37 protein-coding genes are annotated in these 55170 nt (G+C 62.2%); 22 read left to right on the forward strand and 15 right to left on the reverse strand.

Annotated elements, in window-relative coordinates; genetic code table 11:
* Window positions 1-210: 210 nt before the first annotated feature.
* From HX839_RS14940 to ercA, 3 genes are all read right to left on the reverse strand, one after another.
* Window positions 211-1689, reverse strand: coding sequence for a DASS family sodium-coupled anion symporter (locus HX839_RS14940; RefSeq protein ID WP_008434472.1), 1479 nt, complete (start codon window positions 1687-1689; stop codon window positions 211-213).
* A 79-nt stretch (window positions 1690-1768) separates the two neighbouring features.
* Entirely contained in the window at window positions 1769-3139 is a 1371-nt protein-coding gene (locus HX839_RS14945; RefSeq protein WP_003207799.1) for a hybrid sensor histidine kinase/response regulator, read from the reverse strand.
* Window positions 3123-4286 carry an alcohol dehydrogenase-like regulatory protein ErcA gene (gene ercA / locus HX839_RS14950; RefSeq protein ID WP_003207798.1) on the reverse strand — a complete coding sequence of 388 codons (1164 nt, stop codon included), beginning with the start codon at window positions 4284-4286 and terminating at the stop codon, window positions 3123-3125. Before ercA ends, HX839_RS14945 begins: the two co-directional genes overlap by 17 nt.
* 237 nt (window positions 4287-4523) lie before the next feature.
* On the opposite strand from ercA, the gene HX839_RS14955 reads away from it, so the two are divergent.
* Window positions 4524-5189, forward strand: coding sequence for a response regulator transcription factor (locus HX839_RS14955; protein WP_003207796.1), 666 nt, complete (start codon window positions 4524-4526; stop codon window positions 5187-5189).
* A gap of 30 nt (window positions 5190-5219) precedes the next feature.
* Here the strand turns inward: HX839_RS14955 and HX839_RS14960 are convergent, their stop codons facing one another.
* Complete coding sequence (locus HX839_RS14960) at window positions 5220-6035, reverse strand: sulfite exporter TauE/SafE family protein (protein ID WP_003207794.1); 816 nt, start codon at window positions 6033-6035, stop codon at window positions 5220-5222.
* A 9-nt stretch (window positions 6036-6044) separates the two neighbouring features.
* Window positions 6045-7289 (reverse strand): FAD/NAD(P)-binding oxidoreductase, encoded by a 1245-nt coding sequence (locus HX839_RS14965; RefSeq protein WP_177067253.1) that lies wholly within the window; start codon window positions 7287-7289, stop codon window positions 6045-6047.
* A 179-nt stretch (window positions 7290-7468) separates the two neighbouring features.
* Here HX839_RS14965 and HX839_RS14970 point away from each other — a divergent pair, with 179 nt between their 5' ends.
* Window positions 7469-8332 (forward strand): MBL fold metallo-hydrolase, encoded by an 864-nt coding sequence (locus HX839_RS14970; protein ID WP_003207791.1) that lies wholly within the window; start codon window positions 7469-7471, stop codon window positions 8330-8332.
* Window positions 8333-8454: 122 nt separating this feature from the next.
* On the opposite strand, the gene bkdR is transcribed toward HX839_RS14970, so the two are convergent.
* Window positions 8455-8940, reverse strand: coding sequence for a Bkd operon transcriptional regulator BkdR (bkdR, locus tag HX839_RS14975; RefSeq protein WP_003212855.1), 486 nt, complete (start codon window positions 8938-8940; stop codon window positions 8455-8457).
* 195 nt (window positions 8941-9135) lie between these two features.
* Between bkdR and HX839_RS14980 the strand changes: the two genes are divergently transcribed.
* The 5 genes from HX839_RS14980 to HX839_RS15000 all read left to right on the forward strand — a co-directional run bounded on the left by HX839_RS14980 (window position 9136) and on the right by HX839_RS15000 (window position 15313).
* Entirely contained in the window at window positions 9136-10371 is a 1236-nt protein-coding gene (locus HX839_RS14980; protein ID WP_003212857.1) for a 3-methyl-2-oxobutanoate dehydrogenase (2-methylpropanoyl-transferring) subunit alpha, read from the forward strand.
* 1 nt (window position 10372) lies between these two features.
* Window positions 10373-11431: an alpha-ketoacid dehydrogenase subunit beta gene (locus HX839_RS14985; protein ID WP_003212859.1), complete on the forward strand. Its 1059-nt coding sequence runs from the start codon at window positions 10373-10375 to the stop codon at window positions 11429-11431.
* Window positions 11432-12715 (forward strand): dihydrolipoamide acetyltransferase family protein, encoded by a 1284-nt coding sequence (locus HX839_RS14990; protein ID WP_102369558.1) that lies wholly within the window; start codon window positions 11432-11434, stop codon window positions 12713-12715.
* A gap of 3 nt (window positions 12716-12718) precedes the next feature.
* Window positions 12719-14098 carry a dihydrolipoyl dehydrogenase gene (gene lpdA / locus HX839_RS14995; RefSeq protein ID WP_177021068.1) on the forward strand — a complete coding sequence of 460 codons (1380 nt, stop codon included), beginning with the start codon at window positions 12719-12721 and terminating at the stop codon, window positions 14096-14098.
* 195 nt (window positions 14099-14293) lie between these two features.
* Window positions 14294-15313, forward strand: a complete 1020-nt coding sequence (locus tag HX839_RS15000; RefSeq protein ID WP_003212864.1) for a branched-chain amino acid aminotransferase — start codon at window positions 14294-14296, stop codon at window positions 15311-15313.
* 140 nt (window positions 15314-15453) lie between these two features.
* Here HX839_RS15000 and HX839_RS15005 read toward each other — a convergent pair whose 3' ends face one another.
* On the reverse strand, window positions 15454-16350 hold the full coding sequence (locus HX839_RS15005) for a GNAT family acetyltransferase (protein WP_177067254.1): 897 nt from the start codon (window positions 16348-16350) through the stop codon (window positions 15454-15456).
* A gap of 284 nt (window positions 16351-16634) precedes the next feature.
* On the opposite strand from HX839_RS15005, the gene ctlX reads away from it, so the two are divergent.
* From ctlX to HX839_RS15040, 7 genes are all read left to right on the forward strand, one after another.
* On the forward strand, window positions 16635-17561 hold the full coding sequence (gene ctlX, locus HX839_RS15010; RefSeq protein WP_177067255.1) for a citrulline utilization hydrolase CtlX: 927 nt from the start codon (window positions 16635-16637) through the stop codon (window positions 17559-17561).
* An 11-nt stretch (window positions 17562-17572) separates the two neighbouring features.
* The gene (locus HX839_RS15015; RefSeq protein WP_003212869.1) at window positions 17573-18619 is read left to right on the forward strand and encodes an ornithine cyclodeaminase; all 1047 of its coding nucleotides are present in this window, start codon (window positions 17573-17575) and stop codon (window positions 18617-18619) included.
* A gap of 356 nt (window positions 18620-18975) precedes the next feature.
* Window positions 18976-19755, forward strand: coding sequence for an ABC transporter substrate-binding protein (locus HX839_RS15020; protein ID WP_003212870.1), 780 nt, complete (start codon window positions 18976-18978; stop codon window positions 19753-19755).
* A gap of 160 nt (window positions 19756-19915) precedes the next feature.
* Window positions 19916-20617: an ABC transporter permease gene (locus HX839_RS15025; protein WP_008434488.1), complete on the forward strand. Its 702-nt coding sequence runs from the start codon at window positions 19916-19918 to the stop codon at window positions 20615-20617.
* Window positions 20614-21327: an ABC transporter permease gene (locus tag HX839_RS15030; protein ID WP_008434490.1), complete on the forward strand. Its 714-nt coding sequence runs from the start codon at window positions 20614-20616 to the stop codon at window positions 21325-21327. The genes HX839_RS15025 and HX839_RS15030 overlap by 4 nt, the downstream gene beginning before the upstream one ends.
* A 3-nt stretch (window positions 21328-21330) precedes the next feature.
* The gene (locus HX839_RS15035) at window positions 21331-22176 is read left to right on the forward strand and encodes an ABC transporter ATP-binding protein (protein WP_256344069.1); all 846 of its coding nucleotides are present in this window, start codon (window positions 21331-21333) and stop codon (window positions 22174-22176) included.
* A 12-nt stretch (window positions 22177-22188) separates the two neighbouring features.
* Window positions 22189-22686 (forward strand): Lrp/AsnC family transcriptional regulator, encoded by a 498-nt coding sequence (locus HX839_RS15040; RefSeq protein ID WP_003208571.1) that lies wholly within the window; start codon window positions 22189-22191, stop codon window positions 22684-22686.
* A gap of 119 nt (window positions 22687-22805) precedes the next feature.
* On the opposite strand, the gene HX839_RS15045 is transcribed toward HX839_RS15040, so the two are convergent.
* The 4 genes from HX839_RS15045 to HX839_RS15060 form a co-directional block, all read right to left on the reverse strand.
* Window positions 22806-23639, reverse strand: coding sequence for a TIGR03915 family putative DNA repair protein (locus HX839_RS15045; RefSeq protein WP_177067256.1), 834 nt, complete (start codon window positions 23637-23639; stop codon window positions 22806-22808).
* The gene (locus HX839_RS15050) at window positions 23636-24856 is read right to left on the reverse strand and encodes a putative DNA modification/repair radical SAM protein (protein ID WP_177021070.1); all 1221 of its coding nucleotides are present in this window, start codon (window positions 24854-24856) and stop codon (window positions 23636-23638) included. The genes HX839_RS15045 and HX839_RS15050 overlap by 4 nt, the downstream gene beginning before the upstream one ends.
* 68 nt (window positions 24857-24924) lie before the next feature.
* Window positions 24925-26262: a lysine N(6)-hydroxylase/L-ornithine N(5)-oxygenase family protein gene (locus HX839_RS15055; protein ID WP_003208565.1), complete on the reverse strand. Its 1338-nt coding sequence runs from the start codon at window positions 26260-26262 to the stop codon at window positions 24925-24927.
* Between the two features lie 127 nt (window positions 26263-26389).
* Window positions 26390-26920 carry a sigma-70 family RNA polymerase sigma factor gene (locus HX839_RS15060; RefSeq protein ID WP_371315631.1) on the reverse strand — a complete coding sequence of 177 codons (531 nt, stop codon included), beginning with the start codon at window positions 26918-26920 and terminating at the stop codon, window positions 26390-26392.
* A 221-nt stretch (window positions 26921-27141) separates the two neighbouring features.
* Here HX839_RS15060 and HX839_RS15065 point away from each other — a divergent pair, with 221 nt between their 5' ends.
* Genes HX839_RS15065 through HX839_RS15075 form a run of 3 tightly spaced genes read left to right on the forward strand, consistent with a single transcriptional unit; the run spans window position 27142 to window position 31702 of the window.
* Window positions 27142-28314 (forward strand): efflux RND transporter periplasmic adaptor subunit, encoded by a 1173-nt coding sequence (locus tag HX839_RS15065; RefSeq protein WP_177009566.1) that lies wholly within the window; start codon window positions 27142-27144, stop codon window positions 28312-28314.
* Window positions 28315-30285, forward strand: coding sequence for a MacB family efflux pump subunit (locus HX839_RS15070; protein WP_177041538.1), 1971 nt, complete (start codon window positions 28315-28317; stop codon window positions 30283-30285). It begins immediately after the preceding gene.
* A 7-nt stretch (window positions 30286-30292) separates the two neighbouring features.
* Window positions 30293-31702 (forward strand): efflux transporter outer membrane subunit, encoded by a 1410-nt coding sequence (locus tag HX839_RS15075; RefSeq protein WP_177067257.1) that lies wholly within the window; start codon window positions 30293-30295, stop codon window positions 31700-31702.
* A gap of 44 nt (window positions 31703-31746) precedes the next feature.
* Here the strand turns inward: HX839_RS15075 and HX839_RS15080 are convergent, their stop codons facing one another.
* Window positions 31747-33378 (reverse strand): PvdJ/PvdD/PvdP-like protein, encoded by a 1632-nt coding sequence (locus HX839_RS15080; RefSeq protein WP_177009568.1) that lies wholly within the window; start codon window positions 33376-33378, stop codon window positions 31747-31749.
* A gap of 151 nt (window positions 33379-33529) precedes the next feature.
* Between HX839_RS15080 and pvdM the strand changes: the two genes are divergently transcribed.
* The 5 genes from pvdM (at window position 33530) to HX839_RS15105 (ending at window position 41395) form a co-directional block, all read left to right on the forward strand.
* Complete coding sequence (gene pvdM / locus HX839_RS15085; protein ID WP_177067258.1) at window positions 33530-34879, forward strand: pyoverdine-tailoring dipeptidase-like protein PvdM; 1350 nt, start codon at window positions 33530-33532, stop codon at window positions 34877-34879.
* 27 nt (window positions 34880-34906) lie between these two features.
* The gene (locus HX839_RS15090; RefSeq protein WP_177067259.1) at window positions 34907-36184 is read left to right on the forward strand and encodes an aminotransferase class V-fold PLP-dependent enzyme; all 1278 of its coding nucleotides are present in this window, start codon (window positions 34907-34909) and stop codon (window positions 36182-36184) included.
* Between the two features lie 31 nt (window positions 36185-36215).
* Complete coding sequence (locus HX839_RS15095) at window positions 36216-37106, forward strand: formylglycine-generating enzyme family protein (protein ID WP_177067260.1); 891 nt, start codon at window positions 36216-36218, stop codon at window positions 37104-37106.
* Window positions 37107-37225: 119 nt separating this feature from the next.
* Entirely contained in the window at window positions 37226-38875 is a 1650-nt protein-coding gene (locus HX839_RS15100) for a cyclic peptide export ABC transporter (RefSeq protein WP_177009572.1), read from the forward strand.
* 108 nt (window positions 38876-38983) lie between these two features.
* Window positions 38984-41395, forward strand: coding sequence for a TonB-dependent siderophore receptor (locus tag HX839_RS15105; RefSeq protein ID WP_177067261.1), 2412 nt, complete (start codon window positions 38984-38986; stop codon window positions 41393-41395).
* Window positions 41396-41475: 80 nt separating this feature from the next.
* Here the strand turns inward: HX839_RS15105 and HX839_RS15110 are convergent, their stop codons facing one another.
* The 3 genes from HX839_RS15110 to HX839_RS15120 form a co-directional block, all read right to left on the reverse strand.
* Window positions 41476-42432: an alpha/beta hydrolase gene (locus HX839_RS15110; RefSeq protein WP_177021078.1), complete on the reverse strand. Its 957-nt coding sequence runs from the start codon at window positions 42430-42432 to the stop codon at window positions 41476-41478.
* A gap of 63 nt (window positions 42433-42495) precedes the next feature.
* The gene (locus HX839_RS15115; protein WP_371315630.1) at window positions 42496-51108 is read right to left on the reverse strand and encodes an amino acid adenylation domain-containing protein; all 8613 of its coding nucleotides are present in this window, start codon (window positions 51106-51108) and stop codon (window positions 42496-42498) included.
* Window positions 51105-55170: non-ribosomal peptide synthetase (locus HX839_RS15120; protein ID WP_177067262.1), on the reverse strand; the 4066-nt coding region annotated here is incomplete at its 5' end. The genes HX839_RS15115 and HX839_RS15120, both read right to left, overlap by 4 nt.

Here is a 55170-nt window from a genome sequence, read left to right on the forward strand (position 1 = left end):
GCTCCCACAGAAAAGCAGCTCTGCTTTCGCCCTGGATCTTGCCTCTGTTTTTAACACTCAAGCCGGCCGGTAGGCCGCTGTGCTTTTGCTTTTGACCTTGATCTGACTGCCCCAATGAGCCCGAGGCCGAACGCAGGCAGTGCGAAGCGGGCCGCTGTAAGAGCGGAACGATAAGCGGCCGTTACCGAAATAACGGATATGCCCCCCACCTCAAATCCACCCCAACCAACTCCAATACGTAGCCGCAAACACCAACATCAACCCATACCCAATCAACGTCACCAAAATCCCGACCTTGGCAAACTGCCGCGCGGTAAACGTGCCGGTCCCCAAACACACCATATTCTGCGGCGCATTGATGGGCAGGATAAACCCGTAGCTCATCACAAACCCCAGCAACATCGTCATCCCCAGCCGACTGAACTCCCCGGGCAACGTCTGCAACACCGCAATCAAAATCGGCAACAACGCCGAGGTCAACGCCGTGGCACTGGCAAACCCCAAATGAATCACGATCAAAAACACCCCCAGAATCGCAAACACCCCCAGCGGCCCCACCTGGTCCAACCCGGTATGCGCCACCACCTGCGACCCCAGCCACTGCCCCGCCTGGGTGGTCAGCAACGCCGTCCCCAGGCTGATGCCAACCCCAAACACAATCACCGTGCCCCACGGAATCCGCGACTGCACATCCTTCCAGGTCATCACCCCAATCCCCGGCATCAGCAAGAACACCAGCCCGGCATACGTCGTCGAGGTCGTATCAAAGCTGTGCAACCGCCCTTCCGTGGCCCAGGCCAACAACAGCAACACCGACACCGTCAGCAAGCGCTTCTGAGGCCCCGTCATCGGCCCGATGTCCACCAGCGATTGCGCCACCGCCTCCTTGCCTCCGGGAATGCTGTCACTCTCCGGCGGCAGCAGCTTCAACACCAAAAACAACAACACCGCCGACATGATCAGCGCCCACGGCGCCCCGGCGATCAACCAGTCGATCCACGACACCCGCTGCCCCAGCATCTTGTCCATGAAGCCAACCGTCAGCAGGTTCTGCGCCGCCGCCGTCTGGATACCGACGTTCCAGATGCTCGTACCCTGGGCCACGACGATCATGATCCCGGCCGCAATATTCGAACGCTTGTCCACGCCAAACGCGGCAATCACCCCCATCATGATCGGCACCACACACGCACTGCGGGCCGTGGCGCTGGGCACCACCAGGCTCAAGAGGATGGTCACGGCAACTGCCCCGACGAGAATGCCCCGGGTGCTGGTACCCACCCGGGTCAGGGTGACCAACGCGATGCGCCGGTCCAGCCCGGTATGGGTCATGGCTGCGGCGATAAACAACGCGCCGGCCACCAGCGCCAGCGCCGGGTTGGAAAACCCCGTCAACGCCATGCTGATGGCCGGGCTGGAACCGATCAGGTGCGTCGGGTCTTGCAGCGACGGCGCAGTGCCGAGCAAAAACGCCATCAACGAGGTGATCATGATCGCGCTGGCCTCGTAGGAGACCGCTTCGGTGATCCATACCACCACCGCAAACGCGAGGATCGCCAGCATCCGGTGCCCGGCCACCGGCAAGTCGGCCGGCAGCGGCAACAGCAGCACGCCGACCATCACCAGTACGCCGACCACCAGGCCCAGGGGCAACTTGAATGAAGCAGCAGTTGTTGCGGGGGCACTCATGGGGTTCTCCGTCGGCCGTGAAATCTGGCCCACAGCATGAGGCAAAGCGTCACGCCCGGTGTTGACGGGTATCAAGTGGCTAGGCCAATAACTGGGTCAACACCGCTCGCAACTTGCCGGGCTTGACCGGCTTGTTCAGCAATGGCACGTCCAGGCGCTGCAATGCACGGCGGCATTGGTCGGTGCGGTCGGCGGTGATAATCACTGCCGGAATCCTGCAGCCAAAATGCTCGCGCAACTGGTGCACGACCTCACAGCCCACCACGCCATGGTCCAGGTGATAGTCCGCGAGAATCAGCTCCGGTGCCCTGCCCTGCAACGCAACCAGTGCGCCGGCCTGGTCGGTCGCAGTGACCACCTCGCAGCCCCACTGCCCAAGCAGCGCGCTCATGCTGTCGAGGATGCCGACTTCGTTGTCCAGCACCAGCAGCCGCCTCCCCGGCAACGGGTTGCCGGTGCTCGGTTGCGCGGCCACCACACTGATGGGCAGCGGCATGTCCTCGCTGATGGGGACTTCGATGCTGAACATCGAACCGCGCCCCGGCCACGAACGCACCGCCACCGGATAACCGAGGACCTCGGCGATACGCTCGACAATCGCCAACCCCAGTCCCACGCCCTTGCGGTCGGCGGCGCGGCCCACGTCCAGTTGATTGAACTCCAGGAAGATGGCGTCCAGGCGGTCCGCCGCAATTCCGCGCCCGGTGTCCCACACCTCCAGGCGCAACCGCTCACCCCGGCGGCGGGCGCCCAGCAGGATGGAGCCCGCGCTCGTGTAGCGGCAGGCGTTGCTGAGGAAATTGCGCAGGATCCGCGTCACCAGCCGCAGGTCGGTGTTGATTGCGTAATGGCCTGTACGCGCCCGCAGGTTCAGCCCGGACGCCGCGGCCACCGACTGGAATTCCGAGACCAGCGGTGCGAACAGTTCGTCGAGACGGTACAGGGCGATGTCCGGCTTGACCGCCGCTTGATCGAGTCGGGAAATGTCCAGCAAGTCGGTGAGCAAATCCTCGGCGCCTTCCAGGGCCTGATGGGTGCGCTCCACCAACACGTGTTCGACGCTGGGCAAGTTGCGCTCGCGCAGGGTGGAAATCAGCAAGCGTGCGGCGTTGAGGGGTTGCAGCAGGTCATGACTGGCGGCGGCAAGGTATTTGTCCTTGCTGCGGTTGGCGGCCTGGGCGGCATCCCGAGCATCGCGCAAGTCCTGCTCGATCTTCTCGCGCTGGGCGATTTGCTGTTGCAGGTTGCGGTTGGCTTCCAGCAACTCGTCGGTACGCGCCGCGACCCGCTGTTCCAATTCGTCGTTGAGGCGGATGTAGCGATTGCGCTCGGCTTCCAGCTCGTCGAGGCGCGCGGTCAGTTCGGGGTAATGACTCTTGCGCGCCGAGTGGTTGCCCAGCCCCAGGAGCCCCGCGAGTGCCCGTTGCTGATCGTCAGAGAGCTTCGCCATAGACGACCTCGACGTCACGCTGGCTGGATTCACGCGGGTTGGTAAGGATGCACGGGTCGTGCATGGCGTGCTGCGACAGAAAGGGAATGTCCGCCACTCGAATCCCATGCAGGCCGAGGGTTTCATGGAAGCCGATCGCATGCTTCAACGCGATCAAATGGTCCACCAGCCGGCCGCAGATTTGCCGGTGGTTGAGGCCCCGGCAATCAATGCCGAAGGTCTCGGCAATCACCTTGAAACGCTCCGGTGCCGCGCTGTAGTTGAACGCCACCACATGTTCCACCAGCACCGCGTTGCACAGGCCATGGGGCAGGTCGAGAAAGCCGCCAAGGCTGTGGGACATGGCATGCACCGCGCCGAGGATCGCGTTGGAAAACGCCAGCCCGGCCTGCATGCTGCCCAGCATGATTTTCTCCCGCAGGGCGATGTCGCCGGGGTTGGCGATCATCTGCACCAGGTTGCCATTGATCAGGCGCATGGCTTCCAGCGCGTGGGGATCGGTCAGCGGGCCGTGGCCGGTGGACACGAAGGCCTCGATGGCATGCACCAGCGCATCGATGCCGGTACAGGCCGAGAGAAACGGGTCCATGCTCGCCGTGGTTTCCGGGTCGATCAGTGAAACATCGGGCACCACCGCCTTGCTGACGATGGAGAACTTCATGCGCTCCTGCTGGTTGGAAATGATCACGAACTGCGAGACATCCGCCGAGGAGCCCGCGGTGGTCGGGATCAGGATCAGCGGCGGGCTCGGCACGCGGATGGTGTCGACGCCTTCGAAGTCGAGGATGCTGCAGCCATGGGCGACCACGATGCCGATGGCCTTGCCGCAGTCCATCGGGCTGCCGCCACCGACGGCGACGATCACGTCGCAATGGTTTTCACGGTAGACCTCGGCGCCGAGCATCACCTCTTCAACCCGGGGGTTGGGCGAAACGGCGGTGTACAGGCAGTAGTCGATGCCGATGGCTTGCAGGCTGGCCTCGACATCGGCCACCCAGCCGACAGCAACCACGCCGGGATCACTCACCACCAACACCTTGCGCGCGCCAAAGGTCTTGGCGTAGTTGCCTACGTTGTGCCGGCAGCCGGCGCCAAAGATGATTTCAGGGGAAACGAATTTACGCAGGAGACTCAGGTTCGGGCTCATTGGTAAGCCTGTTTTTATTATTCTGGAAGATGCGCTCCACACTAACCCATCCGACACTGAATGCAATCAGACCAATGGGTGGCGCTGAAACCGCGACGTACGGCACGATCTACTACTTTGGTACTGATTCCCCTCTCTATCGTCGCATTCCCAAGGCATCGAGACTGGCATGTAATGGGCGCATGACCCTATGGATCGGACCTGCTTGAATAAGCAAAAATAATAAGGCGAACGTCCATGTACAAAATTCTGATAGCCGACGATCACCCACTGTTTCGCGAGGCGATCCACAACGTCATCAGCGACGGGTTCCCGGGCAGCGAAGTGATGGAAACCGGCGACCTGGACAGCGCCCTGACCATGAGCCAGGAGCACGACGATCTGGATCTGATCCTGCTGGACCTGAACATGCCGGGCATGCACGGCCTCAATGGCCTGATCAACCTGCGCAACGAGTCGCCGACGATTCCGGTGGTGATCGTGTCCGCCGAGCAGGACAAGCAGGTCGTGCTGCAAGCCATCACCTATGGCGCGGTGGGGTTTATCACCAAGTCCTCGCCCAGGCTGCAGATGACCGAGGCAATCCAACAGATTCTCAACGGCAATGTGTATTTGCCGCCGGAGATTATTCGCAGCCAGAAAATCGGCGGGCAACGGCGCATGAATGATTGCCTGGGGCTTGCGCCGGAGCTGCTGCAGGCCCTGACCCGCAAGCAATTGCTGGTGCTGGAGCGGATGACCAAGGGTGACTCGAACAAGCAAATCGCCTATAGCCTGGAGATTGCCGAGACCACGGTGAAGGCCCATGTCTCGGCGATCCTGCGCAAGTTGAACGTGCACAATCGGGTGCAGGCGATTCTCAGCGCCGGGGACATCGACTTTGGTGCCTACCTGCGGCGCTGATACCCGTAGGGGCGGGATGCTGACCGCATTTCAAGGCACCTGAATGAGGGCCCGAAACAGCATGCCCGCCGCCACCAGCACACACAGGGTGGCAAAACCCACCTGCAAGGTGCGCGCCTTGATCACCGAGCACAGGCGCCGCCCCGCCAACATGCCGACAATGCTCGAACCGATAAACACCCAGCCCATCGGCTCGATACTGACCCCGGCATGAAACGCACCGATCACACCGATCAACGAGATCAGGCTGATCACCATCAGCGAGGTGGCGACGATGCCGCGCATCTGCACATCGGTCAGTTGCTTGAAGGCCGGTACGATCAGGAAGCCGCCGCCCACGCCGAGCAGGCCCGATACCGCACCGGTCACTGCGCCGAGGGCGGCCAGGGTGGCGGTGCATTTGGCGGTCCAGGAAAAGCGCCCGGTCTGCTGGTCGAGCATGCAGTTCTTCTGGCCCCACGACGCGGTGCCGTGGTCGCTCGGCCCGGCCTCAAGCTTCTCCCGTTGCAGCATGCGCCAGGCCACCAGCACCATCAGCGCACTGAACAGGCCCATCAGGACTTTCTCCGACATCTGGTGGGCGAAGAAAACCCCCAGCGGCGAAAACAGCGCGCCAAGCAGCGCAATCAGCAGCGCCGCGCGGTAACGCACCAGGCCATGGCGCAAACCGTCGACAGCCCCCACGGCAGCGGCCGCGCCCACCGCGAACAACGACACGGGCGCGGCCTGGGTCATGGTCAACCCCAGCCCCAATACCAGGGCCGGGACACCAAGAATGCCGCCTCCGGCACCGGTCAGGCCCATGACCAACCCCATCAACACGCCCAGAAAACTTGCCAGCAGCATAGGGTTGCCTCAATCCACCTTGGCCAGACGGGTCAGCCACTCGCGGCCCTTGAGCATGCCGTTCCAGTAGAACCACGGCAGGAAACTCGCCTTGAGGAACCACGCCGAACGCCGCGCCACAGTCGGGTCGAGGGGAAAGGTCGGCAGCAACTTGCCGCCATAGCCGAACTCGGCCAGCACCACCTTGCCCTTCTCCACGGTCAGCGGGCAGGAGCCATAGCCGTCGTACTTGAGGGGCAACGGTGCCTGTCTGCGCAGGGCCAGCAGGTTTTCCGCCACCACCACGATTTGCTTGCGCACCGCCGCGGCGGTCTTGGCGTTGGTGGTGGAACACACATCGCCCAGGCCGAAGATGTGCGGGTAGCGCAGGTGTTGCAGGCTCTGGGGATTCACTTCGCACCAGCCGGCGGCATCGGCCAGGGCGCTGTGGCGAATGAAGTCCGGCGAGACCTGTGGCGGGACGACGTGCAGCAGGTCGAAGGTTTTCTCTTCGACGCGCACATTGCCTTCGGCGTCCTTGATTTCGAACCAGGCCTTGCGCGCGGGGCCGTCGACCTTGACCAGGTTGGAGTTGAATGCCAGTTGCGCCGAGTACTTTTCAACGTACTTCATCAGCGGCGGCACGAAGGTCGGCACGCCGAACAAGGCGGCACCAGCCAGGTTGAATTCGACCTTGATGTTTTTCAGGTCACCCTGGCGGAGCCAGTGATCGCACGACAGGTACATGGCTTTTTGCGGAGCGCCGGCACATTTGATCGGCATGGCCGGCTGGGTGAACAGCGCCTTGCCATTTTTGAGTTGCCGCACCAGCTGCCAGGTGTAGGCGGCGTGTTCATAGCTGTAGTTGGACGTTACGCCATGCCGGCCGAGGGTCTCTTGCAGGCCTTCGATCTTCTCCCAGGCCAGGCGCAGGCCCGGGCACACGATGAGGTTCTTCCAGCTGACGCGCTGGCCGCTGTCGAGCACCAGGGTTTGCTCGTCGGGCAGTAATTCGCTGACCGCGGCCTGGATCCAGGTGACGCCGTTGGGCAGCACGTCGGCCATGGGGCGCACGGTCCTGGTAACGTCATAAGCCCCACCGCCCACCAGGGTCCAGGCCGGCTGGTAGTAGTGGTGGTCGTTGGGCTCGATCAGGATGATGTTCAGGTGCGGGTCGCGCTTGAGCAGGCTGGCCAGCAGGCCGATGCCTGCCGAGCCGCCACCGATGACAACGATATCGCCACTGATGGTAGGTCCCCAGTGTTGGTCGTTCATGGTCTATGGCCTTTTTCAGTTAATGCACGCAAGGGTCGTTGCCGTATGGCACCACGCCCTAGCTGTTTGCCACCACGATGCCATCCTTTGCCTCGGGTCCTTTAATTCACTTAAGCTCACAAGGTTATGTGGAAACCTAACTGAATGTAAGTCGCCATTAGCTATCTGGGAAACCCGTCATGTCAGCGTTGATTCAATCCTTTCTGGACGAGGCGTCGTCGACCTACACCTACGTCGTCTATGAAACGGACGGTGGCCCATGCGCCATCGTTGATTCGGTGCTCAACTACGACCCGGCCTCCGGACGCACCGGCACCGGCCAGGCGGACAAGGTGATCGCGTTTGTGCGCGAGCATGGCTTGCAGGTGCAGTGGTTGCTGGAAACCCACGCCCATGCGGATCATCTGTCGGCTGCGCCTTATTTGCGTCGCCAGCTGGGGGGCAAGATCGCGATTGGCCAGTCCATCAGCAAGGTGCAGGGAGTGTTCAAGAACCTGTTCAACCTGGAGCCGGAGTTTCGGGTGGATGGGTCGCAGTTCGACCATCTGTTTGCGCCGGATGAGGTGTTTCACATCGGCAACCTGAAGGCCCAGGCGCTGCATGTGCCGGGGCATACGCCGGCGGATATGGCTTACCTGATTGATGACCAGTTGATTCTGGTGGGCGACACGCTGTTCATGCCGGACGTGGGCACGGCGCGCTGCGATTTCCCTGGTGGGGATGCGCGCCAGCTGTATGGGTCGATGCGCAAGTTGTTGGCCTTCGCGCCTGAAACCCGCCTTTATGTGTGCCATGACTATCCGCCCGAAGGACGCGCAGCCAAGTGCCTGACCACGGTGGCTGAACAGCGGGCGGGGAATATTCATGTGCATGACGGGGTGGATGAGGCGGCGTTTGTCGAGATGCGCACCACGCGGGATGCCGGGTTGGGCATGCCGACGCTGTTGTTGCCGGCGATTCAGGTGAATGTGCGGGCCGGGGTGATGCCGCCGGCGGAAGGAAATGGGGTGGTTTATTTGAAGATTCCCCTCAACCAGCTTTGAAATGCACTACAAAATGTGGGAGCGGGCTTGCTCGCGAATGCGGTGTATCAGTCTATATTTTCGGTGACTGACACTCCCCATTCGCGAGCAAGCCCGCTCCCACATTTGTTTTGTGTCGTTCATTAGCCGAGGTTGATGCCGTTGGCCGGTAGCGGCAGTGCGGTCTTGTAGCGCACTTGCTTGAGGGCAAAGCTGGAGCGGATGTTGGCGACACCCGGGACTTTGGTCAGGAAGTCCATCATGAAACGCTCCAGGGACTGGATGGTGGGCACCAGCACCCGAATCAGATAATCGGGGTCGCCGGCCATCAGGTAGCACTCCATCACTTCGGGGCGATCCGAAATCGCCCCTTCGAATTGCTGCAATGCCAATTCGTTCTGCTTTTCCAGGCTGACGTGGATGAACACATTGACGTGCAGCCCCAGCAGGTCGGCGTCCAGCAGCGTCACCTGGTCGCGAATCAGCCCCAGTTCTTCCATGGCCTTGACCCGGTTGAAACACGGCGTGGGCGACAGGTTGACCGAGCGGGCCAGGTCGGCGTTGGTGATGCGGGCGTTCTCCTGAAGGGCGTTCAGAATGCCGATATCGATACGGTCCAGTTTGCGCATGAGACAAAACCACCTGTTTATTATGTTTATGCAGTTTTTTTATCCCCAAATGATCTCCAACGCAATGAAACAGAGATAAATATTCTCCTGAGCCGAGCCTATGATTGTTGTAGGACAAGATTTCTTCTACCCGAAGAAGGACTGTCAGCTACCGCGCCCACTACAAGAAATTCACAAGATAGAGCGTAGAAAGCCATGACTCAGCAGTACGAACCACTGCGCCTGCACGTTCCCGAACCCTCGGGCCGCCCAGGCTGCAAGACCGACTTTACCTACCTGCGCCTGACTGACGCTGGCCTGGTGCGCAAACCCCCAATCGACGTAGAACCCGCCGACACCGCCGACCTGGCCAAGGGCCTGATTCGCGTGCTCGACGATCAAGGCCAGGCCCTCGGCCCATGGGCTGAAGGCGTGCCAGTCGAGATTCTGCGCAAGGGCATGCGCGCCATGCTCAAGACGCGGATCTTCGACAACCGCATGGTGGTCGCCCAGCGTCAGAAGAAGATGTCGTTCTACATGCAAAGCCTCGGCGAAGAAGCCATCGGCAGCGCCCAGGCCCTGGCCTTGAACATCGACGACATGTGCTTCCCCACCTATCGCCAGCAAAGCATCCTGATGGCCCGGGAAGTGCCGCTGGTAGACCTGATCTGCCAGCTGCTGTCCAACGAGCGCGACCCGCTCAAGGGCCGCCAGTTGCCGATCATGTACTCGGTAAAAGATGCCGGCTTCTTCACGATTTCCGGCAACCTCGCCACCCAGTTCGTACAAGGCGTGGGCTGGGGCATGGCCTCGGCCATCAAGGGGGATACCAAGATTGCCTCGGCCTGGATCGGCGACGGCGCCACCGCTGAGTCCGACTTCCACACCGCCCTCACCTTCGCCCACGTGTACCGGGCACCCGTGATTCTTAACGTAGTGAACAACCAGTGGGCGATCTCCACCTTCCAGGCCATTGCCGGCGGTGAAGCCACGACCTTTGCCGGACGCGGCGTGGGTTGCGGCATCGCCTCCCTGCGGGTGGACGGCAACGACTTTGTCGCGGTGTACGCCGCCTCCGCCTGGGCCGCCGAACGTGCCCGCCGCAACCTGGGCCCGACCCTGATCGAATGGGTGACCTACCGTGCCGGCCCGCACTCCACCTCCGATGACCCGTCCAAATACCGTCCCGCCGACGACTGGAGCCACTTCCCGCTGGGCGACCCGATCGCCCGCCTCAAGCAGCACCTGATCAAGATTGGTCAGTGGTCCGAAGAGGAACACGCGGCGGTCAGTGCCGAACTTGAAGCCGAAGTGCTCAAGGCCCAGAAAGAAGCCGAACAGTACGGCACCCTGGCCGGTGGCCAGATTCCAAGCGCCGCGACCATGTTCGAAGACGTTTATAAAGAGATGCCGGAGCACTTGAAGCGCCAGCGTCAAGAGTTGGGGATCTGACATGAACGATCACAACAACAATATCGAGCTGGAAACCGCCATGACCACCACGACCATGACCATGATCCAGGCCTTGCGCTCGGCCATGGATGTGATGCTTGAGCGAGACGACAATGTGGTGGTGTTCGGCCAGGACGTCGGTTACTTCGGCGGCGTGTTCCGTTGCACCGAAGGCTTGCAGAACAAGTACGGCACCTCGCGGGTGTTCGACGCACCGATCTCCGAAAGCGGGATCGTCGGCGTGGCGGTCGGCATGGGCGCCTATGGCCTGCGGCCGGTGGCCGAGATTCAGTTCGCCGACTACGTGTACCCTGCCACCGACCAGATCATTTCCGAAGCCGCCCGCCTGCGTTATCGCTCGGCCGGCCAGTTCACTGCACCGCTGACCATGCGCATGCCCTGCGGCGGCGGCATCTACGGCGGCCAGACCCACAGCCAGAGTATTGAAGCGGTGTTCACCCAGGTCTGCGGCCTGCGCACGGTGATGCCGTCCAATCCGTACGACGCCAAGGGCCTGCTGATCGCCTCCATCGAAAACGATGACCCGGTGATCTTCCTCGAACCCAAGCGCCTGTATAACGGCCCGTTCGACGGCCACCACGACCGCCCGGTAACCCCGTGGTCGAAACACCCGCAAGCGCAGGTGCCGGACGGTTACTACACCGTGCCGCTGGATGTGGCCGCCATCGCCCGCCCGGGCAAGGACGTGACGATCCTCACCTACGGCACCACGGTGTATGTGTCGCAAGTCGCCGCCGAAGAAACCGGCATCGACGCCGAAGTCATCGACCTGCGCAGCCTGTGGCCGCTGGACCTGGAAACCATCGTCAATTCCGTGAAGAAAACCCGTCGCTGCGTGATCGTTCACGAAGCCACCCGTACCTGCGGGTTCGGCGCCGAGCTGGTGGCGCTGGTGCAGGAGCATTGCTTCCACTACCTGGAAGCGCCGATCGAGCGCGTCACCGGTTGGGATACCCCGTATCCCCACGCGCAAGAGTGGGCGTATTTCCCTGGCCCGACCCGAGTGGGCGCGGCTTTGCATCGGGTTATGGAGGTCTGAATGGGCACGCACGTTATCAAGATGCCGGACATTGGCGAAGGCATCGCAGAAGTTGAATTGTCGGTATGGCACGTCAAGGTCGGCGACCTGGTGGTAGAAGACCAGGTGCTGGCGGACGTGATGACCGACAAGGCCATGGTGGACATTCCGTCGCCGGTGCACGGCAAGGTGATTTCCCTCGGCGGCGAGCCGGGGGAAGTCATGGCGGTGGGCAGTGTTTTGATCAGTATCGAAGTGGAAGGCGCGGGCAATACCAGGGAGTCGGCGTTGTCGGCGGTGGTTGAAGAGGTCGCGCCGGCACCGGCTCCTGCACCGAAAGTCGAAGCCAGGGCCGCGCCGGTGGTTGAACCCAAGCCGGCAGCCAAACCTGCGGTGGCGGCTGCGCAAGCGCCCGTGGCCCGCGAGGCCGATGACCGCCCGCTGGCCTCCCCGGCCGTGCGCAAACATGCGCTGGATGCTGGCATCCAGCTACGACTGGTCCAGGGCTCAGGCCCGGCTGGCCGGATTCTGCATGAAGATCTGGACGCTTACTTGCTCCAGGGTCCGGCGAAAAATTCCGGGGCCTCCAACCCGTACGCCGAACGCAACGACGAGCAGCAAATCCCGGTGATCGGCATGCGCCGCAAGATCGCCCAGCGCATGCAGGACGCCACCCGGCGCGCCGCGCATTTCAGCTATGTGGAAGAGATCGACGTCACCGCCCTCGATGAGTTGCGCGTGCACCTCAACGAGAAACACGGCGCTACCCGCGGCAAGCTGACCCTGCTGCCGTTCCTGGTGCGGGCCATGGTCGTCGCATTGCGCGACTATCCGCAGATCAACGCGCGTTATGACGACGAAGCCCAGGTCATCACCCGCCTCGGCGCGGTGCATGTGGGTGTCGCCACCCAGAGCGATGTCGGCCTGATGGTGCCGGTGGTGCGTCACGCCGAAGCCCGCGACCTGTGGGGCACGGCGCAAGAAATCAATCGCTTGGCGAATGCGGCGCGCAATGGCAAGGCCAGTCGCGATGAGCTGTCGGGCTCGAGCATCACCCTGACCAGCCTCGGTGCGTTGGGCGGGATTGTCAGCACCCCGGTGCTGAACCTGCCGGAAGTGGCCATCGTCGGGGTCAACCGCATTGTCGAGCGGCCGATGGTGATCAAGGGCCAGATCGTGATCCGCAAGATGATGAACCTCTCCAGCTCCTTCGATCACCGGGTGGTCGATGGCATGGACGCGGCGCAATTCATCCAGGCCATCCGTGGCCTGCTCGAACAACCCGCCAGCCTGTTCCTGGAGTAACCCATGTCTCAAACATTGCACACCACGCTGCTGATCATCGGCGGTGGGCCTGGCGGTTACGTGGCAGCGATTCGCGCCGGCCAGCTGGGCATCCCGACCATCCTGGTGGAAGGCCAATCGCTGGGCGGCACCTGCCTGAACATCGGCTGCATTCCGTCCAAGGCGCTGATCCATGTCGCCGAACAGTTCCAGCAAACCGTGCACCACAGCCAGGGTTCGCCGTTGGGTATCGAAGTCGATGTGCCGACCCTGGACATCGGCAAAAGCGTTGAATGGAAAGACGGCATCGTCGACCGCCTGACCACCGGCGTAGCCGCGCTGCTGAAAAAACACAAGGTCCAGGTCATCCAGGGCTGGGCCAAGGTCGTGGACGGCAAGACCGTCGATGTCGGCGACCAGCGCATCCAGTGTGAACACCTGTTGCTGGCCACCGGCTCGAAAAGTGTCAACCTGCCGATGCTGCCGATTGGCGGGCCGATCATCTCCTCCACCGAAGCCCTGGCGCCGAAACGCATCCCGAAACGCTTGATCGTGGTGGGCGGCGGCTACATTGGCCTGGAATTGGGGATTGCCTATCGCAAGCTCGGTGCCGAGGTCAGCGTGGTTGAGGCCCAGGACCGGATTTTGCCGGCCTACGACGCCGAACTGACCCAACCGGTGGCCGAATCCCTGAAGCAACTGGGGGTGAAGGTGTTCCTGAAACACAGCGTCAGCGGTTTTGAGCACAACACCCTGCAAGTGCGTGACCCCAGCGGCGAGACGCTGTCGCTGGAAACCGACCAGGTGCTGGTTGCCGTTGGTCGCAAACCCAACACCCAGGGCTGGAACCTCGAAGCCTTGAACCTGGACATGAACGGCTCGGCGATCAAGATCGACAGCCGCTGCCAGACCAGCATGCGCAATGTGTGGGCCATCGGTGACCTCAGCGGTGAACCGATGCTCGCCCACCGGGCCATGGCCCAGGGCGAAATGGTCGCCGAACTGATCAGCGGTAAATCCCGCGAATTCAACCCGGCCGCGATCCCGGCGGTGTGCTTCACCGACCCGGAACTGGTAGTGGTCGGCAAGACCCCGGACGAAGCCAGGGCGGCCGGGCTGGACTGCATCGTGTCGAGCTTCCCGTTCGCCGCCAATGGCCGGGCCATGACCCTGGAGTCGAAAACCGGCTTCGTGCGGGTAGTGGCGCGCCGCGACAATCACCTGATCGTCGGCTGGCAGGCGGTAGGCGTTGGCGTCTCGGAACTGTCCACGGCCTTCGGCCTGAGCCTGGAAATGGGTTCACGCCTGGAAGACGTGGCGGGCACCATCCACGCCCACCCGACACTCGGCGAAGCGGTACAGGAAGCAGCCCTGCGGGCCCTGGGGCATGCATTGCACCTATAAAATGGCGAAGTTCAAATGTGGGAGCGGGCTTGCTCGCGAAAGCGGTGGATCAGCACCGAATGCATCGAATGACACGCCGCATTCGCGAGCAAGCCCGCTCCCACACAAGCCAAGAATGAAGTATTGTTGCGCCCATCCAGAAATAAACCATAAGCCTGCCTTCGACCAGGCGGTTGACAAAAGATAGAGGGTGTCATGGGTAACGAAAGCATCAATTGGGACAAGCTGGGTTTTGACTACATCAAGACCGACAAGCGTTTCCTCCAGACCTGGAAAGACGGCGAGTGGCAAAAAGGCACCCTGACCGACGACAACGTGCTGCACATCAGCGAGGGCTCCACCGCCCTGCACTACGGCCAGCAATGCTTTGAAGGCCTCAAGGCCTACCGCTGCAAGGACGGTTCGATCAACCTGTTCCGCCCCGACCAGAATGCCGCGCGCATGCAGCGCAGCTGTGGCCGCCTGCTGATGCCACAAGTGCCGACCGACGCCTTCATCGAAGCCTGCAAGGAAGTGGTCCGCGCCAACGAGCGGTTCATCCCGCCGTACGGCACCGGCGGCGCGCTGTACCTGCGCCCGTTCGTGATCGGCACCGGTGACAACATCGGCGTGCGCACCGCGCCGGAATTCATCTTCTCGATCTTCTGCATCCCGGTCGGCGCCTACTTCAAGGGCGGCCTGACCCCGCACAACTTCCTGATCTCCGGCTACGACCGTGCGGCTCCCAACGGCACCGGCGCAGCCAAGGTCGGTGGCAACTACGCCGCCAGCCTGATGCCCGGTTCCCTGGCGAAAAAAGCCAACTTCGCCGACTGCATCTACCTCGACCCGGCCACCCACTCGAAGATCGAAGAAGTCGGCTCGGCCAACTTCTTCGGGATCACCCACGACAACAAGTTCGTCACCCCGAACTCGCCGTCGGTGTTGCCAGGCATCACCCGCCTGTCGCTGATCGAGCTGGCAAAATCGCGCCTGGGCCTGGAAGTGGTTGAAGGCGACGTGCTGATCGACAAGCTGTCGGACTTCAAGGAAGCCGGCGCCTGCGGCACCGCCGCCGTGATCACCCCGATCGGCGGCATCGAGTACAAAGACAAGCTGCACGTGTTCTACAGCGAAAAAGAAGTCGGCCCGGTCACCCAGAAGCTCTACAAAGAGCTGACTGGCGTACAGTCCGGCGACGTCGAAGCGCCTGAGGGCTGGATCGTCAAGGTCTAAGCAACACTGCAAAACCAAACTGTGGGAGCGGGCTTGCTCGCGAATACGGAGTGTCAGTCGACAGATTTATTGACTGATACACCGCATTCGCGAGCAAGCCCGCTCCCACATTTTGATTTCAGTGTTTGGAAAACCGACGTTCAGGCCTTATCCATCGGGATGTTTTCCAGGATCTTCTTGCCCATGCTGATCCGCGGCTCCGCGCCATAACCCAGCGCCTCATAAAACCCCATCACCGCGTCATTGCCACTGGTGATCTGCAGGTTGATCTTCATGCAACCCAGCGCCGTCAACGCCTGCTCCGCATGCCGCACCAACGAGGCGCCCAGGCCCTGGCGGCGATAGTCGTTGTGCACCGCCACTGAATACAACCAGCCACGATGCCCGTCGTAGCCGGCGAGGATGGTACCGATCACCACCTTCTTGTCGGTGGCCACGAAGAACAACCCATCGTTGACCGCCAGCTTCTTGTCGATCGCCAGGCTCGGCAGGTTATGCGCCGCGTCATAACCAAACGCCGCCTGCCACAACGCCACCACCTGCGCCCGATGGGCCCGATCGCGATAGACGCCGATGGGATGGCGGGATGACAACGCCTTCTCCATCACCAGCGTGCGTTCATTGCCATGGTAGACATCGCGCACCGTGTGGAAACCCAGCTTGGTGTAGAACGGCTCGGCCGTCAGCGAAGACGGCACATGCAACAAGGTCACCCCGGCTTCCCGGGCGCGCAGCTCGATTTCAATCATCAGCAAGCGCCCGATGCCCTGCCCTTGCAGCGCCGGATTGACGAAGACCGAGCGCACCACATTGGCGTCAAGTGCCGCCGTGGCAACGATCACCTCATCCTGAATGGCCACCAGCACCGTTCGACGCGCGAGCAACGCCACGACAGCCTCGGGAGTAAAGTTGCTCGCCACCCGCGCAATCACATCCGCCGGATAATCCCGGGCGTTGCTGTCATGCAGGGCCGCCAGGATGACCTGGCTGATGCCCTCGGCATCGGTAGTTTGGGCGAGACGAACTTCAGTGGGCATGGTTTCTCCATCCAGACAAAAAACCTCAGGCAACACAATACCAATGTGGGAGCGGGCTTGCTCGCGAAGGCGGTGTATCAGCCACCGAATTTATTAACTGACCCACCGCTTTCGCGAGCAAGCCCGCTCCCACATTTTGATCTCCACTCACCTCCACAGCCGATTCGGCTGCCCCACCCCACTTTTCAGCTTTCCCGGCTGAGCCACCCCCTCACTTCAGCCGGGATTCTTCCTTCACACCGCACAAAATAGCCTCACTGCCCAACCCATGGACCCGTGCCCCCATGCAAACCACCAACACTGTCCTGATGATCCGCCCGGCGCACTTCGCCTTCAACCCGGACACCGCGATCAACAACCGCTTCCAGCGTGCGCCCCTCGACCCGTTGGTGGCACAGCAGAAAGCGCTGGAAGAGTTCGACGGCTACGTCGACACCCTGCGCCACCACGGCGTGGAAGTGCTGGTGGTACAAGACACCCCCGCGCCCCATACCCCGGATTCGATCTTCCCCAACAACTGGTGGAGCAGCCACGCCGATGGCAGCCTGGTGCTGTACCCGATGGAAGGCCGGAACCGACGACTGGAACGCGACAAAGGCGTGCTGCAAGTGCTGGAGCAACGCTTCGCGATCCACAACACCATCGACTTCAGCCACCTCGAACAACAGAACATGTTCCTCGAAGGCACCGGCAGCATGGTCCTCGACCGCCAGCACCGCATCAGCTACGCCTGCCATTCCGGACGGACCCATCAGGATGCCCTGCGCCAGTTCGCCGAACGCCTGGACTACCAGGTCTGCGTATTCCACGCCGTCGACCGTCACCACGCGCCGATCTACCACAGCAACGTAATGATGAGTGTCGGCCGCGACCTCTCCGTGGTGTGCCTGCAAGCCTTGCCCGATGACCGCGAGCGCCAGGCCCTTGAACGCTCCCTGCGCGACACCGGCAAAGACATCGTCGCCCTGGACTTCGACCAGTTGGAAGCCTTCGCCGGCAACATGCTCGAAGTCCACGACCGCGACGGCCAGCCGCTGCTGGTGATGTCGGCCAGCGCCTGGGGCTCGCTCAAGCCCGCCCAGCGTCAGCATGTGGAGCGTCACACCCGGCCGGTGGTGGTGAACATCGACAACATCGAACGCATCGGCGGCGGCAGTGCCCGCTGCATGTTGGCGGAAGTACATCTGCCCGCCCGCCCCTCATTTCAATAAGGAGTCTTCCCATGACCCGCTATATCGACGTCAACGACTTGAGCTACCTGGTTTCGCAAAAAGGCCTGCAAACCTGCATTACCGAGATGGCCGAGTACATCCGCGCCGACTACCTGCGCTGGCAGGACTTTGAAAAATGCGCGCGCCTGGCCAACCACTCGCCCGAGGGCGTGATCGAGCTGATGCCGGTGTCCGACGCGTCGCTGTACGCCTTCAAATACGTGAACGGCCACCCGAAAAACACCCAGAGCGGCATGCTCACCGTCATGGCCTTCGGCGCCCTGGGTGATGTGGACACCGGCAAACCGGTGCTGCTGGCGGAAATGACCCTGACCACCGCGATCCGCACGGCCGCCACCTCGGCCCTGGTGGCGCGCTACCTGGCCCGGGACAACAGCCGCAGCATGGCGCTGATCGGCAACGGCTCCCAGAGTGAGTTCCAGGCCCTGGCCTTCCACGCGATGCTGGGCATCACTGAAATCCGCCTGTTCGACATCGACGCCAAGGCCACCGCCAAACTGGCCGCCAACCTCAAAGCCTTCCCGGCGATCAAGGTGATCCTGGCAGGCAGCGTTGCCGAAGCCGTGAAAGGCGCCGACATCGTCACCACCGTCACCGCCGACAAGGCCTACGCCACCATCCTCACGGACGAGATGATCGAACCGGGCATGCACCTGAATGCCGTCGGTGGCGACTGCCCCGGCAAGACCGAACTGGACCGACGAATCGTCGAACGGGCCCGCGTGATTGTCGAGTACGAGCCACAAAGCCGCATCGAAGGCGAAATCCAGCACATGCCGGAAGATTCGCCGGTCACCGAGCTGTGGCAAGTGATCAACGGCCAGGCGCCAGGCCGCGAAAACGCGCGCCAGGTCACCCTGTTCGACTCGGTAGGTTTTGCCATCGAAGACTACTCCGCCCTGCGTTACGTACTGGACGTGGCCAAGGCGCTGGACGTGGGCAGCGAACTGGAACTGGTGCCGGACCTTGCCGACCCCAAGGACCTGTTTGCCCGCCTGGCCCAAGCACCGGTGGCACAGCAGAAAAAGCGCGCCTGAGACCGCTCTGGCCTGCCGCTTTGCGTGAAAGGCAGGCCGGAAAAACCCGGTCAACAAGCCGATTCAGCGGGTGCCGCAGCCGTTTCCGCTGTGACCCGCGTTTTAACAGCACATTCCGCCCGCCGCGGCAGGGGTAAACGACACAAAAAACGCACCATCTTGAAGCATTCTCTCTGACAACAAACAGCCCAATGTGGCGAGGGAGCTTGCTCCCGCTGGAGTGCGTAGCGCTCCCGGGATTTTGGGGCCGCTGCGCAGCCCAGCGGGAGCAAGCTCCCTCGCCACAAAAAGCCTCTTCACCTTAGCGTCCCGTTTTCTACTGCCCTGACATCAATTACAAAATATAGGGAATACACATGACTCCGCTCCGATCACTTTTCGCTGCGCTGCTCCTGCCATTGGCCGCAACCGCTGCCCAGGCTCAGGAATGGAAAGAAATCCGCTTTGGGGTTTTCCCCGAATACCCACCGTTTGAATCCGTCGCCGCCGACGGCAGCCTGCAAGGTTTCGACATCGACCTGGGCAACGCCATCTGCGCCAAGCTGGAAGTCAAATGCGTGTGGGTCCACAACGAATTCGACGGCATGATCCCGGCCCTGCGCGCCCGCAAGTTCGACGCCATCATGTCCTCCATGGCCGTGACCCCGGCCCGCCAGAAAGTCATCGACTTCAGCGACCGGCTGTTCCTCAGCCCGACCTCGGTGATCACCCGCAAAAGCGCCGACTTCGGCGACACCCCCGAATCCCTGAAAGGCAAACAGGTCGGCGTGCTGCAAGGCTCGCTGCAGGAAGCCTACGCCCGTGCGCACCTGGCAAAACTTGGCGCGCAGATCAAGGCGTACCAGTCCCAGGAACAGAACTACGCCGACCTGCAAAACGGTCGTCTCGACGCCACCCTGACCGACAAGCTTGAAGCCCAGCTCAACTTCCTGTCCAAACCTGAAGGCGCCGACTTCAAGACCGGCCCGGCCTTCAAGGACCCGACCCTGCCGCTCGACATCGCCATGGGCCTGCGCAAGAACGACAAGGACCTGGTGGAGCTGATCAACAAAGGCATCGCCGCCGTCCAGGCCGATGGCACCTACACGCAGATCCAGAAGAAATACTTCGGCGATCAGGATATCTACAACGAGTGACGCCTCATGTGGGAGCGAGCTTGTGTGGGAGCGGGCTTGCTCGCGAAAGCGGTGGGTCAGTCACACATGTATTGACTGAAACTCTGTCTTCGCGAGCAAGCCCGCTCCCACACAAGCTCGCTCCCACCGTAAAACTCTGCGCCCCATCGAGATACTTCCCATGAATGAACTCCTCAACTTGCAAGGCTTCGGCCCGCTGCTGGCCCAGGGTGCCTGGATGACGGTCAAGCTGGCGTTCCTGGCGCTGCTGCTGAGCCTGTCCCTGGGACTGCTCGCCGCCGCCGCCAAGCTCTCCAGCGTCAAGCTGCTGCGGGTTCCGGCCACGCTCTACACCACGCTGATTCGCAGCGTGCCGGACCTGGTGCTGATCCTGCTGATTTTCTACAGCCTGCAACTGTGGCTGAACGACCTGAGTGAAATGCTCGGCTGGGCCTACTTCGAAATCGACCCGTTCACCGCCGGTGTCATCACCCTCGGTTTTATCTACGGTGCGTATTTCACCGAAAACTTTCGCGGGGCGATTCTCAGCGTGCCCGCCGGCCAACTCGAAGCCGCCACCGCCTACGGCCTGAGCCGCTGGCAGCGCTTTCGCCTGGTGCTGTTCCCGCAACTGATGCGCTTTGCCCTGCCGGGCCTGGGCAACAACTGGCTGGTGCTGCTCAAGTCCACCGCGCTGGTGTCGATCATCGGCCTGTCAGACCTGGTCAAGGCCGCACAAAACGCCGGCAAGACCACCAATGACCCGCTGTATTTCCTGATCCTCGCGGGCCTGGTGTACCTGGTGATCACCACCCTCTCCAACCGCATCTTCAAACGCCTGGAACGGCGCTACAACGTGGGCATCAAGGGGATGGTGCGATGATCGAACTGATCCAGCAATACGGCCTGGCCTACCTGTTCACCGACGGTAACGGCTTTTCCGGGGTGGCGATGACCCTGTGGCTCTTCATTATCTCGGTGGTGCTGGGCTTCTTTCTGTCGATCCCGCTGGCGATCGCGCGGGTCTCGGAACACTTCTGGATTCGCTGGCCAGTGGAGGTCTACACCTACCTGTTTCGCGGCACGCCGCTGTATATCCAGTTGCTGATTTGCTACACCGGCCTCTACGGCCTGGACGTGGTGCAGGACAACGCCCTGCTCAACCAGTTTTTTCGCAATGCACTGAACTGCACGCTGCTGGCGTTTGTATTGAACACGTGCGCCTACACCGTGGAAATCTTTGCCGGGGCGATTCGCAACATCCCCCACGGCGAGATCGAAGCCGCCAAGGCCTACGGCCTGCATGGCTGGCGCCTGAACCTGTTTGTGGTAGTGCCCGCCGCACTGCGTCGCGCACTGCCGGCCTACAGCAATGAAATGATCCTGATGCTGCACGCCACGTCCCTGGCGTTTACCGCCACCATTGCCGACATCCTCAAGGTGGCCCGCGACGCCAACGCCGAGACGTTCCTGACGTTCCAGGCCTTCGGCATCGCTGCCCTGTTGTACATGCTGCTGTCCTTTGCACTGGTGGGCCTGTTTCGACTGGCCGAACGTCGCTGGATGCGTTTTCTTGTTCCTACCCGAGGCTAACCCATGAATCAGTCCGCGCAGGCCCTGGCCGCTTATCCCACCGATGTACGCCCCGCTACCCAGCCGGTCGCCGTGGCCGAAAACGCCAACGTCAAACTCCAGGTCGAAGGCCTGCACAAACGCTATGGCGAGCATGAGGTGCTCAAGGGCGTTTCACTGAACGCGCGCAACGGCGACGTGATCAGCCTGATCGGCGCCAGCGGCTCCGGCAAGAGCACGATGCTGCGCTGCATCAACTTCCTCGAACAGCCGGACGCCGGGGTTATCACCCTCGATGGCATCAGCATCGAAATGCAGCAAGGCCGCGCCGGCACGCGCGCGCCGCACCAGGCGCAATTGCAGAACCTGCGCACCCGCCTGGCCATGGTGTTCCAGCACTTCAACCTGTGGAGCCACATGACCGTGCTGGAAAACATCACCATGGCGCCGCGCCGGGTGCTGGGGGTGAGCGCCGCCGAGGCGGAAAAACGCGCACGCCTGTACCTCGACAAGGTCGGCCTGCCGGGCCGGGTGGCGGACCAATACCCGGCATTCCTCTCCGGCGGCCAGCAACAGCGCGTGGCCATCGCCCGGGCCCTGGCGATGGAACCGGAGATCATTCTGTTCGACGAACCCACTTCGGCCCTCGACCCTGAACTTGTAGGAGAAGTGCTCAAAGTCATACAGACGTTGGCGGAGGAAGGTCGTACCATGCTCATGGTCACCCACGAAATGGGCTTTGCCCGCCAGGTGTCCAGCCAAGTGCTGTTCCTGCATCAGGGCCGCGTCGAGGAACAAGGCGCAGCGGATATCCTCGACCAGCCGAACAGCGAACGCTTGCAGCAATTTCTTTCCAACCGATTGAAGTGAACACCACACACCATGGATACCAAGGCCACCGGACCGAACGCCTCACCTGTGCTGGACCGCATCGATGAAGCCATCATCGACGTGTTACGGCACCAGGGACGCATCACCTACGAAAAACTCTCGTCGCTGGTGCACCTGACGCCCAGGCCGTGCCTGGAACGGGTACGCAAGCTGGAACGACGCGGGGTCATCCGGGGTTATGGGGCGATCATCGACGTGCAGATGGTCTCGCCGGGGCTGTCACTGCTGGTGCTGGTGGCCCTCTCCAACCAGAGCGGGCGCTCGGCGCAGAAGGCGTTCGAGGCATGTGTCAAAGCCTGCCCGCAAGTGTTCGAGTGCCAGTTGATCAGCGGGCCGTTCGACTACAGCCTGCGCATGCGCTGCCGGGACATGGAGCACTACCGCGTGCTGACGGAAACCTGGCTGAACAATGATGAATTGCACATCGATAAATTGGTGGCGCATCCCGAGCTGGCGGTCGTAAAAAACACCGCCACCGAACTGGCCTGAATCCGCCCCTACAGGCAATAGAGATCAAATGTGGGAGCGGGCTTGCTCGCGAATGCGGTGTATCAATCGCTGGATGTGCTGCTGACACACCGCATTCGCGAGCAAGCCCGCTCCCACATTTAACCGTGCCCGCTTGAAATTCGCTTGCCTGGACGCGCCCCAATCATCTTCGCCTGCCCATCCCGCTGCTTGCCCGTACGCGCCTCGCTGATCAACCCCGGAATCAACTTGCCCTCCGGCAGATTCTTCCAGAACCGGCTCGGCAAATGCCCTTCCATCACCTTCGGATTCAACCGCGCCGGGTTAAAGATATGGCTGTAGTACGTCAACCACATCGCACTGTGGGGATCCTCGACATTCTGCGCCAACGCCTGCCATTCCACCGGGCATTGCCGCTGGTGAATCAAATGCTCCCCGTCGTAATAAACCCCATCCAGGGGCGTGGCGATCATCCAGCGATGACGCCCCATGCGCCCGACAAAATGCTGGCTGGCCACCTTCAAGATATCGTGGGCCGGCTCATGCCACGCCACGTACTCCGGCAACTGCGGCCCCGCCTCTGCCGGCAATGCGATAAACCGCACAAACGCATGCAGGTGATGGGCCTCGCGCTGCACCTGCTTGATCCGCCGCTGCAATTCGCTGCCCAGCTTGTCCCCCGACATCATCGCCGTGCGGTCCCCATGGCTGACGCGCCACAGCACCTCATACAGCAGGCTCCAGCGCTGTTCACCGTGATAACACGCGGCAGACTCCAGCAGCTCCAGCAGCGCCTTGGGAATCCGCGCCTGGAACGGCCCGCACTCGGCCGGGTACTGCTCGTCGGTGGCAAACAGGTCCGCCACCTCGGCCACGCCCCAACTCACGTGGCTGGGGTCGATCTGATGGCTGAGCAACCAGCGCGCTTGCTCGCGCCAGGTGCTGAACAGGTTGTCGCATTCCAGGCTGATCATCCCCACAGCCCCATTTGCTGCGGCTGCGGGCGGTCGCGCAGTTGTTCGCGCAGCAGCACGCTGGTGCTTTCCGCTTGCTGCGGGTGGTAGTCGCTGGTGATGAAAAACGGCTTGGCCTTGGTCAGCACACACCGCATGCGCGCCAGGTCTTCGAAGCGGATCTTGCGCTGGCGACGCAGGTCCACCAGCCGCTGGGTGGTGCGCAGGCCAATTCCGGGAATGCGCGCAATAAGCGTCGGCTCGGCCCGGTTCAAGTCCAGCGGGAACACCTCGCGGTGCTCCAGCGCCCAGGCCAGCTTGGGGTCGATATCCAGGGCCAGGTCGCCCGGCCCTTCAAACAGTTCATTGGCGCTGAACCCGTAGCTGCGCAACAGGAAATCCGCCTGGTACAAGCGGTGCTCGCGCATCAGCGGCGGCGCGGCCAGGGGCACGCTTTTCGGGCTGTTGGGGATCGGGCTGAACGCCGAGTAATACACCCGGCGCAGTTTGAAATTGCCGTACAACGCCTCGGCGCTGTGGAGGATGGTGCTGTCGTCGGTGTCATCGGCGCCGACGATCATCTGCGTGCTCTGCCCGGCCGGCGCGAAACGCGGCGCGCGGGGTTCGTTGAGCACCGTCTGCTCACCGGTATAGATGGTTTGCATGGCCTGCTTGATCGAGACGATCTGCTTCTCGGGCGCCAGGGTTTGCAGGCTCTTGTCCGTTGGCAACTCGATATTCACGCTGAGGCGATCGGCATACCGCCCCGCCTCGGCAATCAGTGCCGGGTCGGCTTCGGGAATGGTCTTGAGGTGGATGTAGCCGCGAAAGTCATGCTCTTCGCGCAGGAGTTTGGCGACCCGCACCAGCTGCTCCATGGTGTAGTCGGCCGAACGGATGATGCCGGAGCTGAGAAACAGCCCGCTGACGCAGTTGCGCCGGTAAAAGTCGAGGGTCAGGGTCACCACCTCCTCCGGGCTGAAGCGTGCACGGGGCACGTCGCTGGAGCGGCGGTTGACGCAGTATTGGCAATCGTAGAGGCAGAAGTTGGTCAGCAGCACCTTGAGCAACGACACGCAGCGACCGTCGGGCGTGTAGCTGTGGCAGATGCCCATGCCATCGGTGGAGCCCAGCCCCGCCTTGCCTTCCGAGCTGCGCTGGGGCGCGCCGCTGCTGGCGCAGGACGCGTCGTACTTGGCGGCGTCGGCGAGGATGCTGAGTTTTTCGATCAACTGCATGGGGCTTCTACCGATACTGGTTTTTTGTACAGTATCAGCAGCCGCCCCCGCGGTTCAAGTGCAGCCTGTCAGCTGGCGGTGGCCAGCAACACGTCCTGCACCGAACGGCTCTTGCCGCGGCTGCGGTCGTGTTCGTACAGCGACGCAGCAATCTCGTCGGCACGGATCGGCAGGATCGACAGCAAGGTATCGCTCAGGCCATGGCTGGCCTGGCTGAAGCCCTGCATGTAGATGCCGGCCTTGCAGCGCTCGTCGGTGACGATGCGGTAGTCGCGGCTGACTTCAAAGTCGCCCATATAGTCGGCCAACGGTGCGAGCAACTGACGATGCATCTGGCGCTCGTAACCGGTGGCCAGTACGACGGCATCGTAATGGTTGAGGCTGGTTTCGCCGGTGGCGTTGTTGCGCAGCGCCAACTCCACACCCAGCGGCCCGGCCGTGGCTTTTTCCACGGTGGTCAGGGTACGGAACGCGTGACGGGCAATGCCGGAAACTTTCTGGCGGTAGAAGATCCCGTAGATGCGCTCGATCAGGTCCAGGTCCACCACCGAATAGTTGGTGTTGTGGTACTCGTTGACCAGGCGCTCGCGTTCGCTGCCGTTCTGCTGGAACACCAGGTCGGTGAACTCCGGCGAGAACACTTCGTTGACGAACGGGCTGTCATCCGCAGGCTTGAGGGCCGAGCCGCGCAGGATCATGTCGACCTGCACCGACGGGAAGCTGTCGTTGAGGTCGATAAACGCCTCGGCTGCGCTCTGGCCACCACCGATGATCGCGATGCGCATCGGCTTGCCGTCGACACACGGTTGCTGGGCCATGCGTTCCAGGTACTGGGAGTGATGGAACACCCGACCGTCATCCTTGAGCGCCTTGAACGACGCCGGAATACGCGGCGTACCACCGGCGCTGACCACCACCGAGCGGGTGGTGCGCACGTGCTGTTCACCCTGGGCGTCCCGGGAAATCACCCGCAGCGCCTCTACCTGCTGCTGATGCAGGATCGGCTCGATGGCCAGCACTTCCTCGCCGTAGCGGCTTTGCGCCTGGAACTGCCCGGAGACCCAGCGCAGGTAGTCGTTGTACTCCATGCGGCACGGATAGAAGGTACCCAGGTTGATGAAATCCACCAGGCGCCCGTGGGCCTTCAGGTAATTGACGAAGGAATAAGGGCTGGTGGGATTGCGCAGGGTCACCAGGTCCTTGAGGAAGGAAATCTGCAATTCACTCTGGGTGACCAGGGTGTTGCCGTGCCAGCGGTAGTCGGCCTGTTTGTCGAGGAACAGCACGTCCAGTTTGCCCTGGGCTTTCTCGCGTTCCTGCAGGGCGATGGCCAGCGCCAGGTTCGAAGGGCCGAACCCGATACCGATCAGGTCGTGAACGGCGGGCGATGCAATTGCCTGTGTCATTCCAGTGTCCTCTGGATAAGCCCCGTGGCAGTGGGGCGGGAAAGCCTCAGAGACCTGAAGGCACAGCAACAGGTCGTGTGTTGATAGGAGACGAGGACAATGAAATAAAATTTAGCTAACGCTGGAATCAGTGCGCATCCCACTCACGCATGCGCGCCCGGCAATGCTTCATGGCATTGACGATGTGTTTTTCCACCAGCGCGCGGGAAATACCCAGGCGCTCGGCGATTTGCAGGTGGGACAGGCCGTCGAGCTTGCGCAACAGGAAACTGTCACGGCAGAGCGCCGGCAGCTCGGCCAACGCGCGCTCAAGCATTTCCAGGCGCTGGCCGTGGTCCAGGCAGTGATGGGGCGAAGACAGCGAAAAACGCTCCTCGCTGTCGAGTACTTCCAGGGGTTCATCCTGGCGCAGGGCGTTGCGCCGATGACCGTCGATCACCAGGTTCAGCGCCGTGCGATAGAGAAACGCCCGGGGCTGCTCGATCGGGACCTCACTGGCACGCCCCAGCACCCGCACATAAGCGTCATGCACCACATCTTCGGCCACCTGACGGTTGCCCAGCTTGGCGTTGAGGAAACACACCAGCTCGCGATAGTAGTTTTCCAACATGACTCCCGACCGCCTGGAGGCGGCATTAGGTCCTTTGAATACGAAGATAACGGCCGATTCGGTGACGCAGCCCGATGATGGCAGTTTGAGGTACGTGTAATTTATAGTAATTCTCATCTAGTTTTAAACAAGACTTGCGTCGCCGGCCAATTATTTTGCCTGACACACCTGTAACGGCATATGTAACGGCCTAAATCCCCGGGCAATTTCCTCGTCTACCTGTCAGCTTCCCGCTCCTGCGGGCCGATCTTTCCTGGCTGGAACTGTGCATGAAACGTCCTCGACCTGCCCGACGCGCCCTGCTTGTGGTCGCGTGCCTCATCCCCATCATCGCTTTAGCAGCCTGGCAGGTCCTGCCGCCGGGCCGGGACAAGCTGGCGACCGTCACTGTGACGCGGGGCGATATCGAAAGCAGCGTCACGGCCCTGGGTACCCTGCAACCCCGGCGCTACGTCGACGTGGGCGCCCAGGCGTCCGGACAGATTCAGAAGATTCACGTCGAGGCCGGTGCCCAGGTCAAGGAAGGCCAATTGCTGGTAGAGATCGACCCCTCCACGCAAAAAGCCAAGCTCGATGCTAGCCGCTACGCTATCGAGAACCTGCAGGCCCAGTTGCAGGAGCAACGGGCCCAGCACGAACTGGCCCGCCAGAAGTACCAGCGCCAGCAACGCCTGGAAGCCGGTAACGCCACCCGGGAAGAAGACGTGCAAACTGCCAGGGCCGAACTGAGCGCCACCCAGGCGCGGGTCGAGATGTTCCTGGCGCAGATTCGCCAGGCCAGGGCCAGCCTGCGCAGTGACGAGGCAGAGTTGGGCTACACGCGCATTTATGCGCCAATGAGCGGCACCGTGGTCGCGGTGGACGCCCGGGAAGGCCAGACCCTCAACGCCCAGCAGCAAACCCCGCTGATCCTGCGGATCGCCAAGCTTTCGCCGATGACCGTATGGGCCGAAGTCTCGGAAGCCGACATCGGCCATGTCAAACCCGGCATGACGGCCTACTTCACCACCCTGAGCGGCGGCAGCCGACGCTGGACCAGCACCGTGCGGCAGATTTTGCCGATCCCGCCCAAGCCGCTCAACGAAACCAGCCAGGGCGGTGGCAGCCCGAGCAGCGCCAGCAAAAGCGGCACCGGGCGAGTGGTGCTTTACACGGTGCTGCTGGACGTCGACAACACCGATAACGCCTTGATGGCGGAAATGACCGCCCAGGTATTCTTCGTCGCCGGCCAGGCCAGGGACACCCTGACCGCGCCGGTCGCCGCCCTGCAAGGCAGCCTCGGCGGCGACAAACAGATCGCCCGCGTGGTGGCGAAAAACGGCAGCATCGAGCAACGCGAAATCCGCCTGGGCCTCAGCGACCGCCTGCGAGTCCAGGTGCTGGAAGGCCTGAACGAAGGCGATCACCTGCTGATCGGCCCGGCCGATGGCAGCGGAGGTTGAATGTCGACCCCACTGATCGAACTCAAGGGCATCCGCAAGTCCTACGGCGGCGGCGATACGCCGCAGGTTGATGTGCTGCGCGGCATCGACCTGGCGATCCATGCCGGGGAATTCGTGGCGATTGTCGGCGCCTCCGGCTCCGGCAAATCCACGCTGATGAATATCCTCGGCTGCCTCGACCGCCCCACCGAGGGCGACTACCTGTTCGCCGGAGAGAACGTCGCCCGGCTCGACAGCGACGAACTCGCCTGGCTGCGCCGCGAGGCCTTCGGTTTCGTGTTCCAGGGCTATCACTTGATCCCATCCGGCTCGGCCCAGGAAAACGTCGAGATGCCGGCGATCTATGCCGGCATCAGCGCCGCCGAACGCCATGCCCGCGCCAAGGCCCTGCTCACGCGCCTGGGCCTGGCCGAGCGCACCGGCAACCGCCCGCACCAGCTTTCCGGCGGCCAGCAACAGCGGGTGTCGATTGCCCGGGCGTTGATGAACGGCGGGCATATCATCCTCGCCGACGAACCCACCGGCGCCCTCGACAGCCACAGCGGCGCCGAGGTCATGACCCTGCTGGACGAACTGGCCAGCCAGGGCCACGTGGTCATCCTGATCACCCACGACCGCGAAGTCGCGGCGCGGGCCAATCGCATCATCGAGATCCGCGACGGGCTGATCATCAGCGACTCTGCCGAGACCAGCGAGACGCCCCCCGTGGCCATCTCCGGCGCGTTGCAAGCCGTGGACCTGCGCCAGCGCCTGGCCGATGGCGCCGAGCACAACGGCGCCTGGAAAGCCGAGCTGCTGGATGCCGTGCAAGCCGCGTGGCGGGTGATGTGGATCAACCGTTTTCGCACGGCGCTGACGCTGCTGGGGATCATCATCGGCGTGGCGTCGGTGGTGGTGATGCTGGCGGTGGGCGAAGGCAGCAAGCGCCAGGTGATGGCGCAGATGGGCGCTTTCGGCTCCAATATCCTCTACGTCAGCGGGTCGGCGCCCAACCCGCGCACACCACCCGGCGTGATCACCCTCAACGACGTGGCCGCCCTGGCGGCCCTGCCTCAGGTCAAGCGCATCATGCCGGTGAACGGCGCAGAGGCCGGCGTTCGCTTTGGCAACGTCGACCATATGGCGTATGTCGGGGGCAATGACACCAATTTCCCGGCCATTTTCAACTGGCCAGTGGTCGAGGGGAGTTACTTCACCGAGGCCGACGAGCGCGCCGGAGCCACGGTGGCAGTGATCGGCAAACGGGTACGCGACAAGCTGTTCAAGGATGTGACCGACCCGATCGGGCAATACATCCTGATCGAAAACGTTCCATTCCAGGTGGTCGGTGTGCTCGCCGAAAAAGGCGCCAGCTCCGGCGACAAAGACAGCGACGACCGTATCGCCATCCCCTACTCTGCCGCCAGCGTGCGTCTGTTCGGCAGCTATAACCCCGAATACGTAGTGATTGCCGCCGCCGACGCGCGCAACGTGCACGACGCCGAACAGGCTATCAATCAGTTGTTGCTGCGCCTGCACAACGGCAAGCACGACTTTGAACTGACCAACAATGCCGCGATGATCCAGGCCGAGGCACGCACCCAGAACACCTTGTCACTGATGCTCGGCTCGATTGCCGCGATTTCGCTGCTGGTGGGAGGTATCGGGGTGATGAATATCATGCTGATGACCGTACGTGAACGCACCCGGGAAATCGGCATTCGCATGGCCACCGGGGCGCGGCAGCGGGACATCCTGCGCCAGTTCCTCACTGAAGCGGTGATGCTCTCTGTGGTCGGCGGCGTCACCGGCATCGGCCTGGCCCTGCTGGTGGGTGGCGTACTCATCCTCAGCAACGTGGCCGTCGCGTTCTCGATTCCGGCCGCCGTGGGGGCCTTCTTCTGCGCCCTGGTCACCGGCGTTATCTTCGGTTTCATGCCGGCCCGCAAAGCCGCTCGACTTGACCCGGTCAAGGCCCTTACCAGTGAATGATCGCCCTATGAAAGTGTCCCTGACCCTCCTCGCCGCCAGCCTGCTGCTGGCCGCCTGCAGCAGCCCCGCACCGCGTCCGGGCGCAGGCATGCAAACACCGCCCGCCTGGCACAGCGCAAGCGACGCAACGGCGCTGCGGGCCAACCAGCAATGGTGGACAAGTTTCGACAGCCCCCAGCTCAACCAACTGATCGAACAGGCCCGCAGCGGCAGTTACGACCTGGCCAGCGCCATGGCCCGGGTGCGCCAGGCCCAGGCCAGCGCAGTGATAGCCGGCGCACCGTTGCTGCCTGAACTCACCGGCGCGTTCAATGCAAACCGCCAGAAGCTGCTGCGGGGCAAGGGCTACAGCCAGCTGGACGCTACCAGCAGCAACAAGGCCGTGGATTACTTCGATGCGCGCCTGAGCGCCACTTACGAAATTGATTTCTGGGGTGGCAAGCGCGCCGCCCGGGACAGCGCCGTGGAAGAGGTGCGCGCCAGCGAATTCGACCAGGCCACCGTGGAACTGACCCTGCTCAGCGGTGTTGCGACCAGCTATACCCAGTGGCTGTCATTGCGTGAGCAACTGCGCATCGCCCAACTCAACCTGGACAACGCCCAAAACGTGTTGAAGCTGGTGCAGACTCGCCACGATGCAGGCTCCGCCACCGCCCTGGAACTGGCCCAGCAAAAAAGCCTCGTGGCCGCACAACAACGCCAACTGCCGCTGGCACAGCAACAGGCCGACGAGGCCTTGATCAGCCTCGCGGCACTGCTGGGCACACCGGTGCAGGACCTGCACCTGGCCCCGCAACCCTTCGCCCAATTGAACTGGCCGGGCATCGCCGCCGGTGTTCCCAGCCAACTGCTCAGCCGCCGTCCCGACATCGCCAGTGCCGAGGCCCGGCTGGCAGCAGCCCAGGCAGACGTCACCGTCGCCCGGGCAGCCATGTTGCCCACCCTCACCCTCAGTGCCGACCTTGGCTCGGGTGCCAACAAGCTCGCCGACGTAGTGCGCAGCCCGTTCTACAACCTCACTTCCGGCCTGGTCGCACCGATCTTCAACAATGGCCGCCTGAGCGCCGAGCGGGACAAGGCCCGGGCGCGCCAGGATGAGCTGCTGCAGACGTACCGGGGAGCGATCATCAATGGCTTTGCCGATGTGGAAAAAGCCCTGAGCAGCATTCGCGGGCTGGATGCGCAGCGTCAGTGGCAAACCGAGGAGCTGAGTGAGGCGCAGACTGCCTTCGAGATTGCCCAGAGTCGCTATGAAGCCGGGGCGGAGGACTTGCTGACGGTGCTGGAGACGCAGCGTACGTTATACGCGGCGCAGGATTTGAATGTGCAATTGCGCCGATCACGGCTGAACGCAAGCATTGCGCTGTATAAGGCGCTGGGGGGCGGCTGGCAGGTGCCAGCAAGCACGATCAACTGAATGAAAGCCGGGCTTGCCCGGCTCCCACCGTTGAGCGGCGCCCTTTAGAGCACCCGCTCCTTGACCTTCAAATGCCGCGCATACCAGGGACGCTTCGGCACCTTGCGAAACAGCTCGGCCAGCTTGTCCTCATCCGCCCCGAAGGTAATCCGCAGCGCCAGCTTCATGGTTTCCGGGTCCATCTCCATCGACTTGCCCATCTGCAAACCCGGCACAGTACTGCAACCGTGGGTGTCCGGCCCCAACCATGGGTCATCCACCTCCACCCAACGCCCCGGCGCAAACCACGGCACGCCGTTGACCTCCAGCCGGCTCACTTCACCCGGATGAAAACGCTCATGGGCCCGAAACCAATCCTCGACCCGATCATCAATCCACCCATGAAAGTGCCAGAACACCGGGTTCACATGGGATGAAAACGGATCACCGAGAAAGTCGTTCTGCGCCGTGTACCAGCGCGCAGCGAAGTCCGCAGGGTCACGGGCAAACGGTACGGGCGCACCGTTGGACGGGTCCCGCGGCACCGACGCCCAGCGCATGTGCAACCAGTCATGCAGGCCAAGCTCGACTTCTGAACCGAACTGCCCCAGCGTCAACTTGGCCAGGTAGCGCGGGTCGCGGTACTGCGACTCCCAGACTTCGAAGTTGCTGTGGTAGGTCTCGGCCGCCTTGATATCGCTGACCCACTGGGTGTATTCGGCATCGTCACTGGCCATCCAGGTCGGCGGCAGTGCGAAGCCGTCCTGGTTGTCGAAGTACCGGATAAACCCCTGCCGGTCACGCTCAAGTGCAGGCTGCGGCTGGGGAAAGTACGGCCATGAAGGCAAGTCCTGCATGGACCGTGCAGTGCCCAGCATGTGCCGGTGCATGAAAAAGAAATCGATACCCGAGCCATTGCGGTCCTTGTGCGGGCCGCGGGCGTCGCGCTCCTTGTCCCGTGGCCCGGGTTGCCAGCCAATCCCGCGCAGGGCGTTGCGCTTCTCTTCGGAGAGTTTGTGCCACTGATCACGGGAGGCGTGCCAGAGCTGGTGAAACAGGCGATGTTCGGGAGCAATCAACCAGGCCAGCAACGTCGGATGCAGGCCGATACGCTCCCGGGCCTCGGGAAACAGCTGCTTGGTGGCGACAAAATGGTTGTCCAGCTCAAGCAACGCCAATGGCCGATCCAGGCGCAGGATTTGCCCGCTGAGGGTTCCACCACCGGCATTCCCGAACTCGCCCCACACTTCATCAAGGATCATGATGAGTTCATGGGTCGGCGCGGCGTCCGGCGCATCACGGTCGATCAACCGCACGTACAGTCGAGCGCCATTGCCAGGCGCCAGGTCACCGATCACCCGGTAGCGTGGTTCTTCGTCCGAGCGCAGTTGTTCGGCGGTGTCCAGATAGCCCCGCAGGCCACGACCACGTGGAGCGACGTCGAGCAGCAGCTCCAGCCCGCTGAGCGGCAAGCCCGCAAGCCCGGCATCCCGCCCCTTGAACCGCAGGCTCCAGACACCCCTCAGGCTGTTCGCCAACTGCTGGCCAGCGGTGTCCGCAAGGTCGACCGTGGCCTCCCCCGGCGTGATCGGAGACTCTTCTTCACGCGTCAACTCACGATGGGCGTAATAGGCCGCGGGCACCACGGCGCCGGTCAGCGCCAAGCCTGCGATGAACCCTCGTCGAGAAATCGTCATTGCTTTACCTGTGTCAGCCATCAAGCAGGCTTTATCCAAGCTAGAACGTTCCCGGCAGGGGGAAATTTACCGTCAGTGGCCACCGCCTAAATTTGTGCAGCCATCACTCGTTCTTCCCTGATAGCAAAGGCCTCAACTGACTGAGATGGCAATGACAAAACCACGTTCGAAAAAGGCGCTGTACCTGGGCCTGCCGCTGGTCCTGGCCATTGGCGCAGGTGCGGGCTTCCTGGTCTGGGATCACTGGTTCAAGGGCAACGCCGGCTACCCGCTGGAGGTCATCAAGCAAGCCGATGAGTTGCAGGACCGCTTGCTGTCGTTCGACAGTCACATCACCGTGATGCTCGACTTCGGCGCCACCGGCAACGAGGCGGACAAGGACGGTGCCGGCCAGTTCGACCTGGCCAAGGCCAGCCGTGGCCGACTGTCCGGTGCTGCACTGACGATTTTCGGCTGGCCGGAAATGTGGAACGGTCCGAATGCCCCGCACAAGCCCACCGAAGGTTTTGTCGAAGAAGCCCGTCACCAACAGGAAGTCCGCTACAAGATCATCACCGGCATGGTCCGCGATTTTCCCAATCAGGTGGGCATTGCCTATACGCCGGATGACTTCCGGCGCCTGCACGGCGAAGGCAAGTTTGCGGTGTTTATCAGCATGCTCAACGCCTACCCGCTGGGCAACGACCTGAACCAACTGGACCTGTGGACCGCACGCGGCATGCGTATGTTCGGCTTCAGCTACATTGGCAATAACGCCTGGGCCGATTCGTCACGCCCACTGCCGTTTTTCAATGATTCGCCCGATGCCCTCGACGGTCTCTCGGACATTGGCAAACAAGCGGTACAGCGCCTCAATGACCTGGGGGTGATCATCGATGTTTCGCAAATGTCGACCAAGGCCCTGGAGCAAGTCGCCCAACTGAGTCGCACGCCGATGGTTGCCTCGCACTCGGCACCGCGCGCCTCGGTGGACATCCCGCGCAACCTCAGCGACAAGGAAATGCAACTGATCAAAAACAGCGGCGGCGTGGTCCAGGTCGTCGGTTTCTCGGCTTACCTGCGCCCGCTCAGCCAGCCCACCCAAGACAAGCTCAACGCCCTGCGGGCACGCTTTGATCTACCCTCGCTACCCAACCTGGCCATGGCCCTGATGCCAGGCGATCCGATCATCTCGGCCTGGTCCGAGCAAAAATTCGGCCAGTACGCCAGCGCGCTGTACGCGATTCTCGACGAGGAACCCAAGGCCACGCTCAAGGACCTGGGCGACGCCATCGACTACACCGTGCGAAAGATCGGCATCGATCACGTCGGCATCGCTTCAGACTTCAACGAAGGCGGCGGCGTCCAGGGCTGGGAGAACGTCGGCGAGGTGCGCAATGTCACCGCCGAACTGATCCAGCGCGGCTACTCCGAAGCCGATATCGCCAAACTGTGGGGCGGTAACTTCCTGCGGGTCTGGGACCAGGTACAAAAAGCTGCCAAGCCCTTGGCCAATCGCTGAACCACCCCCAATGAATGAAGTGAATTCATGACCGACCGCCGTACGTTTCTCAAGCAGGCCGGGCTTCTCGCCGCGAGCCTGCCGCTGGGCACCGCCATCATTCCCCAGGCCCTGGCAGGCAATGCGGCGCCACCCGGCGACTCATGGGCAGGCTTTCGCCAGTTGTTCACCCAGGACCCGGACTACCTGCATTTTTCCAACTTCCTGGTGACCTCGCACCCCAAGCCGGTGCGCGATGCGATTGACCGCTACCGCGCGCAGATCGACCGCAACCCGGGCCTGGCCATGGATTGGGACCTGCAGGAAACCTGGAAGCGTGAAGGCCAGGTGCGCGAATGGGCCGGCCGCTACCTGAACGCGAAACCTGGCCAGATCGCACTGACCGGCAGCACATCCGAAGGCCTGGCGATGATCTATGGCGGAATCCAGGTGCGCCCTGACCAGGAGATCCTCACCACCGTCCACGAACATTACGCCACCGAATACAGCCTCGATTTCAGGGTGCGCAAACAAGGCACCCAGGTGCGCAAGATCAAGCTGTTCGAGGACGCCGACCGCGTGTCGGTCGACGAGGTGCTCGGTTCGATCAAGCGCAATATCCGCCCCAACACCCGTGTACTTGGCATGACGTGGGTGCAGTCCGGCAGCGGCGTCAAATTGCCGATTGGCGAGATCGGCAAACTGGTGGATGAACACAACCGCAACCGTGACGACAAGGATCGCATCCTCTACGTGGTCGACGGTGTGCACGGTTTCGGCGTGGAAAACCTCGACTTCCCCGACATGCATTGTGATTTCTTTATTGCCGGCACCCACAAATGGATGTTCGGCCCCCGCGGTACCGGGCTGATCTGCGCCCGTTCCGAGCAAAACACCTACGTGACGCCGATGGTGCCGACGTTCTCCCAGGACAATAACTTCGCGACCACCATGACCCCCGGCGGCTATCACGCCTTCGAACATCGCTGGGCGCTAGACGAGGCCTTCAAGCTGCACTTGCAACTGGGCAAGGCACAGGTGCAGGCGCGCATTCACCAACTCAACGACGAACTCAAAGGCCAGTTGCTGGCCCACCCGCAAATCGAACTGGTGACGCCGCGCAGCCCCGCGCTGTCGGCAGGCTTTACGTTCTTCCGGGTCAAGGGCCAGGACAGCGGCGAGGTTGCGGCGCACATGATGAAGAACCGCGTGGTGATCGATGCCGTGGAGCGCGACGTGGGCCCCGTGGTACGCACCTCTCCCGGCCTGCTCAACACATCAACCGAGATCCAGCGCTTCATGACCTTGCTCAGCCAACGGTTTTGACGCCCCTTTTTCCTTTTGATCGAGATGCCCCATGAACAGTGACACTCCCGCTCCGTCCCGCCTCAAACCCCTGGCCGCCCTGGCCCTGACGATGCTGTGCGGCGCCTTGCTGCCAGGCCTCGCCCAGGCAGCCGCCGCGCCACAGCCGGGCAAGGTGTTCAAGGACTGCAAGGACTGCCCCGAAATGGTCGTGCTGCCCGCCGGCACCTTCACCATGGGCACGCCGGAAGATGAAGTCGGCCGCGAGCCCGACGAAGGCCCGATGCACGATGTCACCTTTGCCAAACCCTTTGCCATGAGCCGCTTCCAGGTCACCGCCGGTGAGTGGGACAGCTACGTGCGCCAGACCGGGGTCAAGATCGCCAACGGCGATGACCGCCCGGGCCGCGAATGCATCGCCAGCAAGCCGCGCTACCCCCAGGGCCCGCGCCAGCCTGCGGTGTGCATGGACTTTGACGACGTGAAGAACTACGTCGCCTGGCTGTCGAAAAAAACCGGCCACACCTACCAGATGGTCAGCGAAGCCCAACGCGAATACGCTGCCCGCGCCGGCTCCACCGGGCCATTCCCGTTCCCGTTTGATGCGGGCAAGGGCTACAGCATCGCCGAGCACGCCAACACGTACGGCCCGGCAGATGGTTATAGCTATTCGTCGCCGGTGGGCAGTTACCCACCCAACGCCTTTGGCATGTACGACATGCACGGCAACGTCTACGAGTGGCTGGCCGACTGCGAACACACCAACTATGTCGGGGCGCCGACCGATGGCAGCGCCTGGGTGGAACCGGGCTGTGAGTCCCGCCAGATTCGTGGCAATGACTGGGGCGAAGCACCGGTGTTTTCCCGCTCGGGCAACCGCAACAACATCTACCCGCAAACCCGCGGCGACTGGATCGGATTTCGGGTTGTGCGCGATCTCTGAGGCCTGCCGCAACCTCCCGCTCCAGCGAGGTCGCCGTCAATCGGCGACCGTCTAAATTAAGCGCGTGACCAGACGTTCTAAAGGGTATCTGCCTATTCCACCCAAGGAACCGTCCCCTCATGACCCAGCCAACGCGCGGCGCCATTCATGAATTGTTTACCCTGCTCAAACCCTTCAGGTTAATCGTCGCCCTTTCCATCCTGCTGGGCATGATCGGCGGCTTGAGCGTGACGGTATTGCTGGCGACCATCAACAATGCCCTGCACGCCGACAGCAGCCCCACCGGCAGTGTGGTGGCCCTGTTTGCCGGCCTGTGCCTGCTGGCCCTGCTCAGCTCGATTTTTTCCGACATCGGCACCAACTTCGTCGGCCAGAACATCATCGCCACGTTGCGCAAGACCCTGGGGGAGAAGGTTCTCGCCGCGCCCATCGATCAGATCGAGCGCTATCGCAGCCACCGACTGATCCCGGTACTGACCCACGACGTCGACACCATCAGCGACTTCGCCTTCGCCTTTGCGCCCCTGGCCATTTCGATGACCGTAACGCTGGGCTGCCTGGGCTATCTGGCGCTGCTGTCATGGCCGATGTTCCTGTTGATGCTGGTGGCCATCGCCATCGGTACCGGCGCCCAGTTCATCGCGCAGTCCAGCGGGGTCAAGGGCTTCGAGGCTGCGCGGGAAGCCGAGGACGATTTGCAACGTCATTACAACGCGATTGCCGATGGCGCCAAGGAACTGCGCATCCATCGCCCACGCCGCCACCGCATGTTTGTGCACGGGATCCAGGCGACCGCCGACTTTATCTGCAAGACGCAGATCCGCTCGATCAACACATTCGTGATCGCCAAGACCTTCGGTTCCATGTTGTTTTTCATCGTGATCGGCTTGGCGCTGGTGCTGCAAACCGTGTGGCCCAGCCATGACAAGGCAGTAATGAGCGGCTTCGTACTGGTGTTGCTGTACATGAAAGGCCCACTGGAACATCTGGTAGGCACGTTGCCGATTGTCAGCCGCGCGAAGATCGCCTTTCGCCGCATCTCGGAACTGTCGGATCAGTTCTCCTCGCCCGAGCCGCACCTGTTGCTCAGTGATACCGAACAGCAAAAGCGCAGTATCCAAAGCATCGAACTGCGGGATGTGTCGTATGCATTCCCTCCGGTTGAAGGCGCGGACCCTTTCCGCCTTGGCCCGGTCAACCTGCAGATCAAGCAAGGCGACATCGTGTTTATCGTGGGTGAAAACGGCTGCGGCAAAACCACACTGATCAAGCTGCTGCTGGGCCTGTATGCTCCGCAACAAGGTGACGTCAGCCTCAATGGGCAAGCGGTAACCGCCCAGGGCCGCGATGAGTATCGCCAGTTGTTCACCACCATTTTTGCCGATTACTACTTGTTCGATGACGTCGTCCAGGGTGACAGCCACTTGCCACAAGACGCGCAAAAATACCTGCAACGCCTGGAAATCGCCCACAAGGTCAGCGTGCGTGACGGCAAGTTCACCACCACCGACCTGTCGACCGGCCAGCGCAAGCGACTGGCCCTGGTCAACGCCTGGCTGGAGGAGCGTCCAGTACTGGTGTTCGACGAATGGGCCGCCGACCAGGACCCGACCTTCCGACGGATTTTCTACACCGAGTTGCTGCCGGACCTGAAGCGCCTGGGCAAGACCATCATCGTCATCTCCCACGACGACCGCTACTTCGATGTCGCCGATCAACTGGTACGGCTGGAAGCTGGAAAAGTCGCAATCGAACAGGTTCCGGCCTGATACCTGAAATTAACCGGAAGATTTTTTCCGGTTCTGGTGTGTTGCTGCGTCTCACTTTCATTAATAACAATCATTACCATTAGCATCGCCACCATAAGAGCCCAGCCAATGCCCGCGCCGACAACGTTGACACCCCTTTCAAAAGCCATCTGGATGCGCCACCTGCTCAAGCCCCGACTGGCACCCAGCCTGCTCGGGCTGATGGCTGCGCTACCGCTGGCGTGCCAGGTCCAAGCCCAGGAAATCAGCTTCCAGATTCCCGCCCAGTCCTTGACCAGCGCACTTCAAGCCTTTGGCCAACAAAGCAAATTGCAGGTGCTATATTCGCCTGACCAGCTCAAGGGCCTGAAAAGCATCGCCGTGCGCGGCTCCATGGAGCCCACCGTGGCGCTGCAGAAGCTGCTGGGGAGCAGTGGCGTGGCGTACGGCATTTCCGGCAACACCGTCACTATCACCGGCCGCAGCGAAGGCGGCGCCCTGGAGCTGGGGGCCACCAGCGTTACCGGCCAACAATTGGGCGAGACCACCGAAGGCACCGGCTCCTACACCACCGGTTCCATGAGCACCGCGACCAAACTGGCGACCTCCATGCGCGAGACGCCGCAGTCGGTCACGGTGATCACCCGCCAGCGCATGGATGACCAGAACATGCAGTCCCTGGAGGATATTTCGACTTATACCCCAGGCCTGACCATGCGCAAGACCGGCGGTGAACGCCCGGAGTTCTACTCCCGCGGCTCCGCCATCGACAACATCATGATTGACGGCCTGCCCGTCGCGTATGACAGCGACACCCTCGGCACCTCGACACTGGCGATGTTCGACCGGGTGGAAGTGGTACGCGGTGCATCGGGCCTGATGATCGGTGCCGGCAACCCTTCCGGCACCCTCAACCTGATCCGCAAGCGCCCCACCGTCGAGCCGCAAGTGTCTGTCACCGTGGGTGCCGGCTCGTGGGACAACTACCGCACCGAAATCGATGCCAGCAGCGCCCTCAATTCCAGCGGTACGATCAGGGGCCGCGTGGTCGGTGCCTTCCAGGACAAAGACAGCTTTACCGATGGCTACAGCAGCAAGCGCCAGTTGTTGTACGGCATCACCGAGTTTGACCTGAGCGAAGCCACTACCCTGACCCTCGGCGCGTATTACAACCGTGAGGACAACCCGGGTGCCGACTGGTCGGGCATTCCGACCCGTGCCGATGGCACGTTCCTGCCGATATCCCGTTCGACGCGCATGAGCCCGAACTGGACCTACTGGAACAAGAAAAACACCAGCGCATTTGCCGAAATTGAGCACCGCTTCGACAACGACTGGAAACTGCGCCTGAATACCACGTGGCTGCGAGGCGACCTGGACATGCTGGGCACCAGTTTCTATCGACTGGACCCCAGTGCAGACCAGCTGAACCTGAACGTGGGCCGCTACACCTACCAGCACACGCAAAAAAGCGTCGACGGCTACGTTTCCGGCCCCTTCACCCTGTTTGGTGCGACCCACGAACTGGTGCTCGGTGGCAGTTATCGCAATGATAAAACCGACGATGGGCCCGGCGGTGGTTTCCTCAACGACCCGAACATCGTCCTCGACCCATCAAACTTCGACTATCACGGCATAGAGAAACCGGCCATCAACTACAACTGGTCGCGCAAGGGCAAGGTCGATCAATACAGCACCTACGCCACCGTGCGCTTCCATCTGCGCGACGACCTGAAACTGATCCTCGGTTCACGCCTGGACTGGTACGAATACGAACAGAACACTATTTCCGGCGCTTACGCATTCGGCGCCGACTACAAGGCGACTCGGGAGTACACCCCTTATGCCGGCCTGATCTACGACATCAACGATACCTACTCGGTGTACACCAGCTGGACCAGAATCTTCCAGCCGCAAGCCAACGTGGACTTCCAGGGCAGCCTGCTGCCGCCAGTCACCGGTACCAACCGCGAAGTCGGGATCAAGGGCGAGTACTTTGACGGCGCGTTGAACGCCAGCCTGGCCTACTTCCAGTTGAACCAGGAAAACCTCGCCCAAGGGCTTGATGCCTGTGCACCGGGTGTTGCTTCCTGCTCCGTGGCCTCCGGCGAAGTTGAAACCAAAGGCGTCGACCTTGAACTGCAAGGCATGCTTGCCCGCGGCTGGCAGGCTTCGGCCGGCTACACCTATGCCGGTGCCAAAAACGTCAAGGGCGGCAGCGGTCGCTTCGACAGTGACACGCCCTACAACCTGCTCAAGCTGTCCACCACTTATCAATTGCCGGGCGATCTCGAAAAATGGTCGATCGGCGGTTCATTCCGTAGCCAGAGCAGCACATACACAACCTACGGCGTGTCTCAGGGCGGCTACAGTATCGTCGACCTGATGACCGGCTATAACGTGAACAAAAACCTCAAGGTGCAAGCGAACCTGAACAACGTGTTCGACAAGCACTACTACCAGAGCATCAGTAACCCGGCCGGCGCAAACATCTTCGGCGACCCGCGTAACGTGGCCGTGACCATGAAGTGGAGCATGTAAAACACGTCCCCTGAAACAACAACACCCTGCCACGGCAGGGTGTTGTCAACGCAGCAAGGCAGCAACCGGGACGCAAGGTCTCAGCGACTGGCCAACCACCGGCCCACCTCAAGGTAAATCCCCTCAACCTCCGCCACCAGGCCCTGCATGCGCAGGAAGTCGTGGGTCAGCCCCGGCTGGATGACTGCGGTCACCGGTGTGCCGCTCGCCTCAAGACGCGCAATCCACTCACGCCCCTCATCCAGCAACGGATCAAATTCGGCCAGCATCACGCAGGCCGGCGCCAGTGCGGGCAACGTCGTACTCTGCAGCGGCGAAGCGCGCCAGTCATGGCGGTTACCGGCAGCGCCCATGTAGTGCTGGTAGAACCACTCCAGTGTCCTGGTTTCCAGCAGGTAACCCTCTGCATAAGCGCGGTGGGAATCGCGCAGCCGCGTGATATCGGTGACCGGATAAAACAGCAATTGCGCCGCAGGCCGCAAGGCCAGCCGCTGGGGGTCCTGCACGGCGGTCATGGCGACAATCATCGCCAGCGTGGCGCCGACACTGTCACCGCTGACGACCACTTGGCCGGCATCGAGTTGCAACTGAGGTGCCTGTTCGACCAACCAGTTGGCTGCCGCCAGTGCATCATCCACCGCCGCCGGGAACGGCGCCTCGGGCGCCAGGCGGTAGGCCGGGGCCAGCACCGCATAGTCACTGGTACCTGCCAGGCGTCGGCACACCGAATCGTGTGAATCCAGGCTACCGACCACATAGCCGCCGCCGTGGAAGTACAAAATCACCGGCTGCGCTGCGTGGCCGCGTCCAGGCTTGCGATACAGGCGGGCCGGCAGCGGATTGCCGTCGGCGCCGGTAAAGGTCAACGGCTGCACTTCAATAGCGTCAGGTGGGCTGGGATCGAGGATCAGCGAGGTATTTTCGAATTCGCTACGGGCCTGCGCCACGGATAATTCATGCAGGGGTTGGCTTTTTCCGCTCCAACGGCCCATTTCCACAAGCTCCAGAAACGCAGCCAGGTCGGGGTGCAAGGGCATCATGTTTTCCTTGGAAAGTAGTGAGGTACGACGCCGGCCCCGTCCCCGGGGCCGGCGCCAGGGTCAATCGGCAATCAGCTCGGCGCTGTGCAGCAGGCCCGCCAGGCGCTGCAACAACAGAGGGTTACGCAGCAGGTCGTAGTGGCCGGCATCGATCTGCTCGGCGCCGGTGAGTTGTGGCAGCAGCCGCTCGAAGGCTTGGCGCTCCAGCGTGCCTACGCCGTTACCCCACCAGCAGCACGTGTCGACTGCCACCCACGGCAAGACGCTGAACGCCTGCGCCAGGGCCTTGAGTTGCATGCCGACCATAAACGCCTGTGCCAGGTCGGTCGCCTCCAGTTGGCCATAACGCCCCCCCGCCCGTTGACCGGCTTGCAAGCTATTGATGATCACTTCCACGGCCGCTGGCTGCAGGGTGACCGGCAATGCCTGCGGCCAGGTCTGGCCCAGGGTGGCGGTGAGGAAATCCTGCAGGTCATCGCGCCAATCCGAGGTAGCGGGCGTCGAGGTGGGCATGTAGCTGTCTACCAGCCCGACAAATTCCACCGCCTCGCCTTGCTCCTGAAGCTCTTTGGCCACCAGCAGCGCCAAGGGTCCACCGAGTGACCATCCCAGTAAACGATACGGCCCGTAGGCCTGCTTCTGGCGAATGTACTGAGCGTAATCGATCGCCATCGCCGGCAATGATTCATCCTGCCATTGGCGGTCCAGCAGCATGCGGCACTGCACCCCATAGACGCTGCACTCGCCTTCCAGCAGGCGTGCCAGTGGCTCATAGTCAAATACGGTGCCGAAACCGGCATGCAGGCAGAACAGTGGACGGCGGTTCGCCACGTTACTGTTGAGCAGCAACAGCGGATCAAGCGGAGCTTCGACCTCTTCATGGCCACTGAGCTGGGCGATGGTCGGCTTGCTCATCATGTCGCGCAATTTCAGGTCCAATCCAAGCTGCGTGTTGCCGCGCACCTTGCCCAGCACCTTGAGCACGCGCAGCGAATCGCCGCCCAGCTCGAAGAAATTGTCGGTGACACCCACCTGCTCGACCTCCAGGACCTCCTGCCAGATCGCGGCCAGCGCCTGTTCGACCGGGGTGCGTGGCGCAACGTAATGGCGCCCCTTGAATTCGGGGTCTGGCAATGCCTTGCGATCCAGCTTGCCATTGGGGCTGACGGGAAACGCTGGCACCACCAGAATCTGCGACGGCACCATGTAGTCGGGCAGTTGCGCCTGCAAGTCCTGGCGCAAACGCTCGGCAAGCGCCGGATGCTCATCGGCAACCACGTACCCGATCAACTGCTTGCCGGCGCTGGTGTCACGTGCGACCACGACCGCATCACGCACCTCGGCCATGTCACGCAGCCTTGATTCGATTTCGCCAAGTTCAATGCGGAAGCCACGGATCTTCACTTGATGATCCAGGCGTCCGAGGTAATCGAACACCCCGTCCGCCCGCTGACGCACCAGGTCGCCAGTGCGGTAGAGCCGCCCGCCGTCCGTGGAAAACGGGTCCGCGACAAAACGCTCGGCAGTCATTCCCGGACGCTGGCGATACCCGCGTGCCAGCCCCTCACCACCGATGTACAACTCACCGGCAACACCCTGCGGTACGGGGTTGAGGCATGCATCCAACACATAGAGGCTGCGTTCGCCCACTCGACTTCCGATCGGCGCATACACCGCGTCACAGGTTTCGCTTGCGGCGGCTTTCCACAACAGGGGCGTGACCACCGTTTCCGTTGGGCCATAACCGTTGGTCAAATAGCGCGGCTTGAGGGTGCGCTTGACCAGTTCGAAACTGGCCTGCGCCACGGCATCGCCACCAAAGCAGTAGACCTGCACCGGCGGGGCTTCCCGGCCTTCGGCATACTCCGCCAGTTGCTGCAGATACGCCGGCGGGAAACAGGCAATACTGATGCGCTGCTCGTGCAGCGCCTGCCAGGTTTCCTGCGGGGTCCAAAGGTTATTGTCGCGAATCACCAGGCACCCGCCACTGCGCAGGGTCGACAGCCAGCGCTCCTGGGCGCCGTCGAAGGCGAACGACATGAACAACAGTTCGCGCGTCGCCCCATCCATTTCGTAGCGTTCGGCAATCGCGGCGCAGTGCATGCCAATGGGACCGTGACTCACCGCCACGCCCTTGGGTTGCCCCGTGGACCCTGAGGTATAGATCAGGTAGGCGAGGTTATCCGGTTGCAGGCGCGATGGCGGGCATGCATCCGGGAAACTGTCCAGAGACACGCGGTCCAGCAACACCCGGGTGGTCGCGTCCAACGCCCCAAAGCCTTCGCTGATGCCACTGTGGGTCAACAACACCGAGACATTCGCATCCTTGACGATCCAGTCCAGGCGCTCCCGAGGGTAATCGATGTCCAGCGCCACATAGGCTCCACCCGCCTTCATGACCGCGTAGAACGCGACAATCACCTCGACGCTGCGCTGCAGGGCGACTCCGACGCACACCTCCGGGCCCACGCCCAGGCCGATCAGGTAATGGGCCAGGCGATTGGCACGTTGCTCCAATTGCCCATAGGTCAGTTGCACGCCGTCACACACCAGCGCCACCGCCTCGGTTCGCGCCTGGGCCTGTTGCCGGATCAATTGCGGCAACAAGGGTTGCGTGGCCGGCACCTGGCGCAGCGGGTTCGCGGCGAGCAAGCCGGCGTATTCGTCGCACGCCAGAGTCGGCAAGCTGCCCACCCGGGCCTGAGGCGAATCGAGCATGGCCAACAACAGCGTCTCGAAACTGCGTCGAACCTGGTCGCACGCCTGTTCGGTGAACGCGTTGCGCAAATACAGGAACTCGATCTTCAGGGTCTGGCCCAGGTTGATCGCCAGGTCCATCGCGTAGTTGGTCACATCCCGGGTACTGACCTGGCCAAACTGCAGTTGTTGATTGCCGACCTCGGCCAGGCGCTCATCCACCGGGTAGTTTTCGAACACAATAATGCTGTCAAACAACGGCGTGCCGCCCTGCCCCGACCAGCGCTGGATATCGGCCAATGCTGCGTGTTCGTAGTCGCGCACTTCCAGGTTGAGCGCCTGCAATTCAAGCAGCCACTGGCACAGCGCCTTGGCCGGATCCGGTTGCTGGACGATCGGCAATGTATTGATGAACAACCCGAGCATTTCGTCGGCACCCGGCAGGCTGGCCGGACGTCCGGCCACAGTGGCGCCGAAGCACACACTGGTTTGCCCGGTATAGCGCTGCAACAGCAACAACCACACCGCCTGGATCAAGGTATTCGGGGTGATACGCCAGTGCTGGGCAAATTCGCGCAGGCGCCGGGTCTGGCTGACATCCCAGTTCAGGTACAGCGCCGCGTGCCCTTCCAAGCCAGGCTCGGGCTGGGGATGAATACTCGCCGCCAGGCTGGTGGGGCCTTCAAGGGCTTGCAGTTGCGGCTTCCAGAACAGCGACGCCGTGTCCGGGGACTGCTGGCGCAGCCAGGCGATGTAATCGCGGTAATGCCCTTTGCGCGCAGGCAAGGCGCGGCCGGCGTACACCTCGAAGACTTCACCCATCAAGCGCGAGTTGCTCCAGCCATCCATCAGGATATGGTGGCTGGTCCAGATCAGTTGGTGGCGGTGTTCATCCAGGTGCACCAGGGTCAGGCGCGTCAGAGGGGCCGCCAACATGTCAAAGCCCTTGGCGCAATCGTCCTGCGCCAAGGCTTGCAAGGCGTCAGCATCAACCTGGCGATCGCGCCAATCGACGATTTGCACCGAGACCTGGGCGGTCTTGTACACCACCTGCAGCGGTTCGCGCAGGTCGCTGGACGACCAGAAGCCGGTGCGCAGAATCTCATGGCGAGCGACCACCTGATCCCAGGCGGCGATAAACGCCGGTACGTCCAGCCCCTCGACAGGCACACAAGTCTGGTTGATATAAAGGTGCGCCGCCGACGGGTCCAGCGTATGGAACAGCATGCCTTGCTGCGTCGGTGCCAACGGATAGAGGTCTTCGACCTGCTCCAACGGCACGGGCAGGCTGTCCAGTTGTTGCTGGGTCAAGGTGCAGAGGGCAAAGTCCGAGGGCGTCGCGCCCAGGTTTTGCGACTGGCTGCAATGTTCGACCAGCGCCTGGAGTTCGGCGATGTACGCCTGTGCCAGATGCTCGATCGTCGCCTCATTGAACATCTCCCGACTGAACACCCAGTTCAGGCTCAATTGACCGCCGTACACCTGACCATTGATGGTCAACCAGTTGCCCAGCGGCGCTTGCGGGCTTTGTTCCAGGCCGATGGATTCGCCGGAAGGCACAAACAGCGCACCGGCATCCACATCAAAACTGCCGTCAAACTGCCCCAGGTAGTTGAAGGTCACACGCGGCGCGGGCAACTGCCCCAGTACCTTGCGGTGCACGGGGCTGCCCATGTAGCGCAGCACCCCAAAGCCGATGCCCCGCTGGGGAACGCCTCGCAGTTGTTCCTTGACCTGCTTGATTGACTCACCAATACCCGCTGCCGGCGTGAGTTTCACCGCAAACAGGCTGGTGAACCAACCGACCGTGCGGGTCAGGTCGATGCTGGCAAACAGATCTTCACGGCCATGCCCTTCAAGTTGAATCAGCGCCTGGTCGTGGCCGGTCCAGCGCACCATGACTCGGGCCAGCGCAGTCAGCAACAGGTCATTGACCTGCGTCCGATAAGCCGCGGGCGCTTCCTGCAGCAGCAACTGCGTCAGTTCCTTGCTCAACTGCGAATGGACCGTGAGGCCATGTTTGTTTTGCAGGCCACCCCCTGGATGATCCACCGGCAAGTCCGGGCGGGCATCCTGCAACTGCTGCTGCCAGTACTGCACTTCGGCTTGCGCCTCGGGGCGCTGCGCATAAGCCTGCAGGTGCTCGGCCCAGGCCCGCACAGAATGAGTCTTGGGCGCCAGCTTGAGCGCCTGCCCGCTCGCCACCTGGCGATAGGCAAGTTGCAAGTCGTCAAACAGAATGCGCCAGGAAACACCGTCCACCACCAGATGGTGAAGCACCAGCAACACCCGCTGCGAACCATCCGCCAACGCGACCAGCGCCACCCGCAGCAGCGGCCCGTTCAGCAGGTCGAGACTCTGCTGGAGTTGCTCGCCAAACGCCTGCAACGCTTGCGTATCGCGCAGCTGAACCTCCTGCAACACGTTCCGGCCCTGCAACAGGGCCTCGACACTGCGATAAGTTGCGGCCCAGCCCTCTTCGCCCTGGCTGAACACCAGGCGCAGCGAATCGTGATGCACCAGCAGCGCACGCAACGCCTGCTCCAGCAGTGCAGCCTCGATAACCTGAGTCGGCTTGAGCAGCACCGACTGGTTCCAGTGATGACGCTCGGCGATGGGTTCTTCAAAGAATCCCTGATGAATCGGCAACAATGGCAGGTTGCCCGTTACTGCGCCTTGCTCGACTTCAAGCCCGGCGGCATCGATGCGCGCGACGCCAGCCAGCCCCTGTACGGTCTGGTGCTGGAACAGCTCCTTGGGTGTGAAGAAAATCCCGGCCTGGCGGGCACGCCCCACCACCTGGATCGAAATGATCGAGTCGCCACCCAGCTCGAAAAAGTTATCCGACAAACCGACCCGCTCGAGCTTGAGCACGTCTTGCCAGATCGCGGCAATCTGCTGCTCCAGCGGGCTTTGCGGCGCAATGAAGTTTTGTTGAGCCTGGCGTACGTCCGGCTTCGGCAACGCCTTGCGCTCCAGTTTGCCGTTGGGGCTCAGGGGCAGTTGCTCGAGGAACAACAGGTGCACCGGCACCATGTAGTCCGGCAGCACTTCGCGCAAACGGGCCTTGAGCATTTCGCGCAGCGACGCTTCGGCCACATCGCCTTGGGCAGGTACCACATAGCCCACCAGTTGCAGGCCGCTCGCGCCGTCCACCGCCAGCACTACCGCTTCGCGCACCGCGTCCTGCTCCATCAGGCGTGCTTCGATTTCCCCCAACTCGATCCGCAGGCCGCGGATCTTCACTTGATGGTCAATACGCCCGACGTATTCGATCACGCCGTCTGCCCGGTAACGCGCCAGGTCGCCAGTGCGGTACAGCCTCTGGCCGCCGCCAAACGGGCTGGCGACAAAACGTTCGGCGGTCAGCGCCGGGCGACGGTGATAACCCCGCGCCAGTCCTTCACCGCCGAGGTACAACTCACCCACCACCCCGACAGCTACCGGCCCCAGGCCCGCATCAAGAATGTAGGTCCCCAGGTTGGCAATGGGCTGGCCGATGGGCACGCTGTCGCGCCCCTCTTCACGGCAGGTCCAGTGGGTGACATCGATAGCAGCCTCGGTCGGGCCGTACAGGTTGTAAAGCCGGGCTTGAGGCAGCTTGGCGAACACTTGCTGCTGCGCGTCCACCGGCAAGGCCTCGCCGCTGCAGATAATGCGCTGCAAGCCGGTGCAACTGTTGACCGCTACATCGGCGACAAACGCTTGCAGCATCGACGGTACAAAATGCAGGGTGGTGACGTGCTCACGGTTGATCAGTTCAATCAGCTTTGCCGGCTCGCGGTGAATGCCGGGTGCTGCAACCACCAGGCGCGCGCCCGTCATCAACGGCCAGAAGAACTCCCACACCGACACGTCGAAGCTGAAGGGGGTTTTCTGCAACACCGTGTCCACTTCACTCAAGCCATATGCCTGCTGCATCCAGCACAGGCGGTTGGTCAGCGCCGAGTGACGATTGCCGGCGCCCTTGGGCTTGCCGGTGGAACCGGAGGTGTAAATCACATACGCCAGGTTTTCCGGCTGCACACTGATCGGCGGGCAGGTCGAAGCGTACCCGGCCAGCGGTTGATCCAGCAGCAGGCAAACCACCTGCGCCGGGATCGGCAAGCGCTCCCGCAGCGCCTGCTGGGTCAGCAGCAAACCAATGCCACTGTCCTCGATCATGTAGGCCAGGCGCTCCTCGGGATAGTCCGGGTCCAGCGGAACATAAGCACCGCCGGCCTTGAGCACCGCCAGCAACCCGACCACCATCTCGATACTGCGCTCGACCGCCACACCCACCAGCACGTCCGGGCCGACACCGGCTTCGATCAACCTGTGCGCCCATTGGTTGGCCAGCGTATCCAACTGGCGATAGGTCAGTTGCCGGCCGGCAAACACCAGGGCGATGGCCTGCGGCGTAGCGTCCACCTGGGCCTGAATCAGCGCCTGTACGCTTTGGTCCAACGGGTAAGCGGCTTTGGTGGCATTCCAGTCCTGTAGCAGCGTGCGCAACTGCACCGTGTCGAGCATCTGCAACTCGGCAATCGCCCGGGAAGGCTGGGCGACAATCCCTTGCAACAGAGCCTGCCAGTGCCCCGCCATGCGCTCGACTGTGGCCGGCTCGAACAGGTCAGTGGCATAGGTCAATTGCGCCGACAGGCCCTCGCTGTGTTCAACCGTATTGAGGGTCAGGTCGAACTGCGAGGTATGGGTTTCCCAGCTCAGGCGTTCGATCTCCAGGCGCGAGGCCTGGCCTGTCACCTCGACCCGCCCGCGAGTGTCTTCACTTTGGTGGTTGAACATCACCTGGAACAAAGGGTTATGGCTCAACGTCCGCTCGGGCCGCAGGGCTTCCACCAGTTGTTCGAACGGCAGGTCCTGATGCGCCTGCGCGCCCACGGCATTTTGCTTGACCTGTTGCAGGAACTCGCGGAAGGACGTGCGCCCGTCGACGTCGGCCTTGTGAATCTGCGTGTTGACGAAGAATCCGATCAACCGTTCGGTTTCGGCACGGTTCCGGTTGGCCACCGGCACCCCGACCCGAATATCGCCCTGGCCGCTGTAGCGGTACAACAGCACCTGGAACGAGGCCAGCAACAACATGAACGGGGTGACGTTTTCGCGCTGGGCCAGCCGCTTGAGGCCGGCAACCAGTTCCGCGCCCAGGTTGAGGGTGTGGGTGTTGCCGCGAAAGCTCTGCTCGGCGGGACGCGGATGATCGAACGGCAATTCCAGTACCGGCTGCTCGCCACCGAGGCGTTCGGTCCAGTAGCCCAACTGGCGCTCCAGTTCTCCCGCCTCCATCCACTGGCGCTGCCACAGCCCATAGTCGGCGTACTGCACCGGCAACGGCGCCAACTCGACCGAACGTCCCTCGCTGTAGGCGGCATAGCACTGCACCAGCTCGTCGACCATCACCTGCATCGACCAGCCATCGGAAACAATATGGTGCTGAGTGAGCACCAATACATGCTCATCGGCACTGACTCGCAGCAGCTTGACCCGCAATAACGGGCCTTGCTGCAAATCGAACAACTGTCGGGTTTCATCCTCCACGAACGCCTTGATCTGAGCGCCACGCTGTTGCGCGTGCGCCGATGCCAGGGTGTGCAAGTCGATGCTCGCGCCCGCTGCCGGGCTGATGACCTGCAGCCGCCGTGAACCGTCCTGGACAAAATGGGTACGCAGCGATTCATGACGCTCGATCAGCGTCGAAAAGCTGCGCTCCAGGGCTGCCACGTCCAGCGCCCCACGCAAACTCAGGGCACTGGAGATGTGGTAAGCCGTACTGTGCGGATCCATCTGCCACAAGAACCACTGCCGCTCCTGAGCGTAGGACAGCAACAACGGTTCACTGGCGTTTCTCTTGAAAACAGGCGCGACACTGAAGAGATTGATGCCCTTGTGTTTAAGCAGCACCGCCAAGGCTTTGCGTTCCTTTGGCGAAAGCTCGCCCACTGCTCCGATCAACTCTTTCACACCTATCCCCTTCACTCTGAAATTAGCTTTTCAAGCTCATCCCCTGTTAAACGTTTGAGGGCCTCCAAAGATTTAGCCAATTCATCCATCAGCGGTTCACTGGCCGATCCCAACTGCGCCACTTCGGCACTGAAGGTGCGCAAGGTGCTGGCAGCGAACAGCGTCTTGAGCTGCACTTGCAGGTCCATTCGCTCACGGATACGCACGATGAGTTGGGTGGCCAGCAACGAATGCCCGCCCAAGGCAAAGAAGTCATCCTCCAGGCCGACCCGCTCGACGTTAAGTACCTCACTCCAGATTTGCGCCAATTGCTGCTCGGTGTCGGTCTGCGGTGGTGTGTACTGGTCGCGACGCTGTACCGCGCCAGGGGCCGGCAAGGCCTTGCGATCAAGCTTGCCGTTGGGGGTCAGCGGCAGGTATTCAAGCACCAGCAACTGCGCCGGCACCATGTAGGCAGGCAACACTTCATGCAGGCGGCGCTTGAGGTCGTCTTGCAAGTCTGCTTGCGCGTCGGCGTCGATAAGGCCTGGCTGGTCGGGCACTACATAACCCACCAGTTGCAAGCCACTCACACCTTCCACCGCCAGCACCACGGCCTCGCGTACCGAGCCCTGGGCCATCAATTGAGCTTCGATTTCGCCCATTTCAATCCGGAAACCGCGGATTTTCACTTGATGGTCGATGCGCCCGACGTACTCGATCACCCCCTCCGGGCGATAACGGGTCAGGTCACCAGTGCGGTACAAGCGCTCGCCGGTGGTCGAGAACGGGTTCGGCACAAACTTCTCGGCGGTCAGCCCCGGACGCAGTAGATAGCCACGAGTGATGCCCTCACCGGCCAGGTAAAGCTCCGCCGCCACGCCGACGGGCACCGAGTGCAACTCGGCGTCGAGCAGGTAGCTGGCGGTGTTGGCCAACGGCCTGCCGATATTGGCCTGGCCGCCGGCTTCGCGGCGGGTCCAGGTGGAGTAAGTGGTGTCTTCCGACGGGCCATACAGGTCGTAGACATGCTGCACATGCCCACGGCCATACAGCGCATCCACCAACGACTGCTTCAGTGGTTCGCCCGCCAGATTGATGATGCGCACGCTTTGCGGGATTTGCCCGGCACGCTGCAAGGCTCCCATCGCCGAAGGCACGCTGTTGATCAGGCGTACCCGGTCTCGGGCCGCCAGCTCCGGCAGCTCCAGGGCATTGCGGGCACCGACGATAAAGCCGCCGCCAGCCAGGGTCACAAACAGCTCCCACACCGACAAGTCGAAGCAGATCGACGTGGAGGCCAGCACCCCTTGAATGTCTTCAGGGCTGTAAACCTGCTGCGACCACTGGGTCAGCGCCGCCACGTTGCGGTGAGTAATAGCCACGCCCTTGGGCAGGCCGGTGGAGCCGGAGGTGTAGATCACATAGGCCAGGTTATTCGCACTGACCACAACGGCCGGGTCCTGATCATCGGTGTCCTGAGTCTCAGCCAGCAGTACTTCGATGGATGCAGTCACCTCCACCGCCGCCAGCACATCAGATTGCGTCAGCAACACTCGAGCCTGGCTGTCCTTGAGCATGTACGCCACGCGCTCGGCCGGGTAATCCGGGTCCAGCGGCACATACGCGCCGCCCGCTTTGAGTACCGCGAGCAATGCCACGACCATCTGCGCACTGCGCGGCATGGCCACGCCAACCCGCACTTCAGGGCCAACACCCAGCGCCACCAGCTTGCGCGCCAGGGCATTCGCCCGGCCGTTCAACTGGCGGTAGGTGAGTTGCTCATCACCCCAGATAACCGCCAGGGCGTCGGGCGTACGCTGCACCTGGTCCTGAATCTGTTGATGGATGCACCGCTCACGCGGGAAGTCCAGGCCATTGGCGTTCCAGGTCTGTTCAATCAGTTGACGTTCGTCGCCACCGAGCATCACCACATCAGCCAGTACCCGCTCACTTGAAGTCGTCAACTCGACCAGCAACCGGTTGAGGTGACCAGCGATACCTGCCATCGCCTCTGCACCAAACACGCTGCAGTCATAGTGATAGTGCAGGGCCAACGTCTGCCCGGCATTGACCAACAATGTCAGCGGATAATTGCTCTGCTCATGGGCTGCAACGGCGCCAAACACCAGGCCATTGTCGCTGCCCTGGGCCAGCGCTTCGGCGATCGGGAAGTTCTCGAACACCAACAGTGTGTCAAACAACGACTCGGAACCGTGTTCGGCCCAGCGCTGAATCTCGAACAGCGGCGTGTGTTCATGCTCACGCAGCCCCAGGTTTTGCGCCTGGACCGCCTGCAACCAATGACTGACGCTCTGCCCGGCGAGCGGGCTGGCAACCACTGGCAAGGTATTGATGAACAACCCGATCTGCTGCTCGACCCCCTTCAGATCGGCCGGACGCCCAGCCACGGTGGCACCAAAGCACACCGTCGACTGCCCGGTATAACGCTGCAAAAGCAGGAGCCAGGCGGCTTGCAGCAAGGTATTGAGGGTGACTTTCTGCTGGCGGGCAAACTCGTTCAGAAGGCGCGCCTGAGTCGCATCCAGTACCTCGAAGTGGCTGGCATAGCCTGTACCCAGGACACGTGGCGCAACGACCGCCTGGGCCAGGCGCGTCGGTGTTTGCAGCGAGGCCAGCTGCTGCTTCCAGAACGCTTCCCGGAGCGTTTGGTCCTGACCTTGCAGCCAGGCAATGTAATCACGATAACGCCCGGTCGATACCGGCGGGTTATGACCACTGTAGCGTTGCAGCACCTCACCGAGCATCTGCGAGTGGCTCCACCCATCCATCAGGATATGGTGATGAGTCAGGATCAGGTGATGGTGACGATCATCCAGCGCCACCAGGGTCAACCTGAGCAACGGTGCCTCTTGAAGCTCGAAGCCCCTGGCTTGTTCGGCCTCGGCCAGTTGGCGCAAGGCCTGCGCCTGCCCGGTACGCCCGCGCCAGTCGTGCAGCGCGTAAGGCAGGGTCACTTGCTTGCGCACGATCTGCAACGGCTGATCCTGTTCAGCCAACCACACGAAGCCGGTGCGCAGGATGTCATGGGCATCCAGGGTGGCTTGCCAGGCCTGGCGGAACTTGTCCGGGTCCAGTCCCTCGACGTCCAGGCACATCTGGTTGATGTAATCGCCAGAGGCCTGTTCATATAGCGTGTGGAACAGCATGCCTTGCTGCATCGGTGACAACGGGTAAATGTCTTCGATGCTGTGTGCCGTCATGGGCAAGCCGTCCAGCGCGGATTGGCTCAGGGTCGCCAGCGGGAAGTCCGACGGCGTCACCGCTCCGGCGCCCGGCAGGCAGCAATGCTCGACCAGGCCAGCCAACTCACGGGCGTAGTCATCGGCCAGATGCTGGATGGTCGACTCGTCGAAACGTTGGGCACTGAAGGCCCAACCCAGGCTGAGCTCGCCGGCGAACACCTGGCCATTGAGGATCAGGCCGTTGGCCAACGGCGCCTCTGCGTTTTGCTCCGGCCCACGGGCTTCGTCGCAAGGTGCCCAGAGCGGTACATCGCCATCGTCAAAACTGCTGTCGAACTGGCCCAGGTAATTGAAGGTGATCTGCGGTGCAGGCAACTGCGCCATCGCCTCCCGCGTCTCTGTCTCGGCAAAGGTAGACAACACACCAAAACCCAGGCCTTTATCGGGGATTGCGCGCAGTTGCTCCTTGATGTTTTTCAGCGAACCCGCCGGGTCACCGGCCGGGGTCAGCTTGACCGGGAAAGCACTGGTGAACCAGCCGACGCTGCGGGTCAGGTCAACTTCATCAAACAGGTCCTCACGGCCATGGCCTTCCAATTGGATCAAGGTGCTCGCCTGGCCGGTCCAGCGGCAAATCACCCGCGCCAGTGCCGTCAGCAGCAAGTCGTTGATTTGCGTGCGATAGGCCGCCGGGGCGTCCTGCAACAGGCGGCGGGTCTGCACCGAGTCCAGACGGCTGTACACCGTGAGGCCGTCCTGGTTGGTTTGCCGACCACCGGAATGGTCCGAGGGCAATTGGGCTTGAACATCGTGCAACTGCATTTGCCAGTAAGGCAATTGCTCCAGCGCCTCCTCCCGGGCAAAGCGAGCCAGCCGCTCGCCCCAGGCCTTG

Origin of the sequence: Pseudomonas sp. I8001 (assembly GCF_013385345.1) — a bacterium.
GTDB lineage: Bacteria > Pseudomonadota > Gammaproteobacteria > Pseudomonadales > Pseudomonadaceae > Aquipseudomonas.

Coding starts and splice junctions, on each gene's coding strand:
- HX839_RS14940 (WP_008434472.1), bottom strand. CDS start 1,689: ATGAGTGCCCCCGCAACAACTGCTGCTTCATTCAAGTTGCCCCTGGGC.
- HX839_RS14945 (WP_003207799.1), bottom strand. CDS start 3,139: ATGGCGAAGCTCTCTGACGATCAGCAACGGGCACTCGCGGGGCTCCTG.
- ercA (WP_003207798.1), bottom strand. CDS start 4,286: ATGAGCCCGAACCTGAGTCTCCTGCGTAAATTCGTTTCCCCTGAAATC.
- HX839_RS14955 (WP_003207796.1), top strand. CDS start 4,524: ATGTACAAAATTCTGATAGCCGACGATCACCCACTGTTTCGCGAGGCG.
- HX839_RS14960 (WP_003207794.1), bottom strand. CDS start 6,035: ATGCTGCTGGCAAGTTTTCTGGGCGTGTTGATGGGGTTGGTCATGGGC.
- HX839_RS14965 (WP_177067253.1), bottom strand. CDS start 7,289: ATGAACGACCAACACTGGGGACCTACCATCAGTGGCGATATCGTTGTC.
- HX839_RS14970 (WP_003207791.1), top strand. CDS start 7,469: ATGTCAGCGTTGATTCAATCCTTTCTGGACGAGGCGTCGTCGACCTAC.
- bkdR (WP_003212855.1), bottom strand. CDS start 8,940: ATGCGCAAACTGGACCGTATCGATATCGGCATTCTGAACGCCCTTCAG.
- HX839_RS14980 (WP_003212857.1), top strand. CDS start 9,136: ATGACTCAGCAGTACGAACCACTGCGCCTGCACGTTCCCGAACCCTCG.
- HX839_RS14985 (WP_003212859.1), top strand. CDS start 10,373: ATGAACGATCACAACAACAATATCGAGCTGGAAACCGCCATGACCACC.
- HX839_RS14990 (WP_102369558.1), top strand. CDS start 11,432: ATGGGCACGCACGTTATCAAGATGCCGGACATTGGCGAAGGCATCGCA.
- lpdA (WP_177021068.1), top strand. CDS start 12,719: ATGTCTCAAACATTGCACACCACGCTGCTGATCATCGGCGGTGGGCCT.
- HX839_RS15000 (WP_003212864.1), top strand. CDS start 14,294: ATGGGTAACGAAAGCATCAATTGGGACAAGCTGGGTTTTGACTACATC.
- HX839_RS15005 (WP_177067254.1), bottom strand. CDS start 16,350: ATGCCCACTGAAGTTCGTCTCGCCCAAACTACCGATGCCGAGGGCATC.
- ctlX (WP_177067255.1), top strand. CDS start 16,635: ATGCAAACCACCAACACTGTCCTGATGATCCGCCCGGCGCACTTCGCC.
- HX839_RS15015 (WP_003212869.1), top strand. CDS start 17,573: ATGACCCGCTATATCGACGTCAACGACTTGAGCTACCTGGTTTCGCAA.
- HX839_RS15020 (WP_003212870.1), top strand. CDS start 18,976: ATGACTCCGCTCCGATCACTTTTCGCTGCGCTGCTCCTGCCATTGGCC.
- HX839_RS15025 (WP_008434488.1), top strand. CDS start 19,916: ATGAATGAACTCCTCAACTTGCAAGGCTTCGGCCCGCTGCTGGCCCAG.
- HX839_RS15030 (WP_008434490.1), top strand. CDS start 20,614: ATGATCGAACTGATCCAGCAATACGGCCTGGCCTACCTGTTCACCGAC.
- HX839_RS15035 (WP_256344069.1), top strand. CDS start 21,331: ATGAATCAGTCCGCGCAGGCCCTGGCCGCTTATCCCACCGATGTACGC.
- HX839_RS15040 (WP_003208571.1), top strand. CDS start 22,189: ATGGATACCAAGGCCACCGGACCGAACGCCTCACCTGTGCTGGACCGC.
- HX839_RS15045 (WP_177067256.1), bottom strand. CDS start 23,639: ATGATCAGCCTGGAATGCGACAACCTGTTCAGCACCTGGCGCGAGCAA.
- HX839_RS15050 (WP_177021070.1), bottom strand. CDS start 24,856: ATGCAGTTGATCGAAAAACTCAGCATCCTCGCCGACGCCGCCAAGTAC.
- HX839_RS15055 (WP_003208565.1), bottom strand. CDS start 26,262: ATGACACAGGCAATTGCATCGCCCGCCGTTCACGACCTGATCGGTATC.
- HX839_RS15065 (WP_177009566.1), top strand. CDS start 27,142: ATGAAACGTCCTCGACCTGCCCGACGCGCCCTGCTTGTGGTCGCGTGC.
- HX839_RS15070 (WP_177041538.1), top strand. CDS start 28,315: ATGTCGACCCCACTGATCGAACTCAAGGGCATCCGCAAGTCCTACGGC.
- HX839_RS15075 (WP_177067257.1), top strand. CDS start 30,293: ATGAAAGTGTCCCTGACCCTCCTCGCCGCCAGCCTGCTGCTGGCCGCC.
- HX839_RS15080 (WP_177009568.1), bottom strand. CDS start 33,378: ATGACGATTTCTCGACGAGGGTTCATCGCAGGCTTGGCGCTGACCGGC.
- pvdM (WP_177067258.1), top strand. CDS start 33,530: ATGACAAAACCACGTTCGAAAAAGGCGCTGTACCTGGGCCTGCCGCTG.
- HX839_RS15090 (WP_177067259.1), top strand. CDS start 34,907: ATGACCGACCGCCGTACGTTTCTCAAGCAGGCCGGGCTTCTCGCCGCG.
- HX839_RS15095 (WP_177067260.1), top strand. CDS start 36,216: ATGAACAGTGACACTCCCGCTCCGTCCCGCCTCAAACCCCTGGCCGCC.
- HX839_RS15100 (WP_177009572.1), top strand. CDS start 37,226: ATGACCCAGCCAACGCGCGGCGCCATTCATGAATTGTTTACCCTGCTC.
- HX839_RS15105 (WP_177067261.1), top strand. CDS start 38,984: ATGCCCGCGCCGACAACGTTGACACCCCTTTCAAAAGCCATCTGGATG.
- HX839_RS15110 (WP_177021078.1), bottom strand. CDS start 42,432: ATGCCCTTGCACCCCGACCTGGCTGCGTTTCTGGAGCTTGTGGAAATG.